The organism is Tardiphaga sp. GW821-FHT12E02 (genome assembly GCF_058807155.1).
Map to the genome: position 1 here is coordinate 4335576 of NZ_JBXAQK010000001.1, position 53855 is coordinate 4389430.

The following is a 53855-nucleotide window of genomic DNA, read 5'->3' on the forward strand; positions in this document are numbered from 1 at the left end:
CACAGCCATTTCTGCCAGCATCGAGCCTGAGCCCGCAAGCGCCTGTGCATCACCATCGAGGCGGATGGGTGCATTGACAGGGGCGCTGCCGGCCGCGATTTTCTGTCCGATCAGCAGCGTCCGGCTGGGCCCCTGAAACGCTTGGTATCCCGCATTCACCTCTGCATAGAACAGCGGCACCCGCAGGTTCGACGGAATATTGTTGAACAGCACCGACATGGATCAGATCTCCTTCGAGCGCGGGGTTGGCGCCGTGGGCGCGGGGGATTTGGCCTTGGCCGGTTCGGCGGTCGGCAATGGCGGCTGCGGCTCAGCAAGGATGACGTCCCCGCATGCGAGAAGCGTCTCGTAATGCACGGTGCGCGGAACCCATTCGCCCGCCGGCGGCATCACCTTGGAGTCTTTCTCGGGCATACGAACGCGAGCGCCTCCAGCGGGTGTGACGTAGATCATGTTCATGATGATTGCCTCTGCTAGTCGCCTGGCGACATATCGATCGCTACGCCGACCGTCGGCGCGTTGTTCGGATTGATGATGGTGACATGCACGTTTTCGAGAGGAACAGGCACTGGCCGGATGAGCGCTGCGGAGATCGCAGAGCAGATGTCCCGCCCAGACGAGCCCGGCGCCAGTGACCGTGCGACGCTGCGCAGCGGATCCGGCAGAACGGCGAATTCATCCGGGCCGTCCACAGTGCCCATCTGAACGCGATCGTCATTGACCTCGCAGGTGAGGGTCAGAATTCGACATGCGACCTTCACACCCGTGTCGTCTAGAACCTGTCGATGGTTGTCATATTTCCGGATCCGCGCGAGCCGGCGAAACAATTCAGGCATGTCGCCGGGATTGTAAGCAAGTTGGCTAATAATCTGGAACTCAAGCAAATCAAGCGAGCTTTCAAGCCGCGCATCCGTATCAGGATAGCCGACCGAGTAGCCCTCTTCGTCTTTTATTGCGATGGTCATTCCGAACTCGATCACAAGATCGATCATGCGGTGGAATGGCGGCCCTCCGTTCTGCTCGGAAAGCGCCTGACCCTCGTCGCCATCGGTGAGAAGAATCACTGTTGCCTTCGCATCATCGATGAACGCTTCCGGTGACAGATCGGAAATACGGCTGTCATAGACTCGGCCTTCAGCGATGGTTGGCCGCGAAGCGACATTGCCCTTGAGGCAAGCGCTGACGCACAACCGCAAAGCCGTTCGAGCGAGTGTCATGAAATGCCTAGGCTTGAGCTACGTCGAGCTGCGTTTGCGGGCTGTGAGTTCGAAGACAGTCCGGCGAGCCTTCTCGGGCAGAACGCCCGATATTTCGTACTCTTGCTGGTCGAACACACGCCTGATGCGATCGCCCTGGCGAACGGGCCACGGAAGCAAGGCATCTTCGACTGATACTTGCGGCTTGGAGGCAATCCACGCGTGAGCATTGTCATCTTGGGTGGCCCCGCGAGCTTTCGGCTCCCCAGAAACGGCCTGGCCGAACCACGTACCGATCACGATGAACGAAGGGCGCGCACTGTCAGGCACTTTTGGAAGATCAACGTCGCCACTCGCGGTGTAGCCTGTGAAGATGAATTCTTCGCCATAGACTGAGTCCACCGCCCGCGACAACGCGATGCTTTGGGCGGTGAAACGCGGGATCATGGCTCAGTTCTTGGCCTTGATGGCGGCAGCGATCGTCGCCTTGCTGTCGCTCTTCTTCACGTCGACGCCGCGCTGCTCGGCCAGGGCCAGCAGTTCGGCATGCGACATGTCGTCGAGGTCGGGCACGTCTTCGAGCTTCGGCGACGCCGCTGGCGCCGAGACGCCTTCAACCAGTGCGGCTTCACCGGCGGCGACGGCCGCCTCTGCTGCTTCGTCTGGAAGATCGACGGAAAGTCCGCGCGGGACGCGGACCTTTTCTTCGCCGGCCATGTAGGAGAAAGTCTTCAGTGCACGGATCTGCATTGTTGCTCTCCTTACGAGTTGGTGAGACGGATCATGATTTGCGGACGCTGGCAGATCGGGAGCACGTTGCTCTCCGTATGCACGTCGCGACCCTTGCCGTGGGGCAGATCGTTCGTGGACACGAAGATCTTCGAGCCTGGGGCCGGAGCTTTATTGGCGTCCTGGATCGTGTCCGGCGGCGCGATGTAGCGCTTGAAGTACGGCGTGCCGAGCGGCACGGCGATCGCCTCGCCGGCCGGAACCGCCAGCTTCGTCAGGAACGTGCCGTTCTCCTGGCGATAACTAAATTCCTCGTCGATGCGCTCGAGCGTCAGGCCGGCATGGGTGAAGCCGTCCGTGATGTCGTCACGGGCCGGGTTCTGCTGGGCGCCGACGGTCGAGAAATACTTGTAGGCCTCCTTGACGCTGGCGTGGTTTACGTAGGCATCGAACCAATCCGGGCTCGCAAACACGCGAACGCCCGTGGTCGGCGCGCCGCGAAGCTGCTTGCGGATGTTGGCCTTGACCGTCCGGTTCTTCGCGGCAACATCCGTACCCGGAGTGCCGAGTTGGAAGTTGACGCTCTGCTGGGTCAGATCGAACTGACTGTACAGGTCCATCAGCTGGACACCGGCGCCGTCGATGACCAGGCCGTTCAGCGCTCCCCAGTCAAGATGGTTGTGCGTGGAGTCATGCTTCGCGCGCATACTCGTCAGCTTGTCGTTGACGATGTTGCCGAGCGTCTGCATCACGTAGCCGTCACCAAAGACGGTCAGGTTCTGCAGGTCGGCCGGCGAAATCGCATCGTCGAGCGGGAAATGCGGGATCTCGAAATACGTCTGCTGACGATCGGTCCGCATGTTCTTGTTCGCCGGGCCGCCGCGCTCGCGCGACGGAATGATCGTAATCTCCTCGCCCGAGATGCCCATCTTCACGTAGGTCGTGTGGATGGGTGTGTCACGGAAGATGCCGAGCTGCGCCGGGCGACCGGTCACATAGGGCGGGATGTTGATGCTGTCGGTCAGCCGATCATCGGCAAACTCGGGAGCATTCAGGAGGTCAAGCGGCGTGGCCATGGAATTTAGACTCCCATACGGGCAACGATGCCCTTGGTTTCGAGAGCGGCCAGCGCCGCAGCTTTCTGGGTGGTGGTGATGCCTACAGGCCAGACAAGGGACTGCAGGACGACTTCGGCGTTACGCGCCAGCAGGACGACGCGCTGATCTGCAAGCGACGCGTTGGCGCTTTCGAGCAGGATTGCGACTGGCTTTTCGCTGCCGTTATTGCCCGTCAAGCTAAACGGCGCATACTTGCCAGATCCAGTTGCAACGGTGATATCGAAACCGTCACCGACGATGAAATCGGTCGCGCCGTCGGCGATTGCGAACTTGACGTCATTATCGAATGCGCCCGCGCCGCCCGCCATCACGACATCACCTAGGACGAACCCATCGGGATCGGTGACGCGGAACGTGCCGTTGTTCGCAGCGGCGGCGATGAACCGCACCTGATATACGCCGGGCTTGACACCCGACTTTACGGGGGTGGCGCCATCCATCGTGAGCAAGCCGTTGCCGGTGTTGCCTCCGGACTTGGCAGCCGGGGTTGCGGCGCCGACGGCGATCTTGCCGACGACCAGGCCGGGGATCGAAACCAGAGCCGACGTGCCGCTGGCCAGAATGCCTTCGTCGCGCGAGATGCGGTTCGGGCCTTCGGTCTTCACGACGTCGGTGTCGGTCTTATACGAGAGCGTGGTGAGTGCCATGTCCGTTGCTCCTTAAGCTGTGATGCCGTGCCGGCGCTTCATGTCGGCGACTAGGTCGACCTTGGCGACGGGCTTCTGGCTGTTGTTCGGGGCGTTCTGGTTGGACACCTCACGCGCGGCGTCGGCCGAGGCGCGAGCGTCGAGCAGTTCCTTGCGGACGTCGGCCGGCTTGGCTTCCTTGTCGATGAAGGCCTGGGCCTTGTCCGGGGCGCCGGCGAGCGCGCAGATCTCGTTGATCTCGCGGACATAGGCGAGGGCATCGCTGCGACCCTGGGTGCGGGCATTGTCGATATCGACCACGTTGGTGGCGACGGGCGGGATCTTGTCGGTAGCGGTTTTGTCCGCCGGGGCATCTGCCATCTTGGTTTCCTTTACGGGGATGGTGGCGGCGGACTGAGCCGCCAGGGGTGCGCGTTTGGCCCACGCGCGGGCATCCGCGAGCGCAACGATGCTCTCGGGTGGATTCTTGTATGTCCGGTAATTGAAGGCGGTCGGCTCGGCCGGGTCGTTGTCGTTGGCAGCCCCGAGCGCGCGGTCCGCATATCCGTTGGCGACGGCCTCATCGGCGGTGAGCCAGGTCTCCGCCTCCATATCGGCGCGACACTGCGCCTGCGTCCGGCCAGACTTCTTGGCGTAGATCGAAGCCATCGCCTGCCCGATCGCGGTCAGTGTATCGATCTGGAGCTCGTGATCTTTAACGGTGCCGAACGTGAAGCCGCTGGGGTCATGAATCATCATGACCGCGCCAAGCGACATCACGAGATCATCGGCCGCCATGGCGATGACCGAGGCGGCGGAAGCGGCGATGCCCTCGACGATGATCGTCTTGCGGCCAGTGTGGCGAGCGATCGCCGAATGGATGGCCGAGCCTTCGGTGGCAATACCGCCACCGCTATTCAAGCGGATCGTCACATCGCTTGCATCGCCAACCTGAGCGAGCGCCACAATGACGTCAGACGCCGTAAAACAATCCTGGAAATAGAGGTCGCCGACTGTGCCGCTGAGCACAATCTCGTTGCCGTTCACGATGACAGACATTGCCGTTCCTATGCCGCGTTCTGTGCGGTTTGCTCGATCGGCGGATCGAGGTTCTTGTCTTCGACAGGCCGGAAATCGAGACCGAGCTTTCCCTCTCGGTCGCGATCGGCTTTGATCCGAGCATCAATTTCCTCGGGGTCGTAACCTTCGGCTTCGATGATGTCGGAACGCGACTTCCAGCCGTTGTCCTGCGCCAGTTCTTCGGCCTTGCGATCCTTCCAGGGATCGACCCATTCCCACTTTGGTGGAATCCACTTCACAGCGGCGAACGAAGCCCGATCGGCGCGATAGAGGCGCGTCGCCGCCAGCGACAGACGGCCGGACAGCAAGGCGGTTTCGAGCCAGCGCTGCCAGATCGGTCGGCACATTTGGAAAACCAGGGTCATATGCTGGAACTGATCCATACGGCGACGCGCTTCGACTTGCGAGGCGCGGAGGCTAGAGTAGTTCGATTTTCCGACATCGGCGGTGATCGCGTGATACGGGAGACCAACGGCCGCCGAGATGGCAAGCAGCGACCGATACATGAACGCTTCGTAGGAGCCGCCCACCTCCGATGGATTCGAGAATTTGATGTCCTCACCTTCCATCAGCACCTGCAGCGTGCCAGGTTCGAGGCCGGCCAGCGCGACTTCGGGCGGCAGTGGCTGCCCCTCTCCGTCTGCACGCTGCGGATCGAGCGGCACCGGCGAACCGTCTTCGGGCCGAGGCTTGGTCACAAAGCCCGCAAACATCGCGGCGACGCGCTTCCGGTCGAGTTCGGCGTCGTCATACTGGTCGAGCAGATACAGCCGGATCATGCCTGGCACGATCGCGGGCTGACCTCGGATCTGGCCGGGCCGCAGCGGCCTATAAAGGTGCATCACCTCCGAGGCCGGTACGACGGTCTTTTCCAAATTATCGAAATTCAGGGTCGCTTCGCCCGGATGATTCCGGAGAAAGTGATAGGCAACGCGGCGGCCGATCGCGTCGAACTCAATTCCGGCGCGGATGATGTTGCCGTTTACGGCCTGCTCATTGTGATTGAACGGCAGGTGCTCTGCTTCAAGGATCTGCAATTGCAGCGGAACGGACAAACCATCCTCAGCGCGACGCGGCCGAAATCGGACAAAGCATTCACCAGCCTCAAACAGCGCGCGCGCGGCGAGCGCCTGCAGGCCGTAGAAGTCTGTCAGGCCATCCGCGTCTGCCTCGTCGGTCCACTGCAGCCAAGCCGCCTGCACTTCTTTCTTCACGGCGGCATCGGCCAGCAGCGAGGACGGCTTGATGCCGGCGCCGACCGCGGACGAAACAAACGCCTCGACGGCATTGGCCGCGTATGGGTTCTCACGGCACAGTTGCCGGGCCCGCGCGCGCAGTTGGTCACCACCCAGCATGAGCAGGGTGTTGATGTTGCGACGCTCAGCGTCCCACCCGGACAGCCGGCGACCCAAGCGCGAAGCGTTGTAACCGCCAACGAACGCCTTTGCAGGTCGCCCCATCAAGCGGTTGAACATGGCTCGCGGACCGATCATTAATATGCTCGGTTCGAGTAGGTGCGGATCTGGCGCACCATCGGCGGGGCCGCGCATTGGCCGAGCAACGCCAGCAAGCGGTTCAGCTCATCAAGATTATCCTTGAGCTGACCGGCCACGAATTTGACGTCGGTCTTCATATTTCGATCGCGCTCGGCGACTTGAGTGACGCCGGACGCAACGATGCCCTCTTGAAGCGCAATGGTTGCGCGCAGCGCATCGATGCGCACTTGGATATCTTCTGCTGTCAGCATTGCATCAGCCCATGTAGCCGGAGCGCACCACACGGCGCACGGGGCGTCGTGTCGGCGGCGGCCTTGGTTCGGTTGGCTCGTCTTGACGCGTTAGGTCGAGGCCACGCGCTTCACGAAGCGCCTGCCACTTGTTTGGCTTCCAGCCGGATGCCCCCATCGTCCAAAGCGCAGCACGAGAATAGATGCGACAGTCGAGCGCTTCGTTAGCCTGGTGATCCATCTTCCATTCGAAGCGGCCGGTCTTGGTCTGCGTGCGTCGCTCGGCGACAAGCTGCTTGCACCATTCCGAGTCCATGTAGTCGGGAATGTGCACGTAGCCGGGCGGCCACCCCTTCCCTTCTGCAAACTCTTCATCTGTCGGTCGCGGCAGCAGCAGGAAGCGATAGAGCTCTGCCTTGAACACATCACCCGTGACCGACCGGAGCCGCACGGCTCGCTTGCGCCCACCGAACGGAATGTTCGTCGGCGTCGCGACCGGGGCATTAAGTTCGTAGCCGCGCTTACCTTTCACAGCCAGGACACGGTTCTGGTCCTGCTTCGAAATCCAGTCATATACCGCGGTCGTTTGGTCGCCCGTATCGACGCATAGAGCGTCGATCAGAAGCTCGGCGCCGGACTCATGTGTCCACGTATCGCGCAAAGCCTCTTCGACTCCGTGCCATGTCTTTGGATCGTCGGCCGGGCCATAGAAAACCCTCCGCTCGATCGCCCAGCTTTCGGTGCCCTCACCGAAGCCCCAGACATGAAGCTCGAGACGAGCCGGGCTCGCCTGGACGTCGACGGCGCCGGTAAGGATGGTGACTCCAGCCGGCAGCGTCCCGATCTTCCAGCTTTCACGACGCTCGTAGATCCGCTCCCAATCGACGCGATCACCACGCTCTTGCCACACCTCGCCAAGGACGGTGTTGATGAACTCCTTCAGGAGATCCGGATCGCCCTGGGCAGCTTCCCAGCGCTGTGCGATCTCCACCCACGACATCCAGCCGACAGGGCTGTACATCGACGAAAGATGGAATCCGACGGTTCGTCCGTCACCTTCCGCCGTCGCGCGCCACTCGCCGCGCCGGAGCATTTCAGTCTTGTGTTGCTCGCCGATCTCGCAGCCGCACGCCTCGCATTCGTAAGCCGCCTTTGCAGTCTCTGGCTTGCCGCTTGCATCCTTCGGCCATTTCAGCTGCGTGAACTTAAGCGTCTGATACTCGTCGCAGTGCGGACACGGCAGAAAGAAGCGGCGCTGATCCGACTTCTGATATTCGCGGTCGATGCGAGACCGACCGTCAATCGTTGGCGTCGAGACCATGTAAATCTTGCGCCGTTGAAATGTTCGAGTGCGGGCCTCAGCCAAAGCTACCGGGTCGCCTTCGCCATCCACGTCGCCGGGATAGCCATCCACCTCATCCAAGAACACGTAGCGCGCCGGCATTGAGCGCAGCCCGACTGCACTGTTGGCGCCGGTCATCACCAGCACACCGCCGGGGAATTCCTTTGCCAACACGGTATTGCCGCTGTCGCGCGATCGCGCATCTTCAACCAGACCGCGGAGCGATGGGCTTTCTTCGATCATCGGCGCGATGCGCTGCTTCGAATAACGCTTGGCCATGTCGACCGTCGGCGCCACCGAGAGCATCGGGCCCGGCGCCTGATCGATCACGTAGCCAATCCAGTTCAATCCCGATTCAGTCGCGCCGATCTGCGCGCCTTTCTCAAACACCACCCGCTGGACCGGCGAGGACGGCGAAAGCGCGTCCATGATCTCACGAAGGTACGGTGTTCGGTCCGTTCTCCATTTGCCGGGCTCACTTGCGGCCTTTTGAGACAGAAAACGGTTACCGTCCGCCCACTCGCTGACCGTAAGCTTTGGTTCCGGTCGCTGCCCCTCGCACCAAGCCTCCCGCGCAAGGTCCTCAGCTTGCGAGACGTAGCGTCGGCTGGGCCCGCTCTGCGAGCTGCTCTCTGACATACTGTTCCAGAATGACCGCCAGCTTGACCAAATCCACGCCGAGTTCGGCAGCCATCAATGGCGCGACGCGTGAAGGCCAGTTCGTCCAACTGTCACGATCCTGGCGGGATAGATCGAAGACCATTTTTCGAACCGCATCGGCATCGACCAGTCGGCGGCTCTTAACTTCGAATTCCAGCTTTCGGAGGCGAGCGAGGTAAGTCTCTTTCAAGGCCCTCGCCGCGCCGAGCGGCATCGCTTTCCCGTCCACGATGACTTCGGCATCATCGTCTTCTTCGTCGTCCGCCTCACCTTCGTCAGGTGGTGCATGCACCACCTGCTCAACGGCCTCGACTGGTGCATGCACCACTCTTTCGGGATCCGGTGGTGCATGCACCACCTCAGTGGCCGGCGCGGCTCCATCCTTCTTGCGATGGGCCCACAACGAATTGTCGATGTTGGTGGCGCGATCTTCTAACACCTCGGAAAGCTTGACCAATCCGTCGTGCGATCGAATGAGGCCGGCCTTAACTTGACGGCTCAATGTCGAGTGATTGATGCCGATCTGGCGTGCGGCTTCGCGGATTCCGATGAGCGGGTCGTCCATCTCATTGCCCTGGTGCATAGATTTGGTGCCCTGACGCTAGCGATCCGCCGGGCCGCACTACGCCCGCAGAGGGGTGGGCCGCATCGGGGAGGACCCGTGACATTTTGGCAACTTTTTCCGGATCATCCGAGCACCCTGTAGAGCTCGTGGGCGATGCGGCCAGGAAGCTCGCGGTCGATTGTGGCGTTGAATGCAGATTCCGACTGGCCGCTCACCATCTCCTCGGCGATATAAAGGCCGGAACGCCCGCCTTCGATCGGCAGCCTACTCTGACTTTTGCGCTTGAAGACGTGACCGCCCATGTTCAGCGCCTTGCGCTTAGGAAACTTGCCGCCCTTTATGAACGTGCCTGCATATACACGCCGCTTTCCCCAAGGAGCAGCGCTCACGCCAGCGCGCGTCTCTCGCGCACCAAAGAACTTGAGCCGGACATCGCCGCCCTTGGAATAGATCGTATAAGCGCCGGGGCCGAATGCTTTGCGAGACTTGATCGCCTTGACCAACGTCTTTCGCTTCAAACCGGTCTGACCGACCAGCACAGTGCGCATCTGATTGCGCGCTTTGTCGCCGGTGTGGTTAATCGCTCGATTGAGGATGAGCGGCACCTTTGTGCCTGCCGCCTTGAGCGCATTCGATATCTTCAGGACGGGCGTAAAATCGTAATTGATTTGCACGTCAGCGGCGCATGGTCAGGCGCTGGCGGGCGGCTGCAGTCTGCTGCCTGAGTGCCGACGAGACGCTATGAACGCTTGAACGCGCGACATCCGCGGTCTCTACCGCGACTGTTTTGACGTCGCCTCGCACCAGCGCCTTGCCAGCACGGACGATGGCATCACGACGATCAGCGCAGCTTGAACAAGACATAATAATCTCTCGTTAGAGAAACGGCAGTTGCCGGTAAATCCATCGCATCGAAATGCGGAGCTCGAATAACCGACAACGGTTTTGTATCCGAGCTGTTCTACAGATCTGTACCTATGCCGCCGCAACGGCCGACACTTTCATTCCGGCGCCAGGTCGGACTGCAAAAAAGTAAATTGTGTCTGCCGGAATATGCAACATGTTCTGCGTTGCCACTGGAGTGGCGCCAACCTTGAAGCAGAATTTTACATCCGCTTCGATGCCGACAAACCACGTCGTTGGGGAGAATGCCGCCGACACACCATGGGTCGAGGTGAATGAAACCGGCGGCTGATCCATCACCCCAGCGGATTCATCGGCGATGGAAATAAGCCCACCGTCGTTGCCTACTGAGCGACCGCTCCCAACAAGACTGTACTCGCGAATCTTCAGAGTTCCCATGCCTCACCGCTCAGCTAATTCGACGCGGCCGAAGCCGAGTAGACGTCTTTGGCCATTTTTAATTCTGCTCGACGGCGCACTGCATCCCAGCGCCGCCGTTAAAACGCTACGGCCAAAATCGGTTCCCAGTCCCATACCCAAAGGGTTGAGCATATCGGCACTATTCAAAACTTGCTTCAAAATCACGTTTTCCTGTCGGGCTGAATCAGATGGCCGCAACGATCACACCATCGATGGAAGATACTGCTATCGACACCGTGCTTTCCGACTATGACATGCTGAATGTGCGATCCGATGGAATGATGATGGCCTTGGCAAGATGAAATTCATCGTACTTGCGTCGCTGGGCTTCGAGCGCATCGATAGCTCATTTCCGCAACGCTGCCTCGTCACCATTGCGCGGTGGCCGCGGATGAGTTTCTCCTTCGTCGCATGCGCTCCGGGCTTCTCAGTGACGGTTTCAATTGGATCACTTTTGTAGCCATGCGATGCTCGCAAATTACTAAGTGGCTTCTCGCCTGATTTTCTTCGAAAGCTTCGGCTTCGTCGCTTTCGCCTTGGCCTGCGCTAGCTTCTCTGCGATCGTCGCTTTCGGCTTTTCCGGCACGTCATTGATGTCCGGCCATGTCGATTTTGGGCTGCTCAACAACCAAAAGGGCGAAAGCTGTTCCACGTCACACATGCGTTGATGAACCTGGCCCCGGCTATCGAACCAGATGCAATCGGCAACATCATTGCTGATGTCGCAGATTTTCATCAAACGGCGCCCATCACGCACCATATCGCCGGAACGCAGTTGCATGTCGCTGCCTCAATCGGCGTAGTCAAAATCATCGGTTGTGACGCTATCGAGATATGTCTCGTCACCGTCGTCAAAGCGTTGCTCGTCCAGCGACGCGATCTTCTTGGACCGAAAGTTTTCCATGTGCTCGGAAGCAAACATCTTGGCTGCCGCCGGGATGTCGCTCAGCTCTATTTCGTTCCCCAGAACCGCCATGACGATGTCTGTGATGATGTCGGCGCGGTCGATTGGGTCAATCTGCTTCGATACGGCGCGCTCCGCAGCCGCATAGACTTCATCTTTCAACAAAGACGCGCGAAGCTTCAGCCCCTGAACGCGATCCGTTTTGTTGACGAGTTGCTTCCGATCTCGCTGAAGCTTGGCAGCTTCCTTCTCCGCACGCGCCATGCTCCGGGCATAAAGCAAGGACCGCCGGTCGATCTCAGCGGAAACTTCAGCCTGAACTTTCTTGAGCATCCGAGCCGAAAGCCGAGCGGCCCGCGCCCGAACCGCCGCCAAGTCGCGGTCCGTAGGCTGCTTGAAGACTGGCGCCCACCAATCATTGCCCTGATTTTCGTATCGCAGCACCTTGCAGAGCTTGGACACGTCCGACGCCATTTCACGCACGGCTGGGTGCTTCTTCACAAACTTGCGAAACGAAGAATCGCCCCAGCCTCTCGCCTCGCAGCTCTTGGTGAAGGACCCTCCACACCGGATTTCCGCCATCAGATCAGGCAGAGCATCCGTGTATTTCCGAGTGCAGCGGCGCCACAAATCGCGGCGTTTCCAACCTATTCCCCGCTCCTTTACCGCGCGACGAAACTCGCGATCGAAATGCACATCGTCCCGGCGCCACTTGGCGATCGTGGTATAATGCGGGCACCAATCTGGGCGATTCACCTCAAGTGATCGCAACGACCAACCCAGCCGGATCGCCTTCAGCGCCGCCTTCTTGCCATCAGCGCCAGAGACAGCTTGGCGTCGGCCTGCTCTATGGTTGTACGGACGGTCCACTGAGAAGCCTCATAGAGTCCCCAGTGTTGATCTGGCTGCGTGGGATCTGAATCATACACAGTCCTAGGTCTTCCGCGCCGAGCCAGCAGTTCCATAACTGGAACCGCATGCCGTGCGTTTCTAATATAGTTGATGAGACGATTGTGGAATCGCAGCGGGCTGCTACTCTCGTCCGGATTGCATACTTCATACTTTGCATTCTGGAGGATTCATGCGCCTTGTTGCGATGCTTGCTTGTGCTGCTTTCTCAACCAGCGCATCCGCTGAGATGATCCGTCTCCCACTTTCCACCTTCGCGCCATCGCTGACAGATAAAGACCGCGAATTACTGGCGACCACCCCGCCCGACCTTGCACCCACAGCAACCAAAGATGCTGGAACCGCCGTCAAACGAGCTTCAGACTTAGCGAAAACCCGTGAAACCATTGCCAAGTCGCTGCTTGGAAAAGGCTTCGACTTGTGGACGTCGAAACTCTTTGAAGTTTGCATAACCCCCAAGAAGATCGTTCCATATCCGCTCGCATTGGGAGCCCCGAATAAACACAACGTCTACAAGTTCAGCGAAATCAACACGCTTAGCGACCATCGGTCTAACCGAACAACGGGCGGGTCGCTGAATGTCGCCTATGACCTGTTCACATTTGGAGCCGGCGCGAGCGATTATTCTGGAAATGCCTTCAAATCCACAAGCAAGTTCATCGACATGTACATGGTTTATGTCGGTGATGAGTATGCGATGGATGACGGCGACCCAACCACTACCGCACTTGGACGGCTCGAGGCCAACGGGAAAGAAGGTTTCGCAAAACTTTGCGGGCAGCATTTCATTTCGCGAGTTGGTTTCGGAATTACTCTCGATGCACGGCTGACTTCCGTGATTGAAGTCAACGCAAGCACCAAGGCCAATCGCGCTGAGGTCAGCGTCGGCTTCGGAAAGATCCTCGGCTTCTCAGCCGATACGAAAGGGGCAGTGGACAAAGTCTCGCAACACTCATCGCTATCCGTTTTCCTAAGTGGTGCAGCCGGTCCAGCGCCAACACCCGAGCAATTGCTAGAGTATGGCCGCAATTTTGGGGCACCCGACACGATCGCGACATCGGTACAAGACGTCTATATCGAAACGCTGCCCTACTCCCAAGTGGGAGCAAAAGTGTTCCGTGACTTCGATGACATTGTAAATACTGCAACAGGAACTGTCGTTGGTCTGCAGAACGATCGCCTTGTCGCTATTCAACAACTAACCGACCTTGAGCATGCTCTGCAAAACCCAGAATATTTGCAGATAACCGGCACGGCTGCGGATCTGATTAAGACACACCGCGACTACCTGGACAAAATTGGCGAAGTCTACTCCACATGCCGCGAGGCATTGGACGAGGCCAAGATTGCCCAATGCACACTGAAAGCAAATACGGTCGGTGCGCGACCTCCAAAACCAGCTATCACGCTCATAAAGCAGAGCCCCTGACGCAGGCGTCTGGATCGTCAGACTCGTCAAAGCCCCGGCCAATGGGCTGGGGTCGCGCTGCGCGCGTTGCGTTTAGGAAGATCGATAACACCGAGTATTCTACGAAAAAGCCCGGCACCATCTCTGGCCCGGGCGCAAATCACGCGTGTAGCAAGAATCTGGGGTATGTCTGTCAGACTGTCAAGAGTCTGCCGCACTTGTAAACATTCGGACCGATCCGAACACATGAAAGTCGCGTGCGTCCGAAAAGGGTGTATAACGTCGCGGTGGTAGCCTAGCCATGGACGAACTGTCCAATCGCAGTGCACCATTACTACGCCTACATGATGAGCATCGGATGCGTCAGAGCATCCAGCCAATGGAGGGCAACATGAGCACAGCTTCAACCAGCAAAAAGCTAAGTCTGTCTCAGCTTCTGCTGCTTATGGTTCTTTTCTCCTTCCTCGTTTTTGCAGTTGTCTGGGCAAGCATGGCCTGGACGTCGGAAGACGTGACGATGTCGGTTCATGGCTGGATCGCACTGGGTTTGGGTACGTTCTTCTCGCTTCTTATCGGCTGCGGGCTTATGGCCCTGATGTTTTACAGCAGCCGTAGCGGACACGACGAAGTTGCCACGCCAGATGTCCGCCGCAAGGTTCTTCCACCCGACGCCAAATAGCAAAATGCACTATCCACGCATCACATACGGCTTTGTTGACACATCTATCACACCGGCCGCGCCAACGACCTGATCTAAGCGAGATGCGCTCATCCCTCGGATAGGCTGGCGCTTCTGGATGGGATGCCACGCGTTGGCCATTTCGCTAAGGGCCTCACGTAGCGCTCGGCCGACATAGTTCACATCCCGAGACGATGTCGCCTGCCCGTCCACATACCCGTACATGATCCGGGCGCATTCCTCGACTGTCCGCCCTTGGCAGACGATGTGCTCAACGATCAGAATGGCACGCTGGCCTACTATCGTCTTCACCTTGCGAAGCTTCTCACCAGCGATAAGGGCGGCCTCAGCCGGTGCAACTGACCCGCCGCCTCCCCTCACCCGATCAAAATCCATCGCTCCTCCAAGGCTTGTTCGAATAGTCTCGTAGGCATCTCGATATTCCTCGGCCGCGTTGGCCTGTCGCGCGTCGAGCTTGTTCTTGCCCTTCAGCCTGTTCACGGACGGCACCGTCCGAAGTAGGTTCCCAACGCGCTCTACCGGATCCCTAGCAAGGACAGGCGGTTTGGTTCGTTCTTTCCTCATGCCCCTGCTCTTTCTTTGCCCTCATCGTGGCCGTGTTGGAAGGGAGCGGCGTGTGCAAAATGCTTGCTGCGTCCGTTTCCTGACGGACGATAATCCCTTTGCGTGTTAGCTAATGTTTCATGAGCGATTCGATTAGCCTGTTGAAAGCCCGTTACTGTTTGTCTGTGATGCGAACCGCGTCCCATTGCTCTCTGGAGGAAGCGCGCCACTTGGTTCTTTGTCTGAGTACGGAATATCTGACGCTTCACACGTCGCGAGCAGTGGCTGTTGCCGAGAGAAATGCTCTTGCCGCGATAATGACGCTGCACGAGCGTTTCGCCGATCGAAGCTTCGGCGCCGTGGCGGGCGAATGGAAGACTGTGGAGAATGAGCTTGTTCGCTGGGTCGAGATCTCGAGCGAATATAGTTGGGCGATCAGGCAAAACGCCGGAACAGGTTTGCATACTTGAGGTTGAGGCATCAGACATCACGCTCAAGAGCGTCGCCTGATCGGTTGAAGGAATATGGAGAAGCCAGCGCCTCTTGCCCGCAAGCGAGCAGAAGATCTGCGATACTGGTTGGCCCTTATGCTCAGGATCGAGCCCGACAGTCGTCAGGCCAAAGCAATTATAATCGTTCCCATGAACGACAGCTGGAGGGCGATGTCTGGCCGCTACGATGACAATCCGGAGTTCCGGAATGCAGTGATCCGTTGCAGTATCGAGTTGGCGAAAGAGTACGACCTGGAGAGCTAGCTGAACTGTAGAGACACTCTTTTTTGCATGTCTCCGGTTTCCGCTTGCATGATCGTAGATCGGCTGTACAAGCGCACGCGTCGCAACCCGAACGGGAGCAACCGCGTGGCGAAGAAGCTTATCGCAAAAAGAGACCTTGAACTGATCATCCTGCAAGAGCTTCGCGCTTTGCCCGGTTGCGATAGGATAACTACAGTCAGCGTCTCTCGAATTGATGACACACGCTTCGAAACAAACTGGAGTGTCGTCGCTCTCACAGCAGACGGGAAGCAGCCCGACGCGGTCAGATACGCAACCGAACTGACGCAGGACAAGCTTCGGGACATTTACAATTTGTTTGCCGATCGGAGAGCCAAGCTTCCCTAGCAATCCATTGCTGGTAAGCTCCTGCCTGAAAGGTGCGAAACCATGCCTAAAACGCTGATCTCGAAATCCGACCTTGCACATCTCTTCCGCGAACGCATGGATCATAATGCGAGCTGCCCCAGAGATCTCCAGGTTAGTATTATGCACGTCAAAACATCGAGTGGCCCCGGATGGACCGCCGTGACTAACCAGGCCGACACCCTCGCTCATATCGACTGCGCTCGGTTCGTTGGAGCTCTTACCCTCGAACTCAAAGAGGACTACGAGCTGCTGGACCAGTGATTCTGTTTGATCTGTCGTCCTCAATAGCGCCGAGCCTCCGCAACCGTAGGCGGCAGGTCTTCGCAGTGATCGCGCACGATGTCCCAGATCTTCATCGCCACCCGGGTATCCGCGTCGATTATCTTTTCCGCCAGTGCTTTCTTGAAGCTCTCGTCATGGTGAGGATAGTGCCCGATTAAGCGGTACCAATAGAGCTGCTGAGCGCCCGGTGTCGGCATCGCGCTCTTGAGCCGCCGGCAAAGATGCTCGGCCGCAGCATTGGCCTGAGCTGGCAGCATCTTGTGCTCGTCCCGCAGCGTCTGGGCAATCATGCGCTCAGCCTTGGCAGCATCGAGGCGGATCTCACTCATGAAAGTCTCCGTCACGCGTGACGCTATCCGTAACGTCAAGCGCCGGCATGCCTGGCAGCCGCCGTGTCTTGTAGAGCTCGGCGCACTCAGAGATCGATAGCCGCTTAAACGGCGTTTTCGACGGTGCCGGCGGTCCGGCAAATTGCCGATCCTTTTCTCGCATCAAGTCCGCCAGATTGCGCAGACCGTCGCCAATGATCTTCTTCAGCGCCGCTGCCTTCTCGGGATCATCCGGCAGCACCTCAGGCGCCTGCAGAACTTCCTTGATTTCGACGGCTTCCTTATGGACGGCGCTGACATAGCTATCCACGATTTCACGGAGTCGTGGCGAAGACGGCGGAAAGTCGCGATTGAGACCGGGCACGGCACCGCGCGAGACGTCCCTGCAGGCGTCCCTGACAGCCCACAGCGGCGTACCAAGCAAGTCTTCCGCGTACTGCCGGACCCGCAACATGGCGTCGATCTCACTGTGACCACCGGTCACCGGCCATGCCAGCATGAGCTTGGCGACCCGCTCCTCCAGCTCACCGATCGATGCCTGCTTCACGGATCGCCGCAGCAGATCCAGCCGGCCGCGCAGCTTTCCTGCGAGCGCTACCGATAACTGCGCGGTGAGGCCGCCCTCACGCATCCCCGACCGAACGACGGCGAGCTCACGTGCGAGTGGCAAGTCTAGGGGCGGAGAAGTCGGGTAATCGCTGCAGGTCGTTGTCGAAAGTGCTTGTGCCATTGGTGGCTCGCTCCATGTGTCGATCGACGAGAATTTTGGCGTAGCCGCCGCGCGGCGTGCCTGTGGTCGCCCGCGTCTGCTGGCGTTCAGCTTCGAATTTCACGGTGTTTTTCAGCCACGTTCGCCCGGCAGCGGCCCAGTCCACGAACGTGGTGCCCTTGGCCCGGTGATGATCCAGGAACCGATCGAACTGATCGGCAATCACCGACGCCGGGATCTGCTTCGCTTCGGCATGCAGCCAAAAGCTCCCGCGCAGATCGTCGAGCGCCTGACCTTCCGGAGGTGGCGTTTTTGGTTTTGCGCGCGATTTCGATTTTGCTTGCGAGCCCTCATCCGAAGGATGAGGTGTGATAGTGATAGTGTCGGTGATAGTGATAGTGGCTTCGATGGGGCTTTGAAGGGGCTTCGATGCCCCTTCGATGGGGCTAACCGCTTCGGTCGAAACTTGCGGCTCAGGCAGTTGGTACGCAGCACCGTATTTCGCGAAAAACGCCTGTTTTATCTGGGCATTTTCGATGTCTTCGTAGAAGCGACGCACGTGCTTGATGCGTTTGTCCGCGCCCTTCAGCGCAGGTCCGATCTGGTAGTTGGCCATCTCGTGCACCCAGACCGTCTCGGTGTCCGGATCGACGGTGCAGAATCCAAGTTCGCAGAGCTTGGTAAGCCCCTTCGAAGCCCCTTCGATGGGCCTTCCTGTTTCGAGTTGGATGAACTGGATGGGGCATCGGAAGACTCCGATGATGTTCGCGTGCGGCGACGTCATCAGGTACAGCGCCACGACCTGCGCATCGACGTCCTGACGCAGCGCGCGGCCAGTCGCACCGGTCCAGAATGATGGAAATACCACGCCGTAATTCATGCTCATACGGCACCGCCGGCATTGCTATCGGTCTCGATCGTCGGATCAATCCAGAGCGCCAGGCTCTCCGCCCACTTCGCGGAGCAGCACCCGAGACGCAGGCAGCCGCGCGCCATCCGGCGCCGGAGCGGTTGCTTCGAGCAAGCTTTCGAGCCGTTCGACCCGCGCATGAAGCGTTGCAACAAGTTCATCAACATCCGCCTTGGGTTCTTCGCGCTGGCTCACCAGCGTTCGCAATTGCTCGACTTCGGCAGCCCGGATGCGTACGCGCTTGTCGCAGTACCAGACGTCCTTGATGCGCGACGGGGTCCAGTCCTTGACCACGCGCCCTACGCGGCGGAGCACAGCCTTCTTTGACTCATCAGCCCGACGGTTGCCGGCGACTTGTCGAAGAAGGCTGGACGCCTCACTCAACAGATACTCACTCATACGCTCCGACCGTTTTTCGGATTTTTCCGACATCACCTGTGTCCCTATGGCTGGGACGAAAGGCGCTACGCCACGCAACTAACAAAACGCAGCAAGCCGGCTTCGTGTGGAAACTGGACGGCATGCTGCGAAACTGGATCGCCTGCAGGCTGCATTTGCCCCGGTGCAGAGCGGGCGTGTCGGGACGGACGGGTGCGATATCCCACGCACCCGTCCGTCAACCGGCCAACCTGAGAGAATGAAATGAAGCCGCCAAAGATCACGCGCCGCCTCCCCCGCCCGAATTGGGAGCGTCAGCGTGCGGTCGAGCTGTATCGGCTATGGGATGCGGCAATGATTGCGGAGCATGGGCCGATGTATCACCGGGAGATGGGGTACACGGTGCATTGAGCCTGAGGCTCGCAGCGTCGAGAACGGCTTGCCAATTCTTGATGCGAGGACTTGTCTTGTCCGACTTCCATCGAGACCAGGTTGATCGATCGACCCTCGCATCCGCTAGTACGACGCCCAGCGAAACGCCGGCATTGCGCAAGACACGCTCGATATTCAACGCTTCAGTCGGGATGTGCATACTGCATTAATGCACATTTCAAAATGGTCCGCAAGGTATTCATGCATCGTATACACACGTCGGATAACTTATGATGAGACACCATGACGATTCTGAACGGTTCCATTGCATACGTGCGCGCGGTTCTCACCGAACTGGACCTGAAGCCGTCGGCGCTCGCTAAGAGAGCGGGCATTGCGACGACTACACTCACTCGGGCGCTCAACGATCCGGCCCACAAATTTACGCTAACCACCACCACACTAAATAAGATCGCGAAAGCTACCGGAATTAGCCCTGCCCCCTTCCTGGCGAATGCCGATCAAATCGAGTTGGCGGCGCGCGCGTTTCATCCAGCGGAATCGTTTGATCCGGAGATATGGGGAAAGAATGGATCTATCCTCGACATCGAGACCAAGTTTTCCGCGCTTACGCCGGTAATCGGTACAATCGCTGTTGACCGCTGGCAGGACCCTACCCTTGCCGCAACCGAGCATCCACCGCTTAATCTGACGGTCGCCGGCTCCAAGCCTAGAGACCTGTTTGCATGCTACGTCGAGGGCACTGCCGGGGAGCCGATGGCGCACCATAATGAGTATGTCCTCTGCAGCAGGTTCGAAAGCCACTACCTAAAAGAACATCCTGACCTATTACACGACCGGCACGCTGTTATGGCCATCGTTGAACGCCGGTGTACCGAAACCTTTCGAATCGAACTGACAAGTCGCCTGCTCAGATATCGCAGGAACGCGTTTGAGCTTATCCAATTCTCGCCCCAAAATTGGCGAGAGAAACTCAACAGCATTCGCTTCAGCAGCTTCGAAGAGAAAATAGATTGCCGGATATTGGGCATAGTAGAAGATATTATACGTTCACCCCTCAATTACGACCTCTTGAGAGAAATAGCATCTAATTATCGGTGAATGTGCATTTATGCATTGATAGTGGCGTGCGATAATGCATAATTCTCTCGTCGTATGACGGGAGCAAACGATGCCGCTTCACCACCAGCCCAACGAAATTCCTCTTGAAGATCGTCTGCCGACCTATGACGAGCTCGTCGGCTTCGATGCTGGCGCTGCTTGGGACCGCCTTTCGTTAGCGCAGCAGCGCCAGATCGGCATGCTGGCGCTCCGCTTCGGAACGGTGGGACAGTGCACCGGCTACTTCCACAAAACGCCGGCAGAAGTTCAGACAGGATTCGAGAGCGCCCACTGGACGCCGGCAGCGCAGGCCACAGCCGTCTGGCCCGCTGAACACATCACCATCGTTGAGCGCGCGGCCGAAGCCGCCTTTAATGAAATTACCAATCACTTCGATCCGCTCTGGCCGACGCTGTTCGGCTGGGTCGCGCAGGACGCTGACGTTGAGCAGGTGGCAGCATGAAGCCGTCTCGCCGCCTCTCAGCTCAGCGTTTGTATTGGCACCACGGCAAGGAAACTTTCGACCAATATTTCAAGCGGGACGGCGTCAGACCGCCTCCCTTCCCCGAACCGTATCCAGAGCACTGCTTGCGCTGGTGGAAGGCCTAGTGACCGGCCACCAAGGTCACAACACAACATCAACCGAGGGCAATCATATGACGACAGCACAAACTGCAGAACGGATTTCATCTTTTGGATCGATCGAGGCCTCTGCACCACTCCCCAATTTTTCGGTCGGCACGCGATCCGACCTTTCCGATTTGATCACAGCTTTCGCCGCAGCCGAATATGCGCTTGGGCAAGCAATCGCTGCAGATGAGGCAATCCCGCTTAAGAGGGGCTCGATAAAGGTCCTGGGTGGGCTCACACCGGCATCAACCATTACCACCGAAGGAAAAGAGCCGGTCGTCATTCCACCATCCGAGTGGTTTTACCGTTCGCGGGAAGACATCGAGAAGGGTCGCGATCGCAAGCTGGCCGAAGCGCCTGCGGTTGACCATCCGCAGATCGAAGCGCGGTTCACGAACCTGTTGCGGCAGTGCGACGATCAAATCGCAGCCATCGAACGGACAGTTCCGAGGGGCAAGAAAGCCGCGGAGCGTCGGCTTGCGAAGGCGCATCGCACACTCAGTGCTGCCGAGGAAGACATTATCGAGTTCAAGCCGACGAGCATCAGCGAAGCCAGTGTGCTGCTGGAATTTGTGAGCTCTGCCTCATATGCCAAGTCCTGTTTCATGCCGGACGAGGATGGCTTCAAGACCATAATGGCGAATGTCGCTGCAGTTCTGCGCGCAGCTTCTTAAGAAAAGGGCGGCTCGATAAGGAGCCGCCCCCTTACCATCGTTCACTGATCGGAGGATACGACTGTGCTACAGACAACCAGCCCTAATACTGTTCGCGCACTTCCGCTTGTTTCTGACCGGGTTTCCATGGCACCGACAGCGACGGACAATCCACCGCCGGTGATCGTGCCTGGGAAAAAGCTTCATCCGATCTTCGGGAATATACCTATTGGCAGCGACGAATGGGTGTTGGAGCGTCAGGGGATCGAGTTACTGAACCATTGGCATAAAAAGGCAACCAAGCTGCTCGAGCCCTGGAACGCGCCAGGCAAAATCTCAGATGAAGACGACAAGAAGTTTCAAGCGCTCCACGCCATTTCTTGGGACATCTATCGCGCCGCATGTAACGCGGAATTGAATAGCGCCAGCCGCGTTGCCGTCTTTCTTGAGCTTACCGAACGTCATCATCTCGAAAATGGTGGCGACATCGACAACGTTGTCATCAGCAACGAGTGGCTACGCAAAATCACGGCCGACTTGAAAGCGGCAACGGCCTTCCCACAGCCGACAAAAAAGATCGGCGCCCTTAGCAAGGGTAAGAAACTTACTCGTGCTGGCTTGATGCTGCGCTACCACGCATTCTTGGTTGGTGAGCTAAATACGCTGGGGATCGCCTTCTACGGCTGTCGAGACTATCCAGAACGTATGGTCCCGATGGATGACGCCGTGAACGTCCGCACCCGGGCGGGTTTCAAGAATGGCAAGTATGACGCGAGCCAGAACCGTCGGAAGCGCTATCCGTTTTTTGACGAAACCAAGCTGACCAACCGCGCGCGATCGGTCCTCAAGAGTCTCAAGATCGATATCACGACAGCGGAGAAGCGGTGAGCCATGGCGCGCGAGCAGCCCCCGATCCCGATGTACCCCGACGAGGACCGCATCGCTGTGGAAGTGATGGGGGCAGCTCGCGCTAAGGAGTGGCCTAGCAAGGCGAAATACCTGGAAGACAAGCACGGTCTCCCCCGAGTGGATGAACTCATGGGCGGCCGTTTCTGGCCTGCCGTGGTCGAGTATTTCAAGACGCGGCACGGAATTGCATTGCCACCCGCCGCTGACGGGATTTCAAATACTGCGACTATAAGCGCCCGCGTCCGGGTGGTGCCGTTCAAGCCGGACGGCAAGGAAAACTTCGATGGCCCGGAAACACAACGCCCTGATGGTCGGCGGCATCGCAGTCGAGATCACGGGCCGCGGCTTTAGGATCATCACGCGGCCATCGGGTGCGCGTGAGGCCTATTGGTATGCCGCAAAGCGCGCCGCGGCCGCCGGCTTCCAGCCACCGACAGTGCGCCTCCATGGCGACCTGAACTCGCTGGCTGGCGTCACCGCCATGTTCAACCGTTGTAACGACCTATGGTCGGAAATGCAGGACTGGCTGAACGCCGGCAAGGTCGATACCCGGCCGGTATATGACGGCACGGTAGGCTCGTTGATCCGATGCTATCAGACCGACAAGCAGTCCCCTTTTCATGACACTCGCCATAACACGCAGCGCGGCTATGTCACCTGGCTGACCGCCTTGGACAAAACCGCCGGCCGGCGCCGTATCTCCGCCCTCACCGGCGCGGATCTGCGGCACTGGTTTCGCGAAGTGCGCAAACCCGCCAAGCCGGGCGGCCTGCCGCGCGAACGACTGGCCAAGGCCATCATCCAGATTTTTCGCATCATTCTTAGTTACGGCTGCGAGCTTGGCCTGGCCGACTGCTTGAAGCTCGCCGAGATGACCGATGGCATGGAGTTCAGGCGAGAGAACGTGGAAAAACAGCTCGGCAAGGCGAAGAAGGCGCCGAAGGTCGTGATGACCTATGCGCAGGCCGAAGCGATCGTGCTTAAGGGGATAGAGATGGGCACGCGCCGCGGACGCTCAGTTGCTCTCGCCGTCGCAGCGCAGTTCGAGTTCACCATCAGCCAGATCGATGCCATCGGCTACTGGATGCCGACGCGTACCGTCGAGGTGACGGACGACATGATCCTTCGCGGCGGCAAGGTCTGGCGGCCAGGCCTCCGCTTCGAGGACTTTGAGACCGGGATCCTGGATTTGTCGCGCCTCAAGACCGGTCACGCCGCGCAGTTTGACGTTATGGAGTATCCGCTCTTCCAGCTCGCACTGGCCGCCGTGCCGGAGGATCAGCGAGCCGGACCATATGTCACCGACGAAAACGGCGACCCGGTCCGCTATCGCGTCTTTTACAGCATGTATCGAGATGTCGCAGACGCGGCCGGGGTGCCTAAGGACGTCTGGAATGCCCGCGCCAGACATGGCGGCGGCACCGAAGCCCGAGCATCGGGCGCGTCGATCGAGGACACCACCGACCACATGCAGAAGTCGGACATGGAGGGGACGAGGCGCGATTACATCGCCGGCAATGTTGAGATCACTCGGCGGGTGGCGCGGAGCCGAGTAAGTGCCCGACCAAAGAAGGGCGATTAGACCAAAAGCATATAGTCGAGCGTGTTGCCGGCCCGATAGAATACCGAAGGTTATATTGGGTCTGGGGAGACTGAAATGAAACTTTGGGGGATAGCTGCGATCGCGCTGATGTTAGCGGGCTGCGGGACGAAATACCAAGACATGGGATTTACAGGCGGTGTGGCCGCTGAACAAATCTCGTCCGATACGTGGCGCATCGTTTCTCGCGGAAATGCCTATACGTCGGCGGAGACTGTGCAGGATTACGTTCTGCTTAAGGCCGCAGAGACAACACAGGCGCAAGGAGGCACACACTTCGTAATTGTGGGAGAGAACCAGACAAATCAGGCTGTGCAGATTACAACGGGCGGAAGCGCACACACCACCTTCGCCGGCAACACTGCTTACACATCATATTCGCCGCCTGTGACCTCAACCGTTATCAAGCCGGGCCAGAACGTCTATATCAAGGTGTTGCGACTTGGACCGGGCCAACAAGCGCAGGGCGCGATTTCGGCTGCCGAGATCATCCAGTTCACGGGCGCCCGCGTGAAGCGGGGGTAGAAACTCAGGAGAGTTTCGTGAAGACAGCTGTCGCAATAATTTCCGTATTGTTAGTAACGGAGGCGGTCGCCCAAGATGAGACCTCGTATACGACCGCAGTACCACAGGGCTTCCCCGCCGTTCGAGAAAAACCCGCCGAACTGAGGGTTGGAATAGCGCTAAAGCAGTGTCGAGAGTACGCTTCATCTGGCTCCTACGTTTTGTACATTTTCGAAGGGGATGCCCTTAGAAAATTCGACCGCTTCGGTGCGTCTGGCCTAGATGCCGACGATCGCAAATGGGTGTCGTCAGTCGACAATCGAAGAGCCGCGTGCGAATTCCTTTTGAAGAAGAACGGGAACGCTGGCTTTATTTTTCGAGCTAAAGCTTGGCTAAAGGATTGGCTGAACTAAGTGCCAATGAAGGTTTGGGGGATGTGATGGAGTCACGAGACGCCGAGACCTGCGCAAAGGCCCTGCTCGATCTTGAGACCTTCCTCAACGCTTATCTTGAGCCTGGGCCGCGCGATGCCGACCATACGCTCGGGCAGGTATTGGCCCTTCTGGATCGGCGGGAGGTCATGGACGCGGCCCGGCGCGTGATCGCCGGGTATGGGCTGCATGTGGTGAAATAGAAAAGCCCGCCGGAGCGGGCTTTCGAGTTTTAATTTAACGCTGCACGATCTTCCTTACGAAGCCGAACCAGGTAACGAGCGTATTCCTCGGTCGCGTGTTTCATCGCGATATCCTTGTCGTAACGACCCTTGTAGCCGGGGAAAACCGGATAGTCGTTTAGCTTCATTAGCTCGTCCAACTTTTTCGCCAACTCCTTCATCAGCATTTTTTGCTGCCGATGCGCTTTTGATTCCACGAGAAGCAGGAATTGCTCACATAGGATGTGGAGCGTGAAAAGCTCGTCTGAGCCAAGGTAGTTTTTGGCGACCTTGGCCTCGTCAACCTTGGGCATATTTCCTTCAAAGTATTGCACCCCCATGTTGGGCTGCTTGTGATCAGCTCGGTCGAGAATGATCTGCGATGCCGTCATCGTGGTAATTGCGTAGTGCAACTTGTCCTGAAGGAGAGCGTAGAACGACCGGCACTCCTTGCTTGCCGAGTCATAGTCTGTCGATGCTTCTTTGAAAAACTCGCGAACCTGAGCGTAGATATTCTTCTCTTTTGCCCGGATCGCCCGCAATGACGCTGCAAGCCGGTTGAGCGCCAACGGGTCCGCTTCCAGCCGAGCCTGGTTGAGGGCGTAGCCTTCAACGATATAAGACCGCAGCGTCGTCGAGGCCCACTTGCGGAACTCAGCGGCCTTCGGCGATTTTGCGCGAAAGCCCACCGCCAAGATCATATCTAGATCGTAATGGAGGATTTCGTAGGTTTTCCCATCACTTGCAGTCTGTGCAAATTTTGCACTTACTGCATCACGATCCAATTCGCCGTCATTGAAGATGTTGGCGATATGCTTGGTGACGACTGAGCGGTCAATCTCATATAGGTCGGCCATCTGCTGCTGGGTCGCCCAGACGGTGTCCCCGGTCACGTCGATATTTATCGGGATGGCCCGGTTCCCGGTCCTAAACGCCACCAGCTCCATCTCGAGCTGACTGGCAGCGGCTTGGGCCGCTTTTGTTGCGGCCTTCGCCGCCTTCAAAGATTTCTTTGGAGGAACTTGCATTTGGTCGTTTTGCCTGTAGGTGACGACCGCCGGTAGCTTTACCGAATCCTTGGTAGGATTTATAAACTGCCTTGCTTGGGAGGCCGGTGCTGCTGTCCGCGGTACGGGTTCAAGTTTAAGAAGGGCGCTCTCGGTTGCACGGGGCGCCTTTCGGCGTTTTGGCGACTCAAGGCCGCCGATACCCATCCTACCGCGTGACCATGACTCAGTGCACCGCTACGCAAGCGCGTATCCCCACTTTCCCGGCCACCTCTCCCGCTTTCTCCGGCGGACTTTCTGCTGTGTGAGGCACACGAGCAGCCGCGACAAATCTCACTCTAATCTTGGCGATCGTTCGCTGTCTCGGTCTGCCTTCTTGCAGATCAGGCAGACGAACTGCCCGGATGTCCCGTTGAAATTCATCGGCCGTCTGCATCGCGGACAGACAGGCAAAGGGTGTTTCCTCGGCATTCGCGCCGCCTTTAAATTTGTTGTTTTTGAATAAGCCCGAGATAGCGCACGTCGAGGGTTTTGCAAGCGCCGCGTGCGGTGCCGCGTGCCAAAACTCAGAACAAATACCGAAAATTGGATTGCTTACAGAATTGCTTACGGATTGCTTACAAGCCGAAGTGCGCCAGAGCCGATTGTTGAGTAAAATCAGAATGGTGGGGGAGGCAGGACTCGAACCTGCGAAGCCATAAGGCGGCTGATTTACAGTCAGCTCCCTTTGCCACTCGGGACACTCCCCCGCTCGACGCCATCGCACCATCGTCCACCCCATGGGGTGTTCGGACGGCCTTGGATGACGTGGAAACGCGCACCCGCTCAGCGGGCTCCCGGCGGCCGCTTTATCGGGAAGCGCGGCCGCAAAGTCAACCGATCATGACGGATTTATCCGCTCCTCCCTGCCTCATTGTTCCCAAAGGCAAATTGCCAATCCCCGGCCTCCATGAGACAAGCCGGCATGAGCGACAAAGACCGCAAGCAGCGATTCCAGCGTGGCCCGCAAAAGGGCCGCGATTCCGGCCGCGATCAGGGTCCGGGCCAGGATAGAGGCCCAGCCCGCCCTCCCCGCGACCAGGGCCGCCGGCCGACGCGCCGCGGCCGTGACGGCGGCGGTCAGGGCGGTGATGGCCCCGCCATCCTCTATGGCTGGCACCCCGTCACCCTCGCGCTGGCCAATCCGAACCGCACGATTCGCAAATTGTGGCTAACTGAGAACGCCGCACGCCGCCTTGCCGACGAAAACATCGACACGCGTGTCACGCCGGAACTGGTGCGCCCGGACGTAATCGATCGCCGGCTCGGCCCGGACGCCGTTCATCAAGGCATGCTGGCCGAGGTCGAACCGCTGGAAGGCCTCGATCTCTCCGAGCTGCCGCAGGACGGCATGGTGCTGGTGCTCGACCAGATCACCGATCCGCATAATGTCGGCGCCATCCTGCGCTCGGCGGCCGCCTTCAAGGTCAATGCCGTGATCACCACCAACCGGCACAGCCCGGAAGCCACCGGCGTGCTGGCGAAATCCGCCTCCGGCGCGCTGGAACTGGTGCCGATCATCGCCGTGCCCAATCTCGCCCGCGCGCTGAACGAGCTCAACGAGAGCGGCTTTATGACCGTCGGTCTCGACAGCGAAGGCGCCGAGAATATCAGCGCGGTGCCGCTGAGCGCCCCCCTTGCCCTCGTGCTCGGCGCCGAGGGGCAAGGCTTGCGGCGGCTGACGCGCGAGACCTGCAGCGTGGTGGCGCGGCTCGACATGCCCGGCGAGATCAAGAGCCTCAACGTCTCCAATGCCGCCGTACTCGCGCTCTATATCGGCGCCAGCAAGCTCGGCCTGATGAACTGAACTTCGGCTAATCGCTGCGGGGCCGTTCGCTGCATGACGGCTGCACTGTCCTGTGCGCGTCAGCAGCCACTAGCAAATCCCGCCGATCTGGTACTATCTTCCCGGCGCTGAGTTAGTCGCGGGGGCGAAGAATGGATGCACATGTGCTGGATCTGGTCGGCTCGATTTACGACGCCGCGCTGGATCCCGATCTCTGGCCACAGGCTTTGGCCGGCATCTGCGACTATGTGCCAGGCACGATGGGCAACATCTTCTCGCAGGACTCGCTGGCGCTGTCCGTGAACCGGATGTTCACCTGGGGTGACGATCCTCACCACACCCAAGCCTATATGAGCACTTACGCCCCGCTCAATCCGCTGTTTCCCACCGGCATGTTCTTTCCGCTCGGCGAGGTCTACAGCGCCGCCGATATCATGCCGCTCGACGTCCTCCGTGAAAGCCGGTTCGCCCAGGAATGGCTGGCGCCGCAAGGCTATGTGGATTTCATCGCCGCCAATCTGGAGCGCACCGCCACCGGCATGGTTGCGCTCACCGTGGTGCGTCATCGCGATCAGGGCCCGGCCGATGCCGAGGCGAAAGCACGCGTGGCGCAACTGGTGCCGCATGTGCATCGCGCCATGATCATTGGCCGCACGATCCAGCTTGCCAGGGCCGAGGCGGAGACCATGGCGGATGTCGTCGACGGCCTCTCGGCGGCGCTGTTTCTGGTCAGCGCCGATTGCCGCCTCGCCCATGCAAACCGCGCCGGCGTCGCCATGCTCGACGACAAACGCGTGGCACGGATTACGTCAGGACGGATCGCATTCGGTGAAGCGGGACGCGAAACGTTGCTCGAAGAGTTGGTCGCGCGCGCGTCCGAAGGCGATGGGGCGATCGGTACGGGCGGCATCGCCGCGCCGCTCGGCCGCTTTGGCGAGGAAGAATTGGTGGCCTATGTGCTACCACTCACCTCGCGTGAACGAACACGCATCGGCAAGGCCTATGCAGCCACGGCTGCGGTGTTCATCCAGAAGGCATCGATCGATTTCAAGAGCCCGCTGGCGCTGATCAGCGAGCGCTTCAATCTCACTAGCGGCGAAGTGCGCGCGCTCAGCGGATTGCTGGCCGGCGATAGTGTCAAGGAAGCAGCGGCCCAACTCGGCCTTGCGGAATCCACCATGCGCAGCCACCTGCACCGCCTGTTCGAGAAGACCGGCACCAGCCGGCAGACCGATCTCATCAAGCTGGTGACCGGGTTCGCCGGGCCACTCGGCTGAAATATTTCGGCCCTTCCATCATCTGATGGATGCAAGCGCCCAGGTCGTCCGTCACCTTCGCCTCGCTGAGAAGTGGGGTGCAGATGGGAATCGGTTTGATACGACGCGCCGCAATGCGCGGCATCGGCGTGGCCGCCGTGCTGGTCGGGACTGCCGGTGCGGGATTGGCCGATCCGGCGCCATCACATTGGACCGCGAGCTACGGCACCGACGTCCGCATCTTCTCCTGGGACGCAACGCGAAAAATTCCGGGCACGCTGCCGGAGACGCGCGAAAGCGGCACGCAGATCCTGGTGCCGCTCAGCCTGCAACTCACCGGTCGCCCCAACGAGGACTGGAAGCTCGACTTCCTCACCCGCGGCGGCTTCATGTCCAGCCGCGTCACCAATAACGGCGCCCAAGGCGCCTATGATGGTGCGACGGATACGTCGATCACCGGCACCGCCACCTATTCCGGCTTCGGCTGGTGGCAGCCTTTCGGATCGCTCGCCGTCAACCTGCCCACCGGACAGACCGTGCTGCGCGGCGCCGATGCAGCGGCGCGCGGCGATACGGATACGGCGCTGATCCCCGTCTTTGGCGAAGGCCTCAATGTCGGCCCGACCATCGGCACCAACATCCTCTTCAACAGTTCGCTCGTCGGCTCCATTGCTCTCGGCTACACCAATCGCGGCAAGTTCGAGCGCGAAGGCCCGACTATTCTCGGCGTGCCCACCAATGATCAGCTCAATCCCGGCGATGTCACCACCGCCACCGGCACGCTCAGCTATCGCGGCGAGCGCCTCTCGCTGAAAGGCTCCGTCGCTTATTCCTGGGAGACCGAGACCACGCTCAACGGCCAGTCATTCTATCAGAGCGGCGACCGCGTCATCCTGACGGGGGCTGCGGGCTACGCCTTCGATGCAAACTGGTCCACCAAGGGCCAAGTCACCTTCTCTCACTTCGATCGCAACAAGGTTCGCTTCATCGGCATCTCCAGCCTCCTGGAAGAGTATTTCAACTCCAACAGCAATCTGACGCGCGTCGTCGCCGATCTGACTTACGCCAAAGACGGCTGGTCCGTCGGACCGGTCGCCTCCTATCTCTATCGCGACCGCAACGGCTATGACCCCACCGCCTTCGAATTCGTCAGCGCCAAGACGGCCTGGACCGCCGGCATCGGCGCCGGCGTCACGCCCACGCCGATGACGCGCCTCACCATGCGCGTCGAGCATTTCTGGGCCGCCGATGACAGCAGCCCGAACAAGGTCCAGTTCAACACCGTCATTCCGAATTCCGGCAATCCCTCGGTGCAGACCCGCGGCTGGCTGGCGTCGGTTGGTGGCGTGATCCGTTTTTGAGAGAGGCTGAGATGATGCGCCCTGCTCTATTCGTCGGTTGCCTCGCCTTTATCGCTGCCACACCCGCGCTGGCGCAGAACGTTTGCCCCGGCGGCGCACGCGCAAGTTCCGGCCAATGCGTCGATCCCTTGCTCATCGCTGATGCGCAGGCCACGGCACTCATTCTCGCTCAGCCCAAATTATCGCAGACCCAGCCACCGATCCCGCTGGAGCTCGACCGCACCAATCCGGTCACGCGCGATTACATTGAGAACCAGATCGTTGGCCGCTTCTCCACCTCGCGGCTGGCCTCACCGCGCACGCCATAAAGGACATCGGCCATGCGCGCGATCTCGACATGGCGGTGTTGGTTCGGCGCACTGGCATTGCTGTGGCTCGCCATGCTGCAGCCGGCGCAGGCGAATTTCTTCGACGAGGTCGGCGACAAGGTGGATCAATGCATCGCTGCCGCGCAGAGCGTCGGCAGCGCCTATCTGGTGGCCGCGCAAAATGCGCCGGGCATCGCCGAATGCGCGGGAACGCTCGGATCCTCCAATGTGGTGGGGACGGCCATTACGGGCGTAATCGCCGGCATGTATCTCGCCGGCGTGTTCGACACTGTCGATCAATGCAATGGGCTGATCACCGGCGTGGTCGCCATGGCACTCGGCAAGATGATTGCCGAAATCCCCGGCCTCGAAGACGCGCTTGTGGAGCTTTTCGGCGAGCGGGCGGTCAAGAAGCTCATCGATGTGGCCGCCGAAGCCATCGTCGAAGAAATATCCAACATCCCCGGCCTGTCCGTCGTGTTCAGCTACATCACCTGCGGCTGCACTCTGGTGGGGGGCCTCGCCGAGATCAAGGATGCCATGATCGAGGCCAAGCAGGACTCGAAGGAATGTCTCGGCCCGATCGGCGATGCCATCGGATGGCTGGAGGCGCAGGGTGATTGGGTTTGGGGACATACATTCGGTGCCATTCCCTCACCATACGCCCACCCCGATCTTGGCGATCATTATTACATCGACCCGAACAAGACATGCCCATTGGGCGCCTACTGGAGCAGCGGCGACGCCGTCTACACCAAGGCCGCGGCGGAAGCGCAATCGGGCCAGCTCGTGCTGCCTGACAATGAGGTGAGCAGCTTCAAGTCATACGGCATGTGCACCTGCCCTGCGGGCACCCTGCCCGTCAATAAGGTCAAGGATGGCGTCGGTTACGTCGGCTGCGGCTGCGGTGAGGACCAGGTGTTCAACGACGCCATGCAATGCGTCGACGCCTGCGGATACGGCACCAAATACTCTTTCACGAAGCATCAATGCGAGCCGATCTGCAAATACGGCGCCTTCCAGGGCTACGACAACCACAAGAAACCGATTTGCTTCACCAGCTGCGACGATCCCGCAGCCGTCTTTGACACCACCAAGGGCGCTTGCGAAGTCTGCCCGGCAGACTTCTTCACGATCCGCACAGGGACCGGCGGCGACGCGCGCGGCTATTGCATGCCCTGCGGCGACAATTTCAAATCCAATGCAGGCGCCACGACCTGCGAGATCATCTGCCAGGATCCCTGGACGAAATACACGCCCACCTCGTGGAAGGGCACGCCGACCTGTGAACCGAAATGCGGCCCCGGCCTGCAATATGTCGAGACCAAAGGCGATGGCGATGCGGGGCTGCCGAAGTGGCAGTGCAATGCCTGTCCGGAGAACACGCAGCTTGATCCGCGGACCAATAGCTGCGCCCCCTGCGCACAGGGCGCGAGTTGGTCGGCAGGCGGCGGTGCTTTTGGCGGCAACAGTGTCTGCACCTGTCCGGTCAATACCGTCGCCATCGATGGCATCTGTCAGCAATGCCCGAGCGGTTCGCTGCCGGGCCGCGACGAATTTGGCAACATGGTGTGCAGCGCCTGCCCTGGTGGCAATTGCGGCCCCGACCGGCAGGCCGTCGAATGCCGCAGTCTCAACGGCGTTTATGACGCGACGGCAAAGACGTGCACGCCCTGCGGCAAGAACGAGCGTGTGATGGGCAATGTCTGTATCTCGCAGACCGCAGCCAAGCCACCGACCAGCACCGACGCCTCCGTGCCGAAGCAGCCGGGGCCGCTCACATTGGCTCCCTGTCCGGGCGCCAACGAGGTGCATGAAGCGCTTAGCGGACAGTGCGTCTCCTGCGGCGATGACGCCCGCGCCATGGCCGGCGTCTGCGTTCCGAACGAGAAGCCAAAGCCACCGGGACAATCTCTCGCAGGTTCCGCATCGATCCCGACCGCACCTTCACAGCTGCTCCAGCCTTGCAATGACAAGATGCAGGTGCGCGATCCCTATTCCCTGCGCTGCGTCAGTTGCGGCGACAAGGCGGTCGCCGTGAACGGCTTCTGCATCGCCAAGGATGCGCCGATGTCAGTGCCGGCAACACCGCCAAAGGCACTCACGCTGCTGGCCGACGCGCCCACCAACAAGCCCTGCCCGCCCGGCACCTATGCGTCCGGCCCGTTCTGCGTGCAGGAAGTGCTGCCGCAGAAGGACGCGGGCCTGAAGCGCTGTGGACCGCGCGGACGCAATCAGGTGATCGACGGCCGCGCCGACGGCGGCTGCGTGCCTTGCGGCGCCGGACGCAGCCCGAATGCGCAACGCACGGCCTGCCTTGTGGTGGCGTCACCGCCGCCACCCGCGAAGCCGGCACCGAAGAAGGAAACACCTCGCCCGGCCAAGCCGGCCTTGAAGGGCGAGAGCGCCGATGTCGTCGCGCCGAAGAAGCCGGAACGTCCGGTGCGGCCCGCACCGCCAGCGCCGTCTCTCGCACCCGATCTGGATTTTGACGGCTTGTCGATGGGCTCGCGACCAGGCGCAAGCGGTCGGAGACAGACGCGATGAGATTCATGATGACTCGCACCATCACAGCTCTGTTTGCGCTCGGTTTCTACGTCGCGCCCGCGCAGGCGCAGACCCTGCCGGCGCCATTGAGCAATCCCGACAAACCGCCCATCGGCAGCCTGTGCGAGACGCCGAAGCGACGTGGCCAGGGCATCATCAAAGTGGATCTGTGCGGCCGGCTCTATTGCGGTTCGCCGAGCTGGATCGAGCCGTTTCAAAAACGCGATTACGACCGCAAGCGCATGCCCTGCGAATTCAAGCTTGTGAAAGACATCTGCCGCTGTGTGCCGGAAGGAACGAAATAATGCGCCACTTTCTTCGCGCAGCCGTGATCACCGCGACAGCGATCGTCGTAACCGCCACTCCCGTGGTCGCGGAAGCCCAAAAAGACGAGATCGAAACCGTGTTGCGCGATTATCTCGCCACACGCCCCGATTTGCTGGAGCAGCTCATCCGGGAGGCGATCGCGAAAAATCCACAGATCGTGCGCGGTGCCTTCGCCGACGCGCTGAAATCGCGGATCGGACAAAACCCGGCGCCCGCTGCAGCGCGCCCCGCAGCAGCACCGCAGCCTCCGCCGGATCGCACCGAAGCAATCAAGACCAATGCCGAAGCGCTATTCCGGTCGATGCATCAGACCACTTTGGGCAACGCATCCGGCCCTGTCACGGTGGTGGAATTCTTCGACTATAATTGCGGATTCTGCCGCCGCGCTGCCGAGGACAAGTTCGCGCTGATGGCCGATGATCCGGAAATCCGGGTCGTCCTGAAAGAACTGCCGATCCTCGGCCCGCAATCGCTCGAAGCCGCGCAGGTCGCCGTGGCCGTGCGCATGCAGGATAGTGCTGATGGTCGCATCTACCGCGCCTTCAACAAAGCGATGTTCAGCGGCAGCCAGGCCAACCGCGCAGCGGCCATGGATGCTGCCAGAAATGCCGGCGCCGACATGACCCGTCTTGCCCGCGATGTCGCCAGCGACGAGATCAAGGCGACGCTGGACGAATCCATGCGCCTCGCCCGTGCACTCGGCATCACCGGCACACCGAGTTATGTGATCGGGGAGCGCGTGATACCCGGCGCCGTCGGGCTCCCTGCCCTCCGCGAGCAGGTGCAATTGGCAAAGGCCTCGGTGTCGAAATGAAAATGCCCGCCTGCATCGCTGCAGACGGGCATTGATCTTCGAGATGATCAGATCAGTAAGCGCGGCGCAGCGGGCGCTGCTGATACTGATGGTGATAGCCGTGGCGCGGGCCGTAGTGACGTGATCCGTAGATCACGCGTGGCTGGGCGTAGCGGTATCCATAGTGGCTACGCTGTGCATAGCGCACGCGCGGTTGCATGCTGTAGCCATAGCGATAGCTCGGACGCAGGCGCGGCGTGAACACGACCGGACCGGCGATTTCCTGGCGATAGCCGTAATTCGCGCTGTAGCTGTAGTGATTGTACGGATTGGCATAGGGGCCGCCGTCATAGCGCGGATAGCCGCGCCAGCCGATGGCGGTTTCCTGATAGGTCGGGGCCGGCCCGAACTGGCCGGGGCCGCTATAGGTCGGGCCGTGATTGGCGTAAAAATACTGACGCGTCACCGGGGTCGGATCCGGCAGCACCTCATAGCCGGTATAAGCATAGCCGGTGCCGTAGCCGGCATAGCCACCGCCGCAGGGCGAGCAGCCGCCGGCATAATAGCCGCCGCCGGCCATGGCGGGCGACGCTGCCGCGCTGACGGCAGCAACGGCAAAGGCCGCAGCCCATTTAGCAATCGTGATACGCATAACGCACTCCTGATGGTGTTTTCTTGTTTGGTTTGGTGATGGAAATTCGTGTCAGCGCCGCTCCATCGGCGGCGCGACGATGACCGGTGGTGGGTTCATCGGAACGTCATTGGTGCCCATCGGCGCTGACTTCGCCGACCAGTGCTCGTGGAAGCTTTCCGCCGGCTCCGGCAACTTGCGATTGGCCGGCGGCTCGATTTCGAGCCGGCCATAGCCGGGCTTGTGCCCGAGGCTGGGATAATAGTGGCCGACATTCGGCACCGGATCGATCGGCCGTCCGCCATAGATGGTCGGCTGCACATGGATGCGATTCTGCAGGCCGCGGTCGCCCTCGATCACGCGATAGGACGCATCGACGCCATTGATGATGATCGGCACGCCCGGCCGGCCGGGAATGACGATATTGAACCCATCGCCGGCCACAGCGGGCAGCGTCGAGGCAAACGTCAGAAACAGTGCCGAAAAGACCCGCATGATGGTGTCCTGCATTGGTGGCGGTAGGATAATCGAAGGCCTGGCAGGATGGGTTAAAGGCCGGAGGCGAACTGCCGGTAAGCCTAACGCGTAAGCATGCGATCCAGTTCAAATGCATGGAATCGCGACGAGATTCCGTTAACGCATGGACGGCAACCCGCGTATCATCGCGCGCAGATCAAGCTCAGCCCAACACGGTCATATCTTGCGGATCACCGCCCGCGCGTGGTCTGATCCGCGCCGACCGACGGGGCCGTCCCGTCATCTCACCATTCGCTTCCGGAGAGTTCTTATGAAGATCCTCAGCGCCGCCATCATCCTTTCGACGCTGGTCGCCACCCCTGCTTTCGCCAAGCACTGGAAGCATCACCGCCATCACACAGCCGAGACCTTCGTCTTCGCCGCGCCCGGCCAGCCCTACAAGATCAGCTACCTGCACAATTACGGCCCCGGCCTCACGCCTGGCACCTTCGCCTATTACGACGGCCCGCTGTCGCGCCGCTGCAAGCAGTCCGCCGCCGCCTATCGCGGCCAGGACGGCCGCGCGCATCCGTGTTTCTGAGACCGGCAGCACGCACTGCAGATTAGAGCCCGCACGCAAAAAGCCCGGCGCCAATGACTGCGCCGGGCTTTTGCACACGTGAAAGAGATCGATGAACGATAGAACTGGAAATTTCAGCTGGGCGCGTTTGCTCATCCTGGTCGCGGCGGTGACCCTGATCGCAGGCGGGACGATGGGCTCCGTCCTCATCGCGTTCCGATTGATGAAGTAGAGGCCACCACGCCTGGGAACCAGCGGCCGCATTGGATGGTGCCGGCAGAGAGGATTGAACTCCCGACCTTCGGTTTACAAAACCGCTGCTCTACCGCTGAGCTATGCCGGCTGCAGGATCAATGACTTAGAGCCAATGCGCGGCCTGTTTCGGGGCAGCGCCGGCAGGCCGATCCTGTGTTGCGCCGTCCATTATCAGAGTTGCCGGCGCAGGGCTACTGGCCGGTGACATGTTCTCGATTTCCCACAGCGGACTTGCGGCCGCCATGCACGCTTACAGCCGCCCGCAAAGAAGCAGCACATTGACCGCACAGGCGGCCAAGAGGGCGACGGCAAGTGCCGTTTGAACCCCGTTACACCAGATATGATCGATCATTCTCATTGCCTGATGACCATCAGGCGATTCTAGGCAAGGAGTCTCGCGGCTTATTTTTCGGAGGATTCAGGACTCGTTTACTTTCGATTCCGCCCTGCCCCGGGGATCCTGCCAAACAAAAAGGCCGGCGAAACGCCGGCCTTTCCGCTGAACCGAACAGGCTCGCTCAGTAGCGCGCGATCTGGGGGCCGCCCCAGCCGAAGCGATAATTCAGGCCGGCCTTGATGGTGTGTTCGTCATTGTTGAAGCTCGTCACGCCGGCCGGGAAAGCCGTCGAGGTGAGCGTGGTGTTGCCGAAATTGTAGTACTGGTACTCGATCTTGCCCGACCAGCTCGGCGTGAACATGTATTCGAGACCGCCGCCGACGGTGTAGCCGCTCTTGCTGTTGCCATCGACGCCAACCGGCGTCGCGCCCAGCACCGGCGTGGTCACGACGAGATCGTTATTGCCCCGCCAGGCATAGCCGCCCTTGGCGTAGAGCAGCGCCGGACCCCAGGTGTAACCGAGACGACCGGTGACCGAGCCGAGTTCGCTATTGTTGCCGGTGAGCGTGGTGCCGTTGGTATAGGCGAAGCCGGTATTGTTGCTGCCCATCCAGCTGTAATTGGCCTCGATGCCGAGCACCCAGTTGGTGGCGAACTGATAGTCGAAGCCGCCCTGCACACCGCCGAGGAAACGACCGCTGTCACTGGTGAGGCTGTTGCTGTCGCCGAAAGCGCCGCCGACGTGGCCACCGATATAGAAGCCGGTCCAGTTATAGACGACCGCAGGCGCGGTATAGGCCGGCGCCTTGGTGTAGGTGCGGGCCGGAAGATCGGCCGCGAAAGCCGAGGTGGATGCGGCAGCAATGGCAACGATGGCCGATGCGCTCAGCAGAAACTTTTTCATTTGAAATCCCCTGTGTTGCGTTGTGATGGTCAGAAAACAACGTGGCTGGACTTTGGTTGCTTCGCGGCGTTCCATGCCACAACGAACATTCTTGAGTGCGACATAGTAGCAACACTCGGTTCCATCTGTGTTGGACATCCGAGGGGCGGATCTGGTTCATGGGAGAGCGTGTCTGCCTCAAGTTTGCCGCAGGAAATCGCGCTTGTTTCGCGCGCAAATCGGGAAGAACCGCATCATTTCTTGCGGCAAACCAGCGGCAGACTTGCGTTCAATTCAGGGCAACGATGCCGGCATTGAGCGTGCTCGCATAGAGCACCCAGCACAGATATGGAACCAGCAACGCCGCAGCGGGACGGTCAATTCTTACCGCCGCCCAAATTGTCGCAGCGATCATGACGGCCATCGCGACGATGATGACGAGCCCGGAGCGGAGTCCGTGCCAGCCGAAAAACACCGGCGACCAGATCGCATTCAAAGCCAGCTGCAGCGCGAACAATGCGATCGCATATCGGCGCGGGGTTGATGGCGGCACGCGGTCCCATAACCGCCAAACTGCAACGGCCATCATCACATAGAGCGTCGTCCATGCGATCGGAAACACGAATGGCGGCGGCGTCCAGGACGGCTTGGCGAGACCGGCATACCAACCGGCAATTTCCGGCCTGGTGAAGACCGAACCGACAATGCCGATGCCCAGGCAGACGACGAGGCAAACCAGCAGTCGGACGATGGAGCGGACAGTCATGAAGCCATCACGATAATTGCGGAGTTGGAAAAGACCCAACGCGTCAGCGGGTCATCTTTTCCATCTCGGGGAACGGCTGATAGTTCGCGCCTGCGCATAGTTCGGCGCTGTTATCGACAACACGCTCGAGACGCCCATCGACGAAAGCGACACCACGCTCCTGCACCGGCGTGTAGCGATTGTTGAAATCCTTCGCCGAATAACGCACGCAGGCAACATAGCGCATATTGCCGCCAACGCTCCGCTGTACCGGCTCGGCGAGCATGGCGCCGCGCACGCCGACGGGGTCGTTCAAATAAGTGCGCATGAAAGAGAGCAGATCGGTGCGGTAGGCAGTGGGAAACGGCTGCACGCCGCTCGCGCTCTCGACAAAGCTGACATTGCCGCTCGGACCACCACCGCACGCTGCAAGGCTCAATGGAAGCAGCAATACCACCGCACGTATCGTGTTCTGCAAATTCACGCTCATTCTCGCCTGCCCGTCCGAATTCCAGCGATTCCTAGACGGTTCGGGCACGGAAGGGAATTCGCAACTCGGTGACGAGGAAACCGGCAATCGGTCCACCCCGCCATTTCCGGGGACGCGGAAATAGCGGGGCGACCGTCAAACTCCGTGGCCGCAGCTGGGCAATGAAAACGCCGCGGCCACGGAGCTCCTCAACCGTGTTTGTGCACGGTTTTGGCTGTGATGGCGGAATGCTTGAAATGCTTGTGATGGCCAAACTTCTTGTGGAAGTTGAAGTGCGGATGCGCGTGCGGGCGCACATGATGGCGATGATGCGTGACGTGGCCGCGATGCATCTGCGCCTTCGCATCGAGCGCATGGGAATGCTGCGTGCGGCTGTCATGGCCAAAGCTGCCTGCAAAGGCCGGCGCGGCCAGCATGGAAACGGCGATCAGCGCGGCGGACATGGTCTTCAACATGGTCTTCTCCTGTCGATCAAGATCAAGAAAGTGACCGGTCGGGATGGCCGGGCTTGTCGATCATGCAGCGAGGTTAGTTCGGCCGCGCTGAACCCATGCTGACGCGCGCATGCAGCCTTCGTTCATCTCGGTGACATCTTCGTCATGCGCGCAAGTACCGCCAAAACCGCGACCATCAATGCGGGAATGGACAACCTTCTGCGGTGTTCATTCCGTGTTCACAACCGCTGGCTTCCGTGCCAGACTGATCCCGCTGCAAACAGGAGCGCCGCAATGACCAAATCTCTGATCCGGCTGACGACACTTGCATTGCTTTCGACTGTGATCGCCGCCTCGCCGTCCGTCCTCACCACCGCCTACGCTGCTGGCAGTGACACGCCGTCCACGCCGCCGCCCTCATCCGATTCGAAGAAGGGCACCAAGGACCAGAAACTCAATCCGACGAAGCCCGACGATCGCGCTTTCCTCGACGGCTATCGCGCAGCTTACGCCACGGTCTATGACAAGCACGACTACACCGCCGCCATCGCGCAGCTGAAGGCGTTGAAGCAGGACGACCGCGCCGACGTCGCCAATCTGATCGGCTATTCCTATCGCAAGCTCGGCGACTACAAGGTCTCGCAGGCCTATTACGAGCGCGCGCTGAAGGCTGATCCGAACCACGCCCGCACCTGGCAGTATTACGGATTGTGGCAGGTCGAACAGGGCAATCGCGATCAGGCGCAGTATCACCTGACCAAGCTGGCCTCGCTCACCGGCAAGAACTCGACCGAATACAAATCGCTTGCCGATGCACTCGCACAGGCACCGGGCACTGGCCTCACCTACTGATCCCGTTCGCGGATCAGTCCAAAGCCGGCGGGCCCAGCGGGTTGCGCCGGCTTTTTGCTGATGGATGCAGGATGGGTTGAGCGGCGCTAACCATCCGCCCCGTGCCCCCTCGACACGGCGCCTCAAACTGCCGTTAAGTGCGGCTCGACAATCTTCAGCCCGGTCGATACAGACCGCACACACATCGAGCCAAGGCCTGCGATCCCCGATGACCACGCCCAAGCGCCTTGACCGGATCGCCTTCGTTGCGAGCAATAGCGAGGAGGCACAGGCTGCCTTCGAACAGCTGACGCAGACCTATGGCAACGACGACCCGCACAAAGCCGACGTCATCGTCGCGCTCGGCGGCGACGGATTGATGCTGAAAACGCTGCACGACCACATGCGCACGGGCAAGCCGATCTACGGCATGCATCGCGGCACGGTCGGCTTCCTGATGAATGAATATTCGACGATCAATCTGCACGAGCGCCTGGCCGCCGCGCGCGAGACCCTGATCAATCCGCTGCTGATGCGCGCCACCGACGTGCATGGCAGTGTGCACATCCATCACGCCATCAACGAGGTCTCGCTATTCCGCCAGACCCATCAGGCGGCACGCCTGCGCATCCTGATCGACGAGCAGGAGCGCATGGCCGAGCTGGTCGCCGACGGCATCCTGATCGCGACGCCGGCCGGCTCCACCGCCTATAATCTGTCGGCGCAAGGCCCGATCCTGCCGATCAATGCCGCCCTGCTCGCGCTGACGCCGATCAGCGCTTTCCGCCCCCGCCGCTGGCGCGGCGCGCTGCTGCCGAACAAGGCTTTTGTCGTGATCGAGGTGCTGGAAGGCGACAAGCGGCCGGTGGCTGCCGTCGCCGATCACGACGAGGCCCGCGATGTGCGCCGCGTGGAGGTGATCTCCGACCGCACCATCTCGATGCGGATGCTGTTCGACCCCGGCCACAGCCTGGAAGAACGCATCATCAGCGAGCAGTTCAGTTACTGAGCTACCGGCGGTCTTCAACCCTTCGTTAACCCCCTCGCCCCTATGGTTAACGCAGGGTAACTGCCGGCCGGGCCCATGTACCGCATCGACTTCAACAAGCTTCGCTTTCTGATCTGCGACGACAATCCGCATATGCGGCGCATCCTGCGCACGCTGCTGCATTCGTTTGGCGCGCGCGAAGTCTACGAGGCCGAGGACGGCGCCACCGCGCTGGAAATGTACAGCCACTATGTCCCCGATATCGTGATCGCCGACTGGGCGATGCCGATCTTCGACGGGCTCGAACTGACGCAGATGATCCGGCAGCCGGATTCCAAGGGCAATCCCTACGCGCCCATCATCATGCTGACCGCACATTCCGAAAAACGCCGCGTCACCATGGCGCGCGATGCCGGCGTCACTGAATTTCTTGCCAAGCCGATTTCAGCCAAGGGACTTTATCAGCGCATCATGAGCGTCGTTGCGCATCCCCGCCCTTTCATCAAGACGCGCAATTTTTTCGGGCCCGATCGCCGCCGCAACACCACCGTGGCCTATATCGGCCCCGAGCGGCGCAATGGCGGCGAAGCGGAAATCCTGCAGCAGCCCTCACTGCTCGATAAAGCCCGCGTCAGCAGCTAGTTTTTGGAGACTTTCGATGGCCAGGGACAAGCGACACGCGGCGATGATCCAGACCTTCGCCGATCATGCGGTGATCACGCCGCACCACTCGCTGAAACATGCGATCCGCGCCACCGGGAAACGCGAGCTCGACGATCCCGTGGCGCGCGCCGAAGCGGCATTGGCCAATCTCTCCGGCGAGTTCAAGACCTGGATGCGCGCCGAATGCGATCGGCTGTCGGCGGCGTATGCCGCCGTGCTCGCCAAGGGTTTTACGGATCTGACACGCGGCGAATTGTTTCGTGCAGCCCATGACATCAAGGGCGATGCACCGACTTTCGGTTTTCCCGCTGCAGGTGTCGCCGCAGAGAGCCTGTGCCGTATCATCGAACACGCCCCCAATCTCGCTGCCGTTCCGCCGGACCTGATCCAGCATCATATCGACGCCGTGCAGGCGATCGTCCGCGAGCACAACACGATCGAGAAGACTGGCGTGGCCAACGAACTGTCCAGCCGTCTGCGCGCGGTGGCGGATGATTATTTGAACATCGTGAACAAGGATCGGCCGGAGCATCTCGATGCGCTGGCGGTGCCGAGCATCGCGCCAACGAACTAGCTGCCGTATCGCGCCCCACTCAATCCCTCATCCTGAGGAGCGGCCTCAGGCCGCGTCTCGAAGGATGGCCGAGCACCCGTGAGCCTGGCCAGTTCATGGTTCGAGACGGTGCTACGCGCCTCCTCACCATGAGGGGCAGAGACTGACGCTACGCTGCAATCGCCTCATACTCGTCTTCATCCGCATACATGCCCTGCTCCGCGAGTTCGTCGCAGAACAGGCGCGCTTCTTCACGCGCGGATTCCGTGGCGAAACGGCGCAGCAGGATCAGCAGCGGTTCGGAGGCTGCTTCATCGGTCTCGCAAGAGGTCAGCACGCGCTCGACCATGCGACGGCGCAGGCGAACGGCGCCGCCCACCGAACCGACAAAGCCGATCTCGTTACGGGCAGCGAGCGCGGCACGGAAGGCGGGGAATGTGGAGCTTGGTAGCCCCGCACGCGTGAGCAGCGCATTGACGCTATGATCGGCACCATCCTCGACCAGCGCCGCCACGCGGCTCTCCGGCAGACCGGACAGCACCACCAGCGACTGGTCGAACAGCGCAAGATTGCCCGACAAAAGCGCGCGCAGGATCAGGCCCGCCGTAAGCTGCCCGGCTTCACGCAGGTGATGCACGAGATCGCGCATCTCCTCGCCGCGCGAACGCGAGGCGATATTCACGGTCGAGCGCGCCATGGCTTCATCGGCGACACGCTCGGCGCGGTCCTGCGAGAGCCAGTTACGGGCGACGACGAAGCGCGTCAGCGTATCGGAGAGTTTGGCGACCAGCGCATGACGCGTCTTGGCCGGCAGGCCATCCAGAGCAAACATCGCCTCGCGGATGGCGGCGAGATGGCCGTGACGCTCGACGATCCGATCCCATGAGAACGGCGCGAGTTCGGCATAGGGATTTTCGATCAGCTCGAGTGCTGCTGCGGCCGAGCCGACTTCGGCGATGGCGGCGCAGACCGAGGATGGCAGCGTGATGCGGCGCGCGACGGCGCATTGCAGGTCGCTTTCGCCGGTGGCGACGATGTCGACCAGATCGGCATCCACCAGTAGCGGGGAATGTTCGAGTACCGGCAATGCCACGGAGGCCTGGTCTACCGCCAGCGCCTGCACGATGGCTGGCGGCGCGGAGGGCGCGCGGGCGAAGACGTCGGCCATGGCCCGCCGCACCAGCGGCGAAGCGTCGTCCAGCAACATCAGCAGCGCGCCTTCGGCGGCCGCCCGATCGTCATCGGACAAATCTGAGAAGATGAAGGCCCGCGCCAGGGAGCGCGTTGCCTCTGCACGTTCGCTCGGAGGAGCGGTACGAACCCAACTGATGAACTGCCGAACGATCATGTCCTGCCGGCCTACGCAACTAACGACACCGGAACGCGATGCCCACGGTCAGGGAAAATAAACCATGGCACTTAACAAAGGGTTCACCATAACTGGCTGCGTTTGTTGAGGTTTTGTTAAGGGAGCAAAGACCGGCGACTTCACCCCACGGCCTACCCACTCCGCCTTCATCCTGAGGAGCCGCGCAGCGGCGTCTCGAAGGATGGCCGCACGCTCCGAGCCAAGCCAGCTCATGATTCGAGACGCGGCCTACGGCCGCTCCTCACCATGAGGGACTGAGTGCACGAGCACGCTCAACTACTAAACGTTCCGAACCGATCGCTGAACAGATCGAGCGGCCGCGGCGTGCCGACCTCGGGCGTCTTCGCGATCGCGTTCGATGTCAGCGAATTCGTGTTGCCCCACAGCTCTTGCACCGCCGGAGAAATCGGCTGACTGCGCTCGCCGCCCTGGAAAAGCGAGCGAAACATCGGCGGCTCCGGCATCGTCGATGAAGTACCGTTGGCAAAGCTCGCGACCTGCACATTGTTGAGATCGGGGAAGCGCGACAGGAAGGTGGCGTTGGACGACGACGTCGCGGCAACAGGCAACACCGCCTGCGCCGTTGTGACGCCGGACGCAGCGAGCGGACCGCCGGCAGACGCCATGGCGCTGGCAGTCACGCTGGAATTTGCAGCAGATGCATAGCGCGACGACAGCACGCCATAGACTTGCGAGACGCTGCGCGCGCTGCCGCTCTGATCGTAGAAGATCGAGCGATTGGCAGCGGCGGCATTGGGGAACAGTGCCGCACCCGACGCATTCGGATTCTGCGCGGCATTGTTGATCAGCTTCGACGCGCCGGCGACGCCCATGAAATGCGCCATATAGAGTTCGGCATCATTGGGACGTCGGCCGATCTCGCCGGTGAGCTTGAAGCTGTTGGATTGCGTCAGCACGCCGGCCATCGCCGAGCTGGCGACGGGATCATCGCGCAGCTGCAGGATCGCGGCCTTGGCTTGGGGATCGCTGACCGAATAGCTGCCGGATGGCGACTTGGTGATGGCGTCGGCATATTGGCCGTAGCCAAGCTGGCTGCCGGCTTCCTTCACCGTGCCGAGCCAGGTCTGCTCGATGAACTGGAACAGGCCCTTGGCCGAGGATGTGGAGGCCGTGGCCTTGGGATCGAAATTCGACTCCATCTTGGCGGTGGCAAGCAGATATTCAAAACTGGTGCCGGTGACGCCCGCAGCATTCTTGATCGCGCCCGCCACCTGGCTGCGCGTCGAATTCACTGCGAAAAGATTGGTCGATTCGACCGCCATGCCCTGCCCCGCTTCCGCACAAGGGCCGCCCGAGATTCGGACGCCGTCAGCCACGCCGAAGCCACGGACACAGTGCAGCAATCATGGTTAATTGAATCTTAAATCTAGGAATTGGACGTTGCGCAGCCTCGTATTTGTAATACAATGTATTACAAACGAAGGATGCCTTATGAGCAAACCCGCCCTGTCCGCGCCTTTAACCCTGCGGCTTCCGGTCGATGTGCTGGACGATGTGGAGAAGATTGCGAGCGCATCCGAGCGCACGCGAAGCTGGGTCATTGTACGTGCGTTGAAGGCCTATCTTGCCAATGAAGGCAGCGACATTCTTGCCATCGTCAAGGGCCGCGAGGAGATCGCCACGGGCGACATCCACGACATGGACGACGTCATCAAGGAAATCGAAGCCATCGTGAATTCGAAGGCGGCGTGATGAAGGTCCGCCTGTCCGGAGCGGCGCGCGCGTATATTCTGCGCGAAGCCAAGTATCTCACGGACAGAAGCCCCGCAGCGGGCAGTGCGTTCCTGAAGGCAATGCAGTCGGCCCGACAGCGATTGGGCCAATATCCCGAGATCGGCTTTCAGCCCTCTCCCGCTCAAGGTGGCCGACGCCTGATCGCGGGCGATTACGTGATCGACTACGACGTCGGACGAGACGCGATCGAGATCACCGCGATCCGTCATAGCCGTCAGTCGGACACGACGCCAGGTATCGACGACGATTTTGACTACGAGTCGGATGATAACGAACCGTCTGATCGGTAACGGTCGGACGACCGTATTGGTCGCCTATTTGTAGACCGCCGCCGGATCGAACACCTTGTCGGCATCGACGAATGACACCTTCGCAGCGCCGTCTTCACCTTTGGTGATCGCACGATAGAAACACGAGCGACGCCCCGTATGGCACGCCGCGCCGCCGATCTGCTCGACACGGATCCAGATCGCATCCTGGTCGCAATCCATCCGCATCTCGGCGACGCGCTGGGTCTTGCCGGAGCTTTCGCCCTTGCGCCACAGCGCCTTGCGCGAGCGGCTGTAGTACCAGGCATCGCCGGTCTCGATGGTCTTGCGCAGCGCCTCGTCATTCATATGCGCGACCATCAACACGTCGCCATTGGCGACATCCGTCACCACGGCCGTCACGAGGCCATTGGCATCGAATTTCGGGGTCAGCGTGAGGTCTTCTTCAAGGGCGTGATCGTGGGACACGGTCGTCTCTCAATGAAAATCGGGCGCGTGATGCGCCCGATAGTCTAACACCAAATCGAAATCAGGCAGCGCTCAGCGCGACTGGGCCTGGATCATCGACATGAACCGCGCCTGCTCCGCGGGATTGTCGCGGAAATTGCCGGTGAAGCGGGTGGTGAAGGTACGCGATCCTTCCTTGCGGATGCCGCGGGCGGACATGCAGGTGTGCTCGGCTTCCACCATCACGGCGACGCCGCGCGGCTTCAGCACTTCATCGACGGCAGCAGCGAGCTGCGCGGTGAGATGCTCCTGGGTCTGCAGGCGATGGCCGAAGATATCGACCAGCCGCGCCAGCTTCGACAGGCCGACCACGCGCTCGACCGGCGTATAGGCGATATGGGCCTTGCCGTAGAACGGCATCATGTGGTGCTCGCAATGGGAGACGAAGCCCATGTCGCGGATCAGCACAAAGTCGTCATAGCCGGCAGTCTCGCCGAAGGTCTTGTTCAGCACCTCGGCGGGCGACTGGTGATAGCCCTGGAACAGCTCGTCATAGGCCTCGACCACGCGGCGCGGCGTATCGACCAGGCCTTCGCGCTCGGTGTTCTCGCCGATATAGGCAAGCAGCGTCTGCACGGCCTTTTCGGCCTCGGCGCGCGAGGGGCGATTTTGTTCGGCATCGATCGCAGCACCGAGGAATTCGGCGGGGTCGAGCTGCGCGGGACGAAAATCCTTCTTGCCGTCGCCGGATTTGGCCCCGTCAGCAGCGTTGCGAATGGGTTTGATTACAGCGTCCATCTTCTCTCCGTTCGACCGGCCTATAATGCGAGGCCGGAGGTGTCACCGGGCAGACGGGGCGGGAAAACCGCCAGACGCCTGAGTCCGTCAAAGGGATAACATCGCCAGCGCCGATTGGAATTCTCAAATTCCGGCGATCTGGAGAACGTCCGGCGTTCTTTCGCCGGGCCGCATCCCTATATATGGTTCCTCGTCACCCCCGCCAAGGCCCCGGCCCGGCGGCGAAATCTGGAATCGGTGGCAGAGTTAAGGTCCATGAGATGCTGAACGACATCTATAATAAGCGCATCATCGAGCTTGCCGGTAATATTCCGCGCCTCGGCCGCCTGCCCTCCCCCGATGCCAGCGCCACCGCGCACTCGAAATTGTGTGGCTCCACCGTGAAGGTCGACCTCGCCATGAATGGCGATGTGGTCACCGATTTCGCCCATGACGTGAAGGCCTGCGCGCTTGGCCAGGCGTCGTCCTCGATCATGGCGGCGCATGTGGTCGGCTCCACAGCCGAGGAACTTCGCGCCCTGCGCGAGACCGTGCGAAAAATGCTGAAGGAAAACGGCGCGCCACCGAGCGATGCCAAATGGGCCGATATCGCGGCGCTCGAGCCGGTGCGCGACTACAAGGCGCGACACGCCTCGACGCTGCTGACTTTTGACGCGGTGGTCGATGCGATCGGGCAGATCGAAGCAAAATCGGGCAAGACGGAAAATGCAGACGCGTAGGATGGGTAGAGCGAAGCGAAACCCATCGGCGGTGCTTGCCGCATCGACGGACTGATGGGTTTCACTCCGGCGCTAGGCGCCTACACTCGACCCATCCTACGGCCCGTCACTTCGCCGGCGCGGCACCGCCGGTCGGTGCCTGAACTTCCGCAGTCTTCGTCGTTGAGACCGTCGATGCGACTGGCTTCTCGTCCTCGGCGCCACTAACAAAGCGATCCTGGATCGTCTTCGGTGCCAGTGAGGCGACTGGTGTCGTGTCCGGCTTGCGCTCCTGCGGCAGCACGTCGTCGATCTGATAGGTTGTGACGAGGTTGGAGAGCTTCAGCTCATCCGCCGTCAACCGATGCAGGTCTTCCCATGGCGGCACGCTGAGCGACAGCGACAGCAGATCGCCGGAGCCACCCATCTCCACCGAATATTTGGCGAGACGCCCGACATCACGCTGCACGATCATCAGATCCTGCGCGGTATAGCTCGCGGCCTTGGGATCGTCGGCGCGATCGCCCATCCAGATCTGGTGGACGCGGACATGCGCCTCTTCCGGCACGTAGCGTGTCTTGCCGGACAGCAACAGGAACACGCACATGGATTCGCAATAGGCCTGCGGCAGCACCGCGGGCTTCATCACGCCCGACGAGGATTGCAACTCGACCGAGGCCCCCACCGTGGTGCGCAGGCCAAGCTTGCGCCAGCGGCGGCCGATGGAGATGGCGTCATTGACCGAGCCGCCGGAGGAATCCAGCACGACGGTGGCGCCGCCGAGATCGCGGGTCTTGGCGAAGTCGTCGAAATCCTTGGGAGTGTCGCCGGTGACGATACCGACGGCAGTGAACCAGCCACGGCAATCCGGCTCGCAGGCGACCCAGGTGAAACGCATCGGGAGCTTGCGTTCTTCGAGAACGCCAGCTGAGGCAGTGGTCACGGAGGATACAGCCGCGAGGCTCGTCCAGGCGAAGCAAACAGCGAAAGCGCGCAGCAGCGCCGACCCACTCCAACGATACGACCGCATCAAGCTCAACCCGGTTCCTTTCCCGCGCTCACGGATGAGCGGGCAACTGAGGTCTGGCCACAACGAACGCTCATGATTCTGTCACACGGGCGTTATCAAAACCTAGCGTGCAGAGACCCGACGTCCAGTTACTTTTGCTGCACTGCATGCGATAAAATGGCAGGTGTGACCGCACTGCATAAGCAAGCGGGTTCCCTGCAACGGAACCCGGCAAATCCTGATTGATCCGATGGCAAGCCGATTATGAACCGCTCACCCGCGTGCCCGCATTGCATCGGTATCATCCGACGCACGCCACGGAATCTCGGCCGCGGTGCGATCTGGCTCTATCGCCACAGCTTCTCGCCGCTGGTCGGCTTCAACTGCCGTCACATCCCGTCGTGTTCAATCTATGGCGACGAAGCGATCGCGCATTACGGGCTTTGGGCCGGCGGCTGGATGACGCTGGCGCGCCTGCTGCGCTGCCAGCCCTGGGGCACATCGGGCATCGACAACGTGCCGGCGACGCTGCCTACGCACGCGCGCTGGTATCTGCCCTGGCGCTATGCGCGCTGGCGTGGCGTGAATGCGCCGTGACCTCACGCATTGCTGCAGCAATGACGGCCGCCTGAGCAACAAATCGCCGACACGCCACGATAGGTCATTGTGAGAACGCGGCGGGCACCATATGGGTGTGCGCTCTTATCCCTGATCATCGGCGATCATCGACCAGCATTGCAGCGGGGGCGCAGTTGGAAGACGGCCTGTACGAAGTCTATTTTCACACGGTGCATGGGACTGGCACCGGTGTCATCTATGCCAGCGGCGGAAAACTGCGCGGCGGCAACTCCGCTTTCACGTTCACCGGAAGCTACCAGAACAAGCCGGACGCCATCTCGGTGCTTGTCAGCACGAAACGTTATAACCCCGATCCGGACATCAAATCGCTGTTCGGTTTCGAAGGCGTGACGCTGTCGCTGACCGGCCAACGCAACGGAGACACCGTTGATTTCGAAGGAAACGCCCTGCAGAAGCCCGGTTTGAACTTCAAGGCCCAGCTGACGCGCGTCAGCGACTAAAGCGAAGCCGATTTCGACAGCCGGCGGCTGTAAAGAATGGCCGTCAGCGCGGTCGCGAGAAACGCCATCGCAACGAAGCCGGACACGTGGAAGTAACCGCCGGCAAACAGCAAGCCGCCGATGCCCGATCCGATCGCCTGACCGACATAGAGCATCGACGTGTTGAGCGACACGGCCGACGTGCCCGCCGCGGGCGCTGCCGTGATGAGGCGCACCTGCTGCATCGAGGTGATGGCCCCGAAGCCGAGCCCCCAGATCGCAACGCCAAGCGCCATGATGGCCAGATGGCCGGCTGCAAAGGTCCAGACGCTCATTCCCGCCAGCACCAGCGAGGTCGAGAGGATGGAGGTTCTGAGCGGCCCCCAATTATCGACGATGCGCGTGGCCGTCATGATGCCGAGAAAACCGCAGACGCCGTAGATCGCAAAGACGGAGGCCGCGGCATCGTGCCCTGCTCCCGCAAGACGTTCGAGCAGTGGCGCCATGAAAGTAAATATCGAAAACTGTCCGGCAATCTGCAGCGTGGTGATCGACAACAGCAACAGAACAAGCCGATTGCGCGCCAGCGACGACCAGGTCGAAAGATCAACCGGCGCGCCGAACAGGCCGCGCGGAATGCGCCAGACCAGCAGCGCGAGGCTGATGCAGCTCATCACGCCGACAATCCCGTACACCTCGCGCCAGCCGAAACGGCTTGCGATAAAGGTGACCATCGGAAGTCCGACTGCTGCCGCGAGAGTCCAGCCGAGAAAGACGTAAGCGACGCTGCTGCCGCGTTTCTCCGGCGGCACCAGCATGCCAACGACACCCGCAGCTTGAGGCGTGTAGGGCGCTGCTGCGATGCACATCACGAGGCGGATGGCGAGCAGAACCGTGTAGTTGGGTGCGAAAGCCGAGGCGAGATTGCAGACGGCCACGACGGCGATCACCGAGATCAGCATGGTCCGCCGCTCGATGCGGCTGGTGAGCCATGACATTAGCGGCGAGCAGATGCAAAGCATCGCCGCACCGAATGTAATGAGCAGCCCTGCCTCGCGGATGGTGACGCCGAGCCCCGTGGACAATTCGCCGAGCATCGCCGTCGGCCCAAGCAGGCCGACGCCGGTGACGAAATTGCCGATCATGAGTGCGGTGGGTGCAAACGGGCGGGACACGCCGTGTGATAGCATGCAACGCATGCGCAAGCACCAGCACGACATGACAGCTTGATGCCAACACGCGCACATTGGCCTTATGCAAAAATGTGGGCCCTGGCGTTCAAACCCGTTCAGCGGATCTGGCGACTACGAGGGGCAGGCGCCCACAACACCGCGCCTCACGCTTGTTGGTTGGATTAACCTGAATCCCGTGACACGGATTCGGCAACGCTGTTGCGAGGAATGCATGATCATCTGGGGTACCTACGTCACCAAGAAAATCATTCAGAAGGGCGAATTCTTCTGCCCCGGTTGCGCGGAACATCGCGGCTACAACCTGCGTCGCCCGAAGAAATGGGGGCACCTGTATTGGATCCCGCTAATCCCGATGCAGGAGCTCGACCGCTATGTGGAATGCACCGCATGTGACAAGGCCTGGAATGAAGGCGTGCTCCTGCACGACCCGGTCCGTGATCAGCGCCAGCGCGACGACGATCTCGCGACCATGTTGGCACAGTTGATGTTGCTGATGTCCGGCGAAGGTGGACTGACGCCGGCGCTCACTGACAAGATCATCGAGGCGACGGAACGTTTGCTCGACGTGGATGCCACGCCCCAATCGGTTGCCGCTGCGGTCATGACCGGCTCCGACCGCAACGCGATCCTCTCCAATACTGCTCAGCAGACCGATCACTTGAACGATCGTGGCAAGGAGAAGACACTGCGAGCGGTGATTGCCATTGCGCCAAGCCGCCCGCTCGGTGAGCGCGAATGGATGCTGGCCGCGGATATCGGCAAGCATCTGGGCATGTCGCCGGCGCATGTGAACGGTGTGCTGACGGAAATGGCTGCGGCCTGATTTGACTTCCCGAAACCTGCACCACTTGTCATCCCCGCGAATGCGGGGGTCCAGTAAATACTGCGACCTGAGGTTAAGCCCTGGCACCTGCATCTACCGGATCGCCTGTGAGGCCGGCGATCTCAAAGAACTACAGTGATTGCTCGCCGAGGTCTGGTACGATCCTGCCTCTGCCATAGCGCGATTGGACTCTCGATCACGTGGCGGCTAAGGCGGCCCGATGATTCAAAGCAAAATCAAGCCACGCGTCTTCTTTGGCGCGTCCGCCGTGATCGCCACTTTGCTGTCGATCACGATCATCATGCCAGTCACCGCCGACAGCATTTTCAAGATCGCTCAGAGCTGGGTCATCGATACGTTCGGCTGGTTCTATGTCACGGCGGTGGCGATCTTTCTCGTCACCGTGCTGGTGCTGGGCTTTGGCCCGACCGGCAAGCTGCGCCTGGGACCGGACGATGCCGAGCCGGAATTCCCCTATGTCTCCTGGCTCGCGATGCTGTTCGCGGCCGGCATGGGCATCGGCCTGATGTATTTTGCGGTTGCCGAGCCAGTCCAGCATTACATCTCGCCCCCGGAAGTGGAGAGCGGCACCATCCGCGCCGCACGCGAGGCGATGGCGATCACCTTCCATCACTACGGCGTGCATGCATGGGCGATCTACGCGATCGTCGGCCTCAGCCTCGGCTACTTCACCTATCGCAAGGGGCTGCCGCTGACCTTCCGCTCCGGCCTGTCACCTATTCTCGGCAAGCGCATCAACGGCCCGCTCGGCGATGCCATCGATATCTTTGCCGTCTGTGGCACCGTGTTCGGCGTAGCGACGTCGCTCGGCTTTGGCGTGTCGCAGATGACGGCAGGCCTCGCCTACAACTACGGGATCGCCGACTCGCCGATCACGAAAATCGCCGTGATCGTCGTCGTCATGGGCGTTGCGACGCTTTCCGTGCTGAGCGGCGCCGATCGCGGCATCCGTCGCCTGTCCGAACTCAATCTCGTGCTGGCCGTGTTGCTGATGGTGTTCGTGCTGTGCAGCGGGCCGACGCTCTTCCTGCTACGCGCGCTGGTGCAGAATTTCGGCCTTTATCTCGATCATTTCGTCGAGCGCACCTTCAAGCTCTATGCCTATGAGCCGCGTGCCTGGATGGCCGATTGGACATTATTTTACTGGGCGTGGTGGATCGCATGGTCGCCCTTTGTCGGCATGTTCATCGCCCGCATCTCGCGCGGGCGCACCATTCGTGAATTCGTGGTCGGCGTATTGTTTGTGCCGACCGCCTTCACGTTTATCTGGATGACCGTGTTCGGCAATACCGCGATCTCGCTCGATCTCGGTATCGCCCATGGCGGGATCGCCGCGGCCGTGCAGGCTGACCTATCCACCGCGCTGTTCAAGTTTCTGGAATATCTGCCGGCTACGAGCCTCACCTCCGGACTGGCGATCCTACTGGTTGGCGTGTTCTTCGTGACATCAGCCGATTCCGGCGCGCTGGTGATCGACACGCTGGCGTCCGGCGGCGAGGAAGACACGCCGCGCTGGCAACGGATCTACTGGTGCATCGTGCTCGGCGTCACCGCGACGCTGCTGCTGCTCGCCGGTGGCCTCGGCGCGCTGCAGGCTGCGACATTGCTCGCAGCCTTGCCCTTCTGCTTCATCATGCTGATGCTCGCTTATGGCCTCGTGCGGCAGACCAATGCCGATCTCGATGGCGAAACGATTTCCTCGGAAAGTCCCGCCATCAGCGAACGGCTCAAGCGGTTATTCGTGCCGGCAAGCCGCGCCGAGATCGAGCGGCAGATTGCCAGCCATGGCGTGCCGGCACTGCAGTCGGTCTGCCAGACCATGCTCGACGAAGGATGGGCCGACAGCGCGGTAAAGATCGACAGCGAGGGCGCGTCGTTGACGGTCAGTTTCGGCATCGACCGCCTGTTCACCTATCGCCTGCTGCCGCGCTCGCGTCCGCTGGCGGCGTATACGGCGTGGGAGACGCCGGCCGCGCATCGCAGCCGGACCTGGATGCTGGCCGCCCGGACCGGCAGCGAGGCCCGCCATCGGGACCTGACCGGCTTCTCGGAGCAGCAGATCGCCGGCGACGTGCTGACCCAGCTGGAACGCTCGCGCCCTGTGCGCGGCGCGGCGAGCCTGGG

General features: G+C 60.6%; 66 protein-coding genes and 2 tRNA genes (2 of these 68 cut by a window edge). 31 read left to right on the forward strand and 37 right to left on the reverse strand.

Going from position 1 to position 53855, the window contains the following annotated elements; all coding sequences use genetic code 11:
- The 16 genes from AC1RQ5_RS20540 to AC1RQ5_RS20615 form a co-directional block, all read right to left on the reverse strand.
- Positions 1-219, reverse strand: the 5' end (the start) of a protein-coding gene (locus tag AC1RQ5_RS20540) for a phage tail sheath subtilisin-like domain-containing protein (RefSeq protein WP_493201367.1). 1296 nt of this gene lie to the left of the window's left edge; only the first 219 of its 1515 coding nucleotides appear in the window; it begins with the start codon at positions 217-219; its stop codon lies off the left edge, out of view.
- A 3-nt stretch (positions 220-222) separates the two neighbouring features.
- The gene (locus AC1RQ5_RS20545; protein WP_493201369.1) at positions 223-459 is read right to left on the reverse strand and encodes a DUF2635 domain-containing protein; all 237 of its coding nucleotides are present in this window, start codon (positions 457-459) and stop codon (positions 223-225) included.
- A 14-nt stretch (positions 460-473) separates the two neighbouring features.
- Complete coding sequence (locus AC1RQ5_RS20550) at positions 474-1064, reverse strand: hypothetical protein (RefSeq protein ID WP_493201371.1); 591 nt, start codon at positions 1062-1064, stop codon at positions 474-476.
- 171 nt (positions 1065-1235) lie between these two features.
- Positions 1236-1643, reverse strand: coding sequence for a hypothetical protein (locus tag AC1RQ5_RS20555; protein ID WP_493201373.1), 408 nt, complete (start codon positions 1641-1643; stop codon positions 1236-1238).
- 3 nt (positions 1644-1646) lie between these two features.
- Positions 1647-1946 carry a hypothetical protein gene (locus AC1RQ5_RS20560; RefSeq protein ID WP_493201375.1) on the reverse strand — a complete coding sequence of 100 codons (300 nt, stop codon included), beginning with the start codon at positions 1944-1946 and terminating at the stop codon, positions 1647-1649.
- 11 nt (positions 1947-1957) lie between these two features.
- On the reverse strand, positions 1958-3001 hold the full coding sequence (locus AC1RQ5_RS20565) for a major capsid protein (RefSeq protein ID WP_493201377.1): 1044 nt from the start codon (positions 2999-3001) through the stop codon (positions 1958-1960).
- A 5-nt stretch (positions 3002-3006) separates the two neighbouring features.
- On the reverse strand, positions 3007-3690 hold the full coding sequence (locus AC1RQ5_RS20570; RefSeq protein ID WP_493201378.1) for a head decoration protein: 684 nt from the start codon (positions 3688-3690) through the stop codon (positions 3007-3009).
- A 12-nt stretch (positions 3691-3702) separates the two neighbouring features.
- On the reverse strand, positions 3703-4728 hold the full coding sequence (locus AC1RQ5_RS20575; protein WP_493201380.1) for a head maturation protease, ClpP-related: 1026 nt from the start codon (positions 4726-4728) through the stop codon (positions 3703-3705).
- 8 nt (positions 4729-4736) lie between these two features.
- On the reverse strand, positions 4737-6224 hold the full coding sequence (locus AC1RQ5_RS20580) for a phage portal protein (RefSeq protein WP_493201382.1): 1488 nt from the start codon (positions 6222-6224) through the stop codon (positions 4737-4739).
- 17 nt (positions 6225-6241) lie between these two features.
- Positions 6242-6496, reverse strand: a complete 255-nt coding sequence (locus AC1RQ5_RS20585; protein ID WP_493201384.1) for a hypothetical protein — start codon at positions 6494-6496, stop codon at positions 6242-6244.
- Between the two features lie 4 nt (positions 6497-6500).
- Entirely contained in the window at positions 6501-8456 is a 1956-nt protein-coding gene (locus tag AC1RQ5_RS20590; RefSeq protein WP_493201385.1) for a phage terminase large subunit family protein, read from the reverse strand.
- Complete coding sequence (locus AC1RQ5_RS20595) at positions 8401-9042, reverse strand: hypothetical protein (RefSeq protein WP_493201387.1); 642 nt, start codon at positions 9040-9042, stop codon at positions 8401-8403. The genes AC1RQ5_RS20590 and AC1RQ5_RS20595 overlap by 56 nt, the downstream gene beginning before the upstream one ends.
- A 122-nt stretch (positions 9043-9164) precedes the next feature.
- Positions 9165-9716, reverse strand: a complete 552-nt coding sequence (locus AC1RQ5_RS20600; RefSeq protein ID WP_493201389.1) for a hypothetical protein — start codon at positions 9714-9716, stop codon at positions 9165-9167.
- Positions 9717-10017: 301 nt separating this feature from the next.
- Positions 10018-10344 carry a hypothetical protein gene (locus AC1RQ5_RS20605; RefSeq protein WP_493201390.1) on the reverse strand — a complete coding sequence of 109 codons (327 nt, stop codon included), beginning with the start codon at positions 10342-10344 and terminating at the stop codon, positions 10018-10020.
- Between the two features lie 502 nt (positions 10345-10846).
- Positions 10847-11146 (reverse strand): hypothetical protein, encoded by a 300-nt coding sequence (locus AC1RQ5_RS20610; RefSeq protein ID WP_493201392.1) that lies wholly within the window; start codon positions 11144-11146, stop codon positions 10847-10849.
- A gap of 9 nt (positions 11147-11155) precedes the next feature.
- Positions 11156-12139 (reverse strand): hypothetical protein, encoded by a 984-nt coding sequence (locus AC1RQ5_RS20615; protein WP_493201393.1) that lies wholly within the window; start codon positions 12137-12139, stop codon positions 11156-11158.
- 211 nt (positions 12140-12350) lie between these two features.
- Here AC1RQ5_RS20615 and AC1RQ5_RS20620 point away from each other — a divergent pair, with 211 nt between their 5' ends.
- Together AC1RQ5_RS20620 and AC1RQ5_RS20625 are read left to right on the forward strand one after the other, a co-directional pair.
- A complete protein-coding gene (locus AC1RQ5_RS20620) occupies positions 12351-13607 on the forward strand; it encodes a hypothetical protein (RefSeq protein ID WP_493201395.1) in 1257 nt (418 codons plus the stop codon).
- 370 nt (positions 13608-13977) lie between these two features.
- A complete protein-coding gene (locus tag AC1RQ5_RS20625; protein WP_493201396.1) occupies positions 13978-14265 on the forward strand; it encodes a hypothetical protein in 288 nt (95 codons plus the stop codon).
- Positions 14266-14274: 9 nt separating this feature from the next.
- Here AC1RQ5_RS20625 and AC1RQ5_RS20630 read toward each other — a convergent pair whose 3' ends face one another.
- The 6 genes from AC1RQ5_RS20630 to AC1RQ5_RS20655 form a co-directional block, all read right to left on the reverse strand.
- On the reverse strand, positions 14275-14766 hold the full coding sequence (locus AC1RQ5_RS20630) for a hypothetical protein (protein ID WP_493201398.1): 492 nt from the start codon (positions 14764-14766) through the stop codon (positions 14275-14277).
- Between the two features lie 80 nt (positions 14767-14846).
- Positions 14847-16055, reverse strand: a complete 1209-nt coding sequence (locus AC1RQ5_RS20635) for a hypothetical protein (protein ID WP_493201400.1) — start codon at positions 16053-16055, stop codon at positions 14847-14849.
- A gap of 197 nt (positions 16056-16252) precedes the next feature.
- On the reverse strand, positions 16253-16582 hold the full coding sequence (locus tag AC1RQ5_RS20640) for a hypothetical protein (protein ID WP_493201402.1): 330 nt from the start codon (positions 16580-16582) through the stop codon (positions 16253-16255).
- Positions 16575-17213, reverse strand: coding sequence for a hypothetical protein (locus AC1RQ5_RS20645; RefSeq protein WP_493201403.1), 639 nt, complete (start codon positions 17211-17213; stop codon positions 16575-16577). The genes AC1RQ5_RS20640 and AC1RQ5_RS20645 overlap by 8 nt, the downstream gene beginning before the upstream one ends.
- Positions 17214-17235: 22 nt before the next feature.
- Positions 17236-18177 carry a hypothetical protein gene (locus tag AC1RQ5_RS20650; protein ID WP_493201405.1) on the reverse strand — a complete coding sequence of 314 codons (942 nt, stop codon included), beginning with the start codon at positions 18175-18177 and terminating at the stop codon, positions 17236-17238.
- Between the two features lie 39 nt (positions 18178-18216).
- The gene (locus AC1RQ5_RS20655) at positions 18217-18633 is read right to left on the reverse strand and encodes a hypothetical protein (protein WP_493201407.1); all 417 of its coding nucleotides are present in this window, start codon (positions 18631-18633) and stop codon (positions 18217-18219) included.
- A 210-nt stretch (positions 18634-18843) separates the two neighbouring features.
- Here AC1RQ5_RS20655 and AC1RQ5_RS20660 point away from each other — a divergent pair, with 210 nt between their 5' ends.
- The 10 genes from AC1RQ5_RS20660 to AC1RQ5_RS20705 all read left to right on the forward strand — a co-directional run bounded on the left by AC1RQ5_RS20660 (position 18844) and on the right by AC1RQ5_RS20705 (position 25003).
- Positions 18844-18990, forward strand: a complete 147-nt coding sequence (locus AC1RQ5_RS20660) for a hypothetical protein (protein ID WP_493201408.1) — start codon at positions 18844-18846, stop codon at positions 18988-18990.
- A gap of 264 nt (positions 18991-19254) precedes the next feature.
- Positions 19255-20073, forward strand: coding sequence for a helix-turn-helix domain-containing protein (locus AC1RQ5_RS20665; protein ID WP_493201410.1), 819 nt, complete (start codon positions 19255-19257; stop codon positions 20071-20073).
- 70 nt (positions 20074-20143) lie between these two features.
- Positions 20144-20536, forward strand: a complete 393-nt coding sequence (locus AC1RQ5_RS20670; RefSeq protein ID WP_493201412.1) for a hypothetical protein — start codon at positions 20144-20146, stop codon at positions 20534-20536.
- Positions 20537-20681: 145 nt separating this feature from the next.
- A complete protein-coding gene (locus AC1RQ5_RS20675; RefSeq protein WP_493201414.1) occupies positions 20682-21377 on the forward strand; it encodes a hypothetical protein in 696 nt (231 codons plus the stop codon).
- A 63-nt stretch (positions 21378-21440) separates the two neighbouring features.
- The gene (locus AC1RQ5_RS20680) at positions 21441-22244 is read left to right on the forward strand and encodes a hypothetical protein (RefSeq protein ID WP_493201415.1); all 804 of its coding nucleotides are present in this window, start codon (positions 21441-21443) and stop codon (positions 22242-22244) included.
- Positions 22245-22247: 3 nt separating this feature from the next.
- Positions 22248-22616 carry a hypothetical protein gene (locus tag AC1RQ5_RS20685; protein ID WP_493201417.1) on the forward strand — a complete coding sequence of 123 codons (369 nt, stop codon included), beginning with the start codon at positions 22248-22250 and terminating at the stop codon, positions 22614-22616.
- Positions 22617-22779: 163 nt separating this feature from the next.
- The gene (locus AC1RQ5_RS20690) at positions 22780-23847 is read left to right on the forward strand and encodes a site-specific integrase (RefSeq protein ID WP_493201419.1); all 1068 of its coding nucleotides are present in this window, start codon (positions 22780-22782) and stop codon (positions 23845-23847) included.
- 75 nt (positions 23848-23922) lie between these two features.
- Positions 23923-24390, forward strand: a complete 468-nt coding sequence (locus tag AC1RQ5_RS20695) for a CC0125/CC1285 family lipoprotein (RefSeq protein WP_493201420.1) — start codon at positions 23923-23925, stop codon at positions 24388-24390.
- Positions 24391-24407: 17 nt separating this feature from the next.
- Positions 24408-24782, forward strand: coding sequence for a hypothetical protein (locus tag AC1RQ5_RS20700; RefSeq protein WP_493201422.1), 375 nt, complete (start codon positions 24408-24410; stop codon positions 24780-24782).
- The gene (locus tag AC1RQ5_RS20705) at positions 24758-25003 is read left to right on the forward strand and encodes a hypothetical protein (RefSeq protein ID WP_493201424.1); all 246 of its coding nucleotides are present in this window, start codon (positions 24758-24760) and stop codon (positions 25001-25003) included. Before AC1RQ5_RS20700 ends, AC1RQ5_RS20705 begins: the two co-directional genes overlap by 25 nt.
- A 29-nt stretch (positions 25004-25032) precedes the next feature.
- On the opposite strand, the gene rhuM is transcribed toward AC1RQ5_RS20705, so the two are convergent.
- Together rhuM and AC1RQ5_RS20715 are read right to left on the reverse strand one after the other, a co-directional pair.
- On the reverse strand, positions 25033-26235 hold the full coding sequence (gene rhuM / locus AC1RQ5_RS20710; protein WP_493201426.1) for a RhuM family protein: 1203 nt from the start codon (positions 26233-26235) through the stop codon (positions 25033-25035).
- A 456-nt stretch (positions 26236-26691) separates the two neighbouring features.
- Positions 26692-26777 (reverse strand) — tRNA-Tyr (locus AC1RQ5_RS20715).
- A 215-nt stretch (positions 26778-26992) separates the two neighbouring features.
- Here AC1RQ5_RS20715 and rlmB point away from each other — a divergent pair.
- From rlmB to AC1RQ5_RS20750, 7 genes are all read left to right on the forward strand, one after another.
- Entirely contained in the window at positions 26993-27874 is an 882-nt protein-coding gene (rlmB, locus tag AC1RQ5_RS20720) for a 23S rRNA (guanosine(2251)-2'-O)-methyltransferase RlmB (protein ID WP_493201427.1), read from the forward strand.
- Between the two features lie 131 nt (positions 27875-28005).
- Positions 28006-29130, forward strand: coding sequence for a helix-turn-helix transcriptional regulator (locus AC1RQ5_RS20725; protein ID WP_493201429.1), 1125 nt, complete (start codon positions 28006-28008; stop codon positions 29128-29130).
- Between the two features lie 113 nt (positions 29131-29243).
- Positions 29244-30470, forward strand: coding sequence for a hypothetical protein (locus AC1RQ5_RS20730; RefSeq protein WP_493201431.1), 1227 nt, complete (start codon positions 29244-29246; stop codon positions 30468-30470).
- 11 nt (positions 30471-30481) lie between these two features.
- Positions 30482-30778 carry a hypothetical protein gene (locus AC1RQ5_RS20735; RefSeq protein WP_398474430.1) on the forward strand — a complete coding sequence of 99 codons (297 nt, stop codon included), beginning with the start codon at positions 30482-30484 and terminating at the stop codon, positions 30776-30778.
- Positions 30779-30790: 12 nt separating this feature from the next.
- Positions 30791-33325: a hypothetical protein gene (locus AC1RQ5_RS20740; RefSeq protein WP_493201433.1), complete on the forward strand. Its 2535-nt coding sequence runs from the start codon at positions 30791-30793 to the stop codon at positions 33323-33325.
- 8 nt (positions 33326-33333) lie between these two features.
- Complete coding sequence (locus tag AC1RQ5_RS20745; protein ID WP_493201435.1) at positions 33334-33630, forward strand: hypothetical protein; 297 nt, start codon at positions 33334-33336, stop codon at positions 33628-33630.
- Positions 33630-34466, forward strand: a complete 837-nt coding sequence (locus AC1RQ5_RS20750; RefSeq protein ID WP_493201437.1) for a DsbA family protein — start codon at positions 33630-33632, stop codon at positions 34464-34466. The genes AC1RQ5_RS20745 and AC1RQ5_RS20750 overlap by 1 nt, the downstream gene beginning before the upstream one ends.
- 52 nt (positions 34467-34518) lie before the next feature.
- Here AC1RQ5_RS20750 and AC1RQ5_RS20755 read toward each other — a convergent pair whose 3' ends face one another.
- Together AC1RQ5_RS20755 and AC1RQ5_RS20760 are read right to left on the reverse strand one after the other, a co-directional pair.
- Positions 34519-35097: a hypothetical protein gene (locus AC1RQ5_RS20755; RefSeq protein WP_493201439.1), complete on the reverse strand. Its 579-nt coding sequence runs from the start codon at positions 35095-35097 to the stop codon at positions 34519-34521.
- 51 nt (positions 35098-35148) lie between these two features.
- Positions 35149-35571 carry a hypothetical protein gene (locus AC1RQ5_RS20760; RefSeq protein ID WP_493201441.1) on the reverse strand — a complete coding sequence of 141 codons (423 nt, stop codon included), beginning with the start codon at positions 35569-35571 and terminating at the stop codon, positions 35149-35151.
- Between the two features lie 292 nt (positions 35572-35863).
- Between AC1RQ5_RS20760 and AC1RQ5_RS20765 the strand changes: the two genes are divergently transcribed.
- Complete coding sequence (locus AC1RQ5_RS20765; RefSeq protein ID WP_493201443.1) at positions 35864-36133, forward strand: hypothetical protein; 270 nt, start codon at positions 35864-35866, stop codon at positions 36131-36133.
- Between the two features lie 247 nt (positions 36134-36380).
- Here the strand turns inward: AC1RQ5_RS20765 and AC1RQ5_RS20770 are convergent.
- From AC1RQ5_RS20770 to AC1RQ5_RS20790, 5 genes are all read right to left on the reverse strand, one after another.
- Positions 36381-36455: transfer RNA gene (locus tag AC1RQ5_RS20770), tRNA-Thr, on the reverse strand.
- Between the two features lie 430 nt (positions 36456-36885).
- Entirely contained in the window at positions 36886-37608 is a 723-nt protein-coding gene (locus AC1RQ5_RS20775) for an outer membrane protein (RefSeq protein ID WP_398474444.1), read from the reverse strand.
- 268 nt (positions 37609-37876) lie between these two features.
- On the reverse strand, positions 37877-38353 hold the full coding sequence (locus AC1RQ5_RS20780) for a TspO/MBR family protein (RefSeq protein WP_493201446.1): 477 nt from the start codon (positions 38351-38353) through the stop codon (positions 37877-37879).
- A gap of 43 nt (positions 38354-38396) precedes the next feature.
- A complete protein-coding gene (locus AC1RQ5_RS20785; protein ID WP_493201448.1) occupies positions 38397-38822 on the reverse strand; it encodes a hypothetical protein in 426 nt (141 codons plus the stop codon).
- Positions 38823-39010: 188 nt separating this feature from the next.
- Positions 39011-39277, reverse strand: coding sequence for a hypothetical protein (locus AC1RQ5_RS20790; protein ID WP_493201450.1), 267 nt, complete (start codon positions 39275-39277; stop codon positions 39011-39013).
- 273 nt (positions 39278-39550) lie between these two features.
- Here AC1RQ5_RS20790 and AC1RQ5_RS20795 point away from each other — a divergent pair, with 273 nt between their 5' ends.
- From AC1RQ5_RS20795 to AC1RQ5_RS20810, 4 genes are all read left to right on the forward strand, one after another.
- The gene (locus AC1RQ5_RS20795) at positions 39551-40108 is read left to right on the forward strand and encodes a tetratricopeptide repeat protein (protein WP_398474453.1); all 558 of its coding nucleotides are present in this window, start codon (positions 39551-39553) and stop codon (positions 40106-40108) included.
- A gap of 208 nt (positions 40109-40316) precedes the next feature.
- Positions 40317-41096: an NAD kinase gene (locus AC1RQ5_RS20800; RefSeq protein WP_398474455.1), complete on the forward strand. Its 780-nt coding sequence runs from the start codon at positions 40317-40319 to the stop codon at positions 41094-41096.
- Positions 41097-41171: 75 nt separating this feature from the next.
- Positions 41172-41717, forward strand: coding sequence for a response regulator (locus AC1RQ5_RS20805; RefSeq protein WP_398474457.1), 546 nt, complete (start codon positions 41172-41174; stop codon positions 41715-41717).
- Positions 41718-41733: 16 nt separating this feature from the next.
- Positions 41734-42312 (forward strand): Hpt domain-containing protein, encoded by a 579-nt coding sequence (locus AC1RQ5_RS20810; protein ID WP_493201453.1) that lies wholly within the window; start codon positions 41734-41736, stop codon positions 42310-42312.
- 148 nt (positions 42313-42460) lie between these two features.
- Here the strand turns inward: AC1RQ5_RS20810 and AC1RQ5_RS20815 are convergent, their stop codons facing one another.
- A complete protein-coding gene (locus AC1RQ5_RS20815; protein ID WP_493201455.1) occupies positions 42461-43639 on the reverse strand; it encodes a DUF2336 domain-containing protein in 1179 nt (392 codons plus the stop codon).
- Between the two features lie 293 nt (positions 43640-43932).
- Positions 43933-44943 carry a transglycosylase SLT domain-containing protein gene (locus AC1RQ5_RS20820; protein ID WP_493201457.1) on the reverse strand — a complete coding sequence of 337 codons (1011 nt, stop codon included), beginning with the start codon at positions 44941-44943 and terminating at the stop codon, positions 43933-43935.
- A 169-nt stretch (positions 44944-45112) separates the two neighbouring features.
- Here AC1RQ5_RS20820 and AC1RQ5_RS20825 point away from each other — a divergent pair, with 169 nt between their 5' ends.
- Positions 45113-45373, forward strand: a complete 261-nt coding sequence (locus AC1RQ5_RS20825) for a CopG family ribbon-helix-helix protein (protein ID WP_493201459.1) — start codon at positions 45113-45115, stop codon at positions 45371-45373.
- Entirely contained in the window at positions 45373-45705 is a 333-nt protein-coding gene (locus AC1RQ5_RS20830) for a type II toxin-antitoxin system RelE/ParE family toxin (RefSeq protein WP_493201461.1), read from the forward strand. The genes AC1RQ5_RS20825 and AC1RQ5_RS20830 overlap by 1 nt, the downstream gene beginning before the upstream one ends.
- Positions 45706-45729: 24 nt before the next feature.
- Here AC1RQ5_RS20830 and hisI read toward each other — a convergent pair whose 3' ends face one another.
- The gene (gene hisI, locus AC1RQ5_RS20835) at positions 45730-46152 is read right to left on the reverse strand and encodes a phosphoribosyl-AMP cyclohydrolase (protein ID WP_493201463.1); all 423 of its coding nucleotides are present in this window, start codon (positions 46150-46152) and stop codon (positions 45730-45732) included.
- Between the two features lie 72 nt (positions 46153-46224).
- The gene (folE, locus tag AC1RQ5_RS20840; protein WP_493201464.1) at positions 46225-46929 is read right to left on the reverse strand and encodes a GTP cyclohydrolase I FolE; all 705 of its coding nucleotides are present in this window, start codon (positions 46927-46929) and stop codon (positions 46225-46227) included.
- Between the two features lie 260 nt (positions 46930-47189).
- On the opposite strand from folE, the gene AC1RQ5_RS20845 reads away from it, so the two are divergent.
- Positions 47190-47648: an iron-sulfur cluster assembly scaffold protein gene (locus AC1RQ5_RS20845; protein ID WP_398474471.1), complete on the forward strand. Its 459-nt coding sequence runs from the start codon at positions 47190-47192 to the stop codon at positions 47646-47648.
- Positions 47649-47754: 106 nt separating this feature from the next.
- Here the strand turns inward: AC1RQ5_RS20845 and AC1RQ5_RS20850 are convergent, their stop codons facing one another.
- Complete coding sequence (locus tag AC1RQ5_RS20850; RefSeq protein WP_493201467.1) at positions 47755-48657, reverse strand: COG3904 family protein; 903 nt, start codon at positions 48655-48657, stop codon at positions 47755-47757.
- 243 nt (positions 48658-48900) lie between these two features.
- On the opposite strand from AC1RQ5_RS20850, the gene yidD reads away from it, so the two are divergent.
- Both yidD and AC1RQ5_RS20860 read left to right on the forward strand, forming a co-directional pair.
- Entirely contained in the window at positions 48901-49233 is a 333-nt protein-coding gene (gene yidD, locus AC1RQ5_RS20855) for a membrane protein insertion efficiency factor YidD (RefSeq protein WP_493201469.1), read from the forward strand.
- A 155-nt stretch (positions 49234-49388) separates the two neighbouring features.
- A complete protein-coding gene (locus AC1RQ5_RS20860) occupies positions 49389-49715 on the forward strand; it encodes a hypothetical protein (protein ID WP_493201471.1) in 327 nt (108 codons plus the stop codon).
- Here AC1RQ5_RS20860 and AC1RQ5_RS20865 read toward each other — a convergent pair.
- Positions 49712-50884 (reverse strand): MFS transporter, encoded by a 1173-nt coding sequence (locus AC1RQ5_RS20865; RefSeq protein WP_493201473.1) that lies wholly within the window; start codon positions 50882-50884, stop codon positions 49712-49714. The genes AC1RQ5_RS20860 and AC1RQ5_RS20865 overlap by 4 nt on opposite strands.
- 214 nt (positions 50885-51098) lie before the next feature.
- Between AC1RQ5_RS20865 and AC1RQ5_RS20870 the strand changes: the two genes are divergently transcribed.
- Positions 51099-51710 (forward strand): hypothetical protein, encoded by a 612-nt coding sequence (locus tag AC1RQ5_RS20870; RefSeq protein WP_493201474.1) that lies wholly within the window; start codon positions 51099-51101, stop codon positions 51708-51710.
- 220 nt (positions 51711-51930) lie between these two features.
- On the forward strand, positions 51931-53855 hold the 5' portion of the coding sequence (locus AC1RQ5_RS20875; protein WP_493201475.1) for a BCCT family transporter. Its footprint extends 19 nt past the window's final position; 1925 of the gene's 1944 nt are visible here — the first part of the coding sequence; the start codon lies at positions 51931-51933; its stop codon lies off the right edge, out of view.

Coding starts and splice junctions, on each gene's coding strand:
- AC1RQ5_RS20545 (WP_493201369.1), bottom strand. CDS start 459: ATGAACATGATCTACGTCACACCCGCTGGAGGCGCTCGCGTTCGTATG.
- AC1RQ5_RS20555 (WP_493201373.1), bottom strand. CDS start 1,643: ATGATCCCGCGTTTCACCGCCCAAAGCATCGCGTTGTCGCGGGCGGTG.
- AC1RQ5_RS20560 (WP_493201375.1), bottom strand. CDS start 1,946: ATGCAGATCCGTGCACTGAAGACTTTCTCCTACATGGCCGGCGAAGAA.
- AC1RQ5_RS20565 (WP_493201377.1), bottom strand. CDS start 3,001: ATGGCCACGCCGCTTGACCTCCTGAATGCTCCCGAGTTTGCCGATGAT.
- AC1RQ5_RS20570 (WP_493201378.1), bottom strand. CDS start 3,690: ATGGCACTCACCACGCTCTCGTATAAGACCGACACCGACGTCGTGAAG.
- AC1RQ5_RS20575 (WP_493201380.1), bottom strand. CDS start 4,728: ATGTCTGTCATCGTGAACGGCAACGAGATTGTGCTCAGCGGCACAGTC.
- AC1RQ5_RS20580 (WP_493201382.1), bottom strand. CDS start 6,224: ATGTTCAACCGCTTGATGGGGCGACCTGCAAAGGCGTTCGTTGGCGGT.
- AC1RQ5_RS20585 (WP_493201384.1), bottom strand. CDS start 6,496: ATGCTGACAGCAGAAGATATCCAAGTGCGCATCGATGCGCTGCGCGCA.
- AC1RQ5_RS20590 (WP_493201385.1), bottom strand. CDS start 8,456: ATGTCAGAGAGCAGCTCGCAGAGCGGGCCCAGCCGACGCTACGTCTCG.
- AC1RQ5_RS20595 (WP_493201387.1), bottom strand. CDS start 9,042: ATGGACGACCCGCTCATCGGAATCCGCGAAGCCGCACGCCAGATCGGC.
- AC1RQ5_RS20605 (WP_493201390.1), bottom strand. CDS start 10,344: ATGGGAACTCTGAAGATTCGCGAGTACAGTCTTGTTGGGAGCGGTCGC.
- AC1RQ5_RS20610 (WP_493201392.1), bottom strand. CDS start 11,146: ATGCAACTGCGTTCCGGCGATATGGTGCGTGATGGGCGCCGTTTGATG.
- AC1RQ5_RS20620 (WP_493201395.1), top strand. CDS start 12,351: ATGCGCCTTGTTGCGATGCTTGCTTGTGCTGCTTTCTCAACCAGCGCA.
- AC1RQ5_RS20625 (WP_493201396.1), top strand. CDS start 13,978: ATGAGCACAGCTTCAACCAGCAAAAAGCTAAGTCTGTCTCAGCTTCTG.
- AC1RQ5_RS20635 (WP_493201400.1), bottom strand. CDS start 16,055: ATGATCCATGCGTTCGCGGAAGAGATGTGCAAGGTCGGATTTCGAGAT.
- AC1RQ5_RS20640 (WP_493201402.1), bottom strand. CDS start 16,582: ATGAGTGAGATCCGCCTCGATGCTGCCAAGGCTGAGCGCATGATTGCC.
- AC1RQ5_RS20645 (WP_493201403.1), bottom strand. CDS start 17,213: ATGCGTGAGGGCGGCCTCACCGCGCAGTTATCGGTAGCGCTCGCAGGA.
- AC1RQ5_RS20650 (WP_493201405.1), bottom strand. CDS start 18,177: ATGAGCATGAATTACGGCGTGGTATTTCCATCATTCTGGACCGGTGCG.
- AC1RQ5_RS20655 (WP_493201407.1), bottom strand. CDS start 18,633: ATGTCGGAAAAATCCGAAAAACGGTCGGAGCGTATGAGTGAGTATCTG.
- AC1RQ5_RS20660 (WP_493201408.1), top strand. CDS start 18,844: ATGAAGCCGCCAAAGATCACGCGCCGCCTCCCCCGCCCGAATTGGGAG.
- AC1RQ5_RS20665 (WP_493201410.1), top strand. CDS start 19,255: ATGACGATTCTGAACGGTTCCATTGCATACGTGCGCGCGGTTCTCACC.
- AC1RQ5_RS20670 (WP_493201412.1), top strand. CDS start 20,144: ATGCCGCTTCACCACCAGCCCAACGAAATTCCTCTTGAAGATCGTCTG.
- AC1RQ5_RS20685 (WP_493201417.1), top strand. CDS start 22,248: ATGGCGCGCGAGCAGCCCCCGATCCCGATGTACCCCGACGAGGACCGC.
- AC1RQ5_RS20690 (WP_493201419.1), top strand. CDS start 22,780: ATGCAGGACTGGCTGAACGCCGGCAAGGTCGATACCCGGCCGGTATAT.
- AC1RQ5_RS20695 (WP_493201420.1), top strand. CDS start 23,923: ATGAAACTTTGGGGGATAGCTGCGATCGCGCTGATGTTAGCGGGCTGC.
- rhuM (WP_493201426.1), bottom strand. CDS start 26,235: ATGGGTATCGGCGGCCTTGAGTCGCCAAAACGCCGAAAGGCGCCCCGT.
- rlmB (WP_493201427.1), top strand. CDS start 26,993: ATGAGCGACAAAGACCGCAAGCAGCGATTCCAGCGTGGCCCGCAAAAG.
- AC1RQ5_RS20725 (WP_493201429.1), top strand. CDS start 28,006: ATGGATGCACATGTGCTGGATCTGGTCGGCTCGATTTACGACGCCGCG.
- AC1RQ5_RS20730 (WP_493201431.1), top strand. CDS start 29,244: ATGCGCGGCATCGGCGTGGCCGCCGTGCTGGTCGGGACTGCCGGTGCG.
- AC1RQ5_RS20735 (WP_398474430.1), top strand. CDS start 30,482: ATGATGCGCCCTGCTCTATTCGTCGGTTGCCTCGCCTTTATCGCTGCC.
- AC1RQ5_RS20740 (WP_493201433.1), top strand. CDS start 30,791: ATGCGCGCGATCTCGACATGGCGGTGTTGGTTCGGCGCACTGGCATTG.
- AC1RQ5_RS20745 (WP_493201435.1), top strand. CDS start 33,334: ATGACTCGCACCATCACAGCTCTGTTTGCGCTCGGTTTCTACGTCGCG.
- AC1RQ5_RS20750 (WP_493201437.1), top strand. CDS start 33,630: ATGCGCCACTTTCTTCGCGCAGCCGTGATCACCGCGACAGCGATCGTC.
- AC1RQ5_RS20755 (WP_493201439.1), bottom strand. CDS start 35,097: ATGCGTATCACGATTGCTAAATGGGCTGCGGCCTTTGCCGTTGCTGCC.
- AC1RQ5_RS20760 (WP_493201441.1), bottom strand. CDS start 35,571: ATGCGGGTCTTTTCGGCACTGTTTCTGACGTTTGCCTCGACGCTGCCC.
- AC1RQ5_RS20765 (WP_493201443.1), top strand. CDS start 35,864: ATGAAGATCCTCAGCGCCGCCATCATCCTTTCGACGCTGGTCGCCACC.
- AC1RQ5_RS20775 (WP_398474444.1), bottom strand. CDS start 37,608: ATGAAAAAGTTTCTGCTGAGCGCATCGGCCATCGTTGCCATTGCTGCC.
- AC1RQ5_RS20780 (WP_493201446.1), bottom strand. CDS start 38,353: ATGACTGTCCGCTCCATCGTCCGACTGCTGGTTTGCCTCGTCGTCTGC.
- AC1RQ5_RS20785 (WP_493201448.1), bottom strand. CDS start 38,822: ATGAGCGTGAATTTGCAGAACACGATACGTGCGGTGGTATTGCTGCTT.
- AC1RQ5_RS20790 (WP_493201450.1), bottom strand. CDS start 39,277: ATGTTGAAGACCATGTCCGCCGCGCTGATCGCCGTTTCCATGCTGGCC.
- AC1RQ5_RS20795 (WP_398474453.1), top strand. CDS start 39,551: ATGACCAAATCTCTGATCCGGCTGACGACACTTGCATTGCTTTCGACT.
- AC1RQ5_RS20800 (WP_398474455.1), top strand. CDS start 40,317: ATGACCACGCCCAAGCGCCTTGACCGGATCGCCTTCGTTGCGAGCAAT.
- AC1RQ5_RS20805 (WP_398474457.1), top strand. CDS start 41,172: ATGTACCGCATCGACTTCAACAAGCTTCGCTTTCTGATCTGCGACGAC.
- AC1RQ5_RS20810 (WP_493201453.1), top strand. CDS start 41,734: ATGGCCAGGGACAAGCGACACGCGGCGATGATCCAGACCTTCGCCGAT.
- AC1RQ5_RS20815 (WP_493201455.1), bottom strand. CDS start 43,639: ATGATCGTTCGGCAGTTCATCAGTTGGGTTCGTACCGCTCCTCCGAGC.
- AC1RQ5_RS20820 (WP_493201457.1), bottom strand. CDS start 44,943: ATGGCGGTCGAATCGACCAATCTTTTCGCAGTGAATTCGACGCGCAGC.
- AC1RQ5_RS20825 (WP_493201459.1), top strand. CDS start 45,113: ATGAGCAAACCCGCCCTGTCCGCGCCTTTAACCCTGCGGCTTCCGGTC.
- AC1RQ5_RS20830 (WP_493201461.1), top strand. CDS start 45,373: ATGAAGGTCCGCCTGTCCGGAGCGGCGCGCGCGTATATTCTGCGCGAA.
- folE (WP_493201464.1), bottom strand. CDS start 46,929: ATGGACGCTGTAATCAAACCCATTCGCAACGCTGCTGACGGGGCCAAA.
- AC1RQ5_RS20845 (WP_398474471.1), top strand. CDS start 47,190: ATGCTGAACGACATCTATAATAAGCGCATCATCGAGCTTGCCGGTAAT.
- AC1RQ5_RS20850 (WP_493201467.1), bottom strand. CDS start 48,657: ATGCGGTCGTATCGTTGGAGTGGGTCGGCGCTGCTGCGCGCTTTCGCT.
- yidD (WP_493201469.1), top strand. CDS start 48,901: ATGAACCGCTCACCCGCGTGCCCGCATTGCATCGGTATCATCCGACGC.
- AC1RQ5_RS20865 (WP_493201473.1), bottom strand. CDS start 50,884: ATGCTATCACACGGCGTGTCCCGCCCGTTTGCACCCACCGCACTCATG.
- AC1RQ5_RS20870 (WP_493201474.1), top strand. CDS start 51,099: ATGATCATCTGGGGTACCTACGTCACCAAGAAAATCATTCAGAAGGGC.